We start from the raw sequence: 57,671 nt of genomic DNA on the forward strand, positions 1-57,671 counted from the left end.
GGACGCTCCCGTCAGCAGCCCGCAGAGCCGGTCCACGGACCGCTCGTCGAGCTGGGCCGGGTGGTCGATCAGACCGCCCCAGCGGGCCGGGTGTTCCTGGGCGGCCACCCGGCCGAGCCCCCAGACCAGAGCCTGCGCCGGGCTGACGGCGGCCTCGTCGGCCCCGGTCGCCACCGCGCCGCTGGTGACGCACCACAGCGGGGCCGTGACCTCGGCGGCCTCCAGGGCCTGGCACAGCGTCAGGGTGTGGGCGAGGCCCCTGGGCACGGTCGGGTGGGCGGGGTGCGGCCGTTCGTCCCAGGCGCCCAGCGAGAGCACACCGGCGGCCTGCTCGTCCCCGGATGCCCGCCGCAGCTCGTCGGCGAGGGTGTCGGGCCGGTCCGCGGCGACCACCACGGGCAGGGCGCGCCCGCCCCGGCGCTCGATGCCCTCGGTCAGCGCGGCCACCCGGGGGTCGTCCTCGAACCCATCGGGTACGGCCAGCAGCCAGCCGCCGGTCAGCGGGGCCGGTGCGGCGTCCGGGACCGGCGACCACTGGATTCCGTAGCGCCACGCGTCGATGGTGGAGTGCTCGATCCGCTGCTGGTGCCACTGCGACAGCGCGGGCAGCACCTCGGTCAGCGAGGTGCGTACGGACGTGTCCTCGATGCCGAGGGCCGACGCCAGGCTCTCCGGGTCGCGCTGGTCGACCGCGGACCAGAAGGCGTCCTCGGCGGCGGTGCCGGTGCGGACCGCCTCCGGCTCCGCCGGGGCGTCCAGCCAGTAGCGCTGCCGGTGGAAGGCGTAGGTCGGCAGGTCCACGGTCCGGCCGCCGTCGAACGCGAGGGCCCAGTCCACCGGGACACCGGCCACGAACAGCTCCGCGAGCGCGGTCAGCAGCCGGTCCCGGCCGCCCTCGTCGCGGCGCAGCGTGCCGGTGACGGCGATCTCGCCGGGCTGGTCGTCGAGGGTTTCCGACATGCCCGTGGTCAGCACCGGGTGCGGGCTCACCTCGACGTACACATCGTGGCCGTCGGCCGCCAGGGCGCGGGTGACCTGCTCGAACCGCACGGGCTCGCGCAGATTGCGGTACCAGTACTCGGCGTCCGCGGCGGTGTCCAGGAGTGTGCCGGTGACGGCGGAGTACATGGGCGGGTCCGCCGGACCGGGCACGACCGGCTCGGCCAGCTGGAGCAGGGGCTCGCGGAGCCGTTCGACCTGCGGGGTGTGCGAGGCGTAGTCGACGGGGACCCGGCGGGCCCGTACCCCCTCGCGCTCGCAATGCTCCATCAGCTCGTCCAGTGCCCCGGCCTCACCGGCGACGACGGTGGAGCGCGGCCCGTTCACGGTGGCGACGCAGATCCGCTCGCCCCACGGCTCCAGCAGCTTCTCGACCGCCGTGAGCGGCTGGGCGAGCGAGACCATGCCGCCCTGCCCGGCGAGTTCCCGGGCGATGAGACGGCTGCGCAGGGCCACGACGCGGGCGGCGTCGGCGACCGGCAGCACCCCCGAGACGGCGGCTGCCGCCAGTTCGCCCTGGGAGTGCCCCACCACGGCGGACGGCTCGACGCCGTGCGCGCGCCAGACGTGGGCCAGGGACACCATCACCGCCCACAGCACCGGCTGCACCACGTCGACCCGGTCCAGGGAGGGCGCGTCGGGCTCGCCGCGCAGCACGCCGAGCGGGGACCAGTCGATGTGCGGGCGCAGGGCGTCGGCGCATGCCTGGAGCTGTTCGGCGAAGGCCGGGGAGGTGTCGAGGAGTTCCGTCGCCATCCCGGCCCACTGGGAGCCCTGGCCGGGGAAGACGAAGACGGTCTTGGCGCGCGGGGCCGCGAGGCCCTGGACCAGTCCGGCGGCTGGTTCGCCGCCGCTCAGCGCGCTCAGGCGGCGCAGGAACTCCTCCCGGGTCCGCCCGATGACCACGGCGCGGTGCTCGAAGGTGGCGCGGGTGGTGAGCAGGGAGCGGGCGACGTCCGCCGGGGCCAGGGCGGGGTCCGCGGACACCCGCGCGTGGAGGCGGGCGGCCTGGTCGCGCAGGCTGTCGGCGTTCTTGGCCGAGATCACCCACGGCACGGGGGCGTCGGCCACCGGGGCGGTGGCGTTCTCCGGCTCGGGCTCCGGCTCGGGTGCGGCCTGTTCCAGGATGACGTGCGCGTTCGTACCGCTGATGCCGAACGAGGACACGGCGGCGCGCCGGGCCCGCCCGGTCTCCGGCCAGGGGAGGCTGTCGGCGGCGAGCCGCAGTCCGCCGTCCGACCATTCGATGTGCGAGCTGGGCCGCTCGACGTGCAGGGTGCGGGGCACGGTGCCGTGGCGCAGGGCCAGCACCGCCTTGATGACCCCGGCGACACCCGCCGCGCCCTGGGTGTGGCCGATGTTCGACTTCACCGAGCCCAGCAGCAACGGGCGGTCGGCGGGCCGGTCCTGGCCGTAGGTGGCTTGCAGGGCCTGCGCCTCGATCGGGTCGCCGAGTGAGGTGCCGGTGCCGTGCGCCTCCACGACGTCCACCTCCGAGGGGCCCAGGCCCGCGTTGGCCAGGGCCTGGCGGATCACCCGCTGCTGCGCGGGGCCGCTGGGGGCGGTGAGGCCGTTGGACGCGCCGTCCTGGTTGAGCGCGGAGCCGCGGAGCAGTGCCAGCACCCGGTGCCCGTTGCGCCGGGCGTCGGAGAGGCGCTCGATGACCAGCATGCCGACGCCCTCGGAGAAGCCCATGCCGTCGGCCTCGGCGCCGAAGGCCTTGCAGCGGCCGTCGAGGGCGAGGCCGCCGATCCGGCTGAACTCGATCATCGGCCGTGGCGTGGACATCACGGTCGCGCCGCCCGCCACCGCGAGGGTGCACTCGCCCTGCCGGACGGCCTGGGCGGCCAGGTGCAGGGCCACCATCGAGGACGAGCAGGCCGTGTCCACGGTGATGGCGGGGCCTTCGAGGCCGAGGGTGTAGGCGATCCGGCCGGAGGCGACGCTGTTGGCGCTGCCGTTGCCGAGATAGCCCTCGAAGCCGCTGAGCAGCCGGGGGAACCGGGAGGCGTAGTCGTTGTAGATGAGCCCGGCGAAGATGCCGGTCGAGGTGGAGCGCAGTGTGGTGGGGTCGATGCCCGCGCGTTCGAAGGCTTCCCAGGTGGTCTCCAGCAGCAGCCGCTGCTGGGGGTCGGTGGCCAGTGCCTCACGGGGCGAGATGCCGAAGAACTCGGGGTCGAAGTCGGCCATGTCGTGCAGGAATCCGCCGACTCGGGCGTAGGGGGAATCCGGTGACGCGGGGTCGCCCAGGTCGTCGACGTTCCAGCCACGGTCGGTGGGGTACGCGCCGGTGGCGTCCTGGCCCTCGGTGAGCAGTCGCCACAGGTCCTCGGGCGAGCTGACGCCACCGGGGAAGCGGCAGCTCATCCCCACGATCGCGATCGGATCGTCATCCCCGGCCACCGATGCCCCAACCGGCGCCACCTGCGCCGCACTCCGCACCGGCCCGCCACTCTCGACACCCAGCCGGTCACCCAGTTCCGCCGCAAGCGCGGCCGGAGTCGGATAGTCGAAAACCGCCGTCACCGGAAGCCGCAACCCGGTGGCCGTACCCAGCCGGTTGCGCAGCTCCACCGCCGTCAGCGAATCGAACCCCACATCCTTGAACGCCCGGTCCGCCGACACCGACTGGGCACCCTCATGCCCCAGCACCACCGCCGCCTGAGCACGCACCAACTCCGTCAACTCACGGCCACGCTCCACCGCGGACAACGCCGCCAACCGCTCCGCCAGCCCACCCCCAACGGGCGCGTTCGCCGCCGCACGCCGCCCGGAGACCCGCACCAGAGAACGGAACAACGGAGCAGGATCACCCTGCTTACGCAACGCCGCCACATCGAGCCGAATCGGCACCACAAGCGCACGCGGACCCCGCACCGCCGCATCGAAGAGAGCCAAACCCTCCTCCGCCGACAACGCCCGAACCCCACTACGACCCATCCGCTCCAGATCGGCCCGGCTCAGCTCACCCGTCATCGCACTGCGATCCGCCCACAGACCCCACGCAAGGGACTGACCCGGCAGGCCCAGGGTCTGCCGGTGCCGGGCGAGGGCGTCGAGGAAGGCGTTGGCCGCGGCGTAGCCGCCCTGTCCGGCGGCGCCGAGGATGCCCGCGGCGGAGGAGAACAGTGCGAAGAGCGACAGGTCCCGGCCACGGGTGAGTTCGTGGAGGTGCCAGGCGGCGTCCAGCTTGGGACGCAGTACGGCGTCGAGCCGCTCCGGGGTGAGCCCGAGGAGCACTCCGTCGTCCAGCGCACCGGCCGCGTGGACGACGCCCCGCAGCCCGGGCAGCTCGTCCAGCAGCCCCGCGAGTGCGTCGCGGTCGGCGGCGTCGCAGGCCACCACGCGTGCCACAGCGCCGAGTTCGGCCAGCTCGGCCACCAGATCCGCGGCGCCGGGGGCGTCCGCACCCCGACGGCTGGTCAGCACCAGGTCGGTGACGCCGTGGTGGGTGGCCAGATGGCGGGCGACGGCGGAGCCGATGACGCCGGTGCCGCCCGTGATCAGCACGGTGCCGTCGAGCGCCGCGGGCGGGGTGGTGAGGACCACCTTGCCGGTGTGGCGGGCCTGGCTGAGGTGGCGGAAGGCCTGCGGTGCCCGGCGGGTGTCCCACGCGGTGACCGGCAGCGGGGCCAGCGCACCCCGCTCGAACAGCTCGGCGAGGTGGGTGAGCATCTCCCCGAGGCGGTCGGCCCCGGCCTCGTTCAGGTCGAAGGCGCGGTAGGTGACGCCGGGGCGGGCCGCGGCCACCTCCTCCGCGTCACGGATATCGGTCTTGCCCATCTCGACGAACCGGCCGCCGCGCGGCAGCAGTTCCAGCGAGGCGTCGACGAACTCCCGCGCCAGCGAGTTGAGGACGACATCGACGCCCCGGCCACCAGTCGCGTCCCGGAAGCGGTCGGCGAACTCCACCGTCCGCGACGAGGCGATCCGCTCCGCCGCGACCCCGGCGCCACGCACCACCGGCCACTTCGGCTCACTCGCCGTCGCGTACACCTCCACACCCAAATGGCGCGCGAGCTGCACAGCGGCCATCCCCACACCACCGGCCGCCGCGTGCACCAGCAGCGACTCGCCCTCGCGCACACCCGCCAGGTCCACCAGCGCGTAGTAAGCGGTCAGGAACACCGCGGGCACCGACGCCGCCTCGGCGAACGACCAGCCACCGGGCAGCGGGACGATCATGCGGCTGTCGGCCACCGCCAGCGGACCTGCGTACGCACCCGAGAGCAGTCCCATCACCGGGTCGCCGACGGCGACATCGGTGACCCCGGAACCGACCTCGACCACCACACCCGCGCCCTCGCAGCCGAAGAGCGCTTCGGTGTTCGGGACGACGCCGAGGGCGACCAGCACATCGCGGAAGTTGACGCCCGTGGCGCGGACCTCCACCCGCACCTGGCCCGCCTCCAACGGCGCCTCGGCCGCAGGGCAGACGGCCAGGCTCAGCCCCTCCAGCGTCCCCGCCGTGTCCAGGTCCAGGCCCCAGGCTCCGGGGGTGCCGGGCAGGGCGAGCGTCCCGGTGTCGGACCGCGGGACCCGGACCAGCCGGGGCACCGACGCGGCGCCCGCGCGGATGACGGCTTCCGTCTCTCCCGTGGCGGCCGCGGCGGCCACCGCGGCGGGCAGCGCCGACCGCGACGCCGGGGTGGTGTCCAGGTCGAGCTGGAGGATTCGGCCCGGGTGCTCGGTGGCGGCCGAGCGCAGCAGTCCCCGTACGGCGGACTGCGCCAGGTCGGCCCGTTCGCCCGGCGCCACGGCGATCGCGCCGTGCGTCACCGGGGCCAGCCGGACGGCTTCCAGCTCCTCGTGGCCGAGCCACTCCTGAACCACGCCGAGCACGGTGGCCAGCGACTCCCGGCTCACGGCGGGAAGGTCGGCGCCGTCTCCGTCCGGGCAGTCGCCCGCTCCGTCCGGGCACGGCAGCAGCACCGTCTCCGGCACCGGCTCTCCGGCGCGTACGGCAGCAAGCACCGCGGCGACGTCCGGGTAGCGGGGCGCGTCGAGGCCGGGCAGGGCGTCGCCCAGGACCGCGAGCCGCTGCTCGGTTCCGGGCTCGGCGGGCAGCGGAGCCCACGTCACCTCGTACATCGAGTCCGCCGAGGGACCGGCGACCGCGTCGGCGGTGAGGGGACGCGAGGTGAGCTGGTCGATGGTGAGGACCGGCAGCCCGGTGTGGTCGGTCATCAGCACCGAGATGGCGTCGGCGCCGACGGGGGTCACCCGGACCCGGGCGCTGGTGGCGCCGGTGGCGTGCACGCGGACGCCGCTGAACGAGAACGGCAGCATGCGCTCGCCCTCGCCCCGCAGCAGCGTCACCAGGCGGGTCTGCAGCGCGGCGTCGGCCAGGGCGGGGTGTACGCCGTATCGGGCGGCCTCGCTCGCCCCGGGTTCGTCCAGCCCGATGTCGGCGAAGAGTTCGTCCCCGCGGCGCCACACGGCGCGTACGCCCTGGAACGCCGGTCCGTAGGAGTATCCGGAGGTGGCGAGCCGCTCGTAGAAGTCTTCGGTCGGCACGGCGACCGCGTCGGCGGGCGGCCAGGTGGCGTCCGCCGTGGCGGGCGCTTCGGCGGGCGCGGCGCTCAGCGCGCCTGCCGCGTGGCTGGTCCACTCCGCGTCGCCGTCCTGGTCGGGGCGGTGCGGCCGGGAGTGCAGGCGGACGGCGCGACGGCCCAGCTCGTCCGGGGCGTCGACGCCGACCTGGATGTCGACGGCGGTGCCGTCGGCGGGCAGGACCAGCGGTGCGTGCAGGACGAGTTCGTCGAGGTGGTCGCTGCCGGTGGCGTCACCGGCGCTCAGCACGAGTTCCAGCACGGCCGCGCCCGGCAGCAATATCTGCCCCAGCACGGCGTGGTCGGCGAGCCACGGGTGCGTCGTGGTGGAGAGGCGGCCGGTGAACACCTGGCCGTCGCCCTCGGCCAGCCGGACCCCGGCGGCGAGCAGCGGATGGCCCACGACCGACAGTCCGGCCGCGGCGACATCGCCGACGCCGCCGGTGTTCCGCAGCCAGTAGTGGTCGCGCTGGAAGGCGTAGGTGGGCAAGTCCACGGAGGCGGGGGCTCCGCCGAAGACCGCCTTCCAGTCGGCGTCGACGCCCCGGACCCACAGCTCCGCGAGCGAGGTCAGGAACCTCCGGGTGCCGCCCTCGCCGTTCCGCAGCGTGCCCACGGCGACGATGTCGGCATCGGCGGTGTGGCCGGTCTCCTGCATCGCCCCGGCGAGTACGGGGTGCGGGCTGACCTCCAGGAACACCCGGTCACCCGCGTCCAGCAACGCCGAGACGGTGTCCTGGAACAGCACCCGCTCCCGCAGATTGCGATACCAGTACTCGGCATCCAGGGACTCCCCCGCCACCGGCCCGGCAGTCACCGTCGAGTACATCGGAATATCGGCAGAACGCGGCGCGATCGGCGCCGCCAGCTCCAGCAACCGCTCCCGGATCTGCTCCACGTGCGGCGTGTGCGACGCATAGTCCACCGCGACCCGCCGCGCCCGCAGCCCGGCCTCCTCCGCCGCCGCCATCACCTCGTCCAGCGCGCCGGGGGCACCGGCGACGACCGTGGCGGCCGGGCCGTTGACGGTCGCGATCCACACCTCGGCGCGGTCCGCCAGGAGTTCGCCGACCCGTTCGGCGGAGGCGGCCACGGAGACCATGCCGCCCTGACCGGCCAGCGCCCCGGCGATGACCTGGCTGCGCAGGGCCACCAGCCGCGCCCCGTCCTCCAACGACAGCGCACCGGCCACACAGGCGGCCGCGATCTCGCCCTGCGAATGGCCGATCACGGCCGAGGGCCGGACACCGACCGAACGCCAGACCTCAGCCAGGGACACCATCACCGCCCACAACACCGGCTGCACCACATCAACCCGCTCCAGCGCATCCCCGCTCCGCAACACATCGAGCAGATCCCACTCGATATGCGGCGCCAGCGCCTCCCCACACCGCACCAACGCATCAGTGAACGCAGGCGACACATCCAGCAGCTCGGAGGCCATCCCCACCCACTGCGAACCCTGACCGGGGAAGACGAACACCACACCGGAAGCACCACCGGAGACCACACCACCGACCACATGGCCCGCCGGCTCACCCGCCGCCACAGCCTCCAGACCGCTCAAAAACCCCTCACGACCATCGGCCACCACCACCGCCCGATGCTCCAGACCCGCCCGAGCCGACGCCAAAGACCAGCCCACATCAGCAGGGCTCAGCCCCTCACACCCGGCCACGAACTCCCGCAGCCGTGTGCCCTGGCCCCGCAGTCCGGCCGCCGAACGGCCCGACACCGGCCAGGGGAGAGCGCCCGCGAGGGCCGCCGGGGCGGGGGCCTCCGGGGCGGTCTTCCGCTCGTCCGCCGGGGCCTGCTCGTCCGCCGGGGCCTGTTCGAGGATCACATGGGCGTTCGTACCGCTGACGCCGAACGAGGACACCGCGGCACGCCGCGCCCGACCGGCCTCCGGCCAGGCAGAGTTCTCCCGTGCCAACTCCACCGCACCCGCCGACCAGTCCACATGCGGCGTCGGCTCATCGACATGCAACGTGGCAGGCACCGTGCCGTGCCGCATCGCCATCACCATCTTGATCACACCGGCGACTCCGGCCGCCGCCTGCGTGTGGCCGACGTTGGACTTCACCGAGCCCAGCAGCAGCGGCTGGTCCCCGGGGCGGTCCTGGCCGTAGGTCGCCAGCAGCGCCTGCGCCTCGATCGGGTCACCCAGCGACGTACCGGTGCCATGCGCCTCCACCGCGTCCACCACGGTGGCGGACACTCCGGCGTCGGCCAGCGCCTGCCGGATCACCCGCTGCTGCGCGGGGCCGTTCGGCGCGGTGAGACCACTGGACGCGCCGTCCTGGTTCACGGCGCTGCCCCGCACGACCGCCAGCACCGGGTGGCCGTTGCGCACCGCGTCCGACAGCCGCTCCACCAGCAGCAGCCCGACGCCCTCGGCCGCGGCCATGCCGTCCGCCGAGGCGGCGAACGCCTTGCACCGGCCGTCGCGGGACAGGCCCTGCTGCTTGCTGAACTCCGTGAACAGGTCGGGCGTCGACATCACGGCGACACCTCCGGCCAGCGCGAGCGAGCACTCGCCCTGCCGCAGCGACCGCACGGCCAGGTGCAGCGCCACCAGCGACGACGAGCACGCCGTGTCCACGGTGAGCGCCGGGCCCTCCAGCCCGAAGGTGTACGCGATACGGCCCGAGGCCACGCTGCCCGCGACGCCCGTCATGGCGTGGCCCTCGACCTCCTCCGGGATGGCGGGCAGCCTGCTGCCGTAGTCACGGAAGCTGGACCCGACGAACACGCCGGTCCTGCTGCCACGCAGCGACTCCGGGTTGATTCCGGAGCGCTCGAACAGTTCCCAGGAGGTTTCCAGCAGCAGCCGCTGCTGCGGGTCCATCGCGAGGGCCTCGCGCGGCGAGATCCCGAAGAACGAGGCGTCGAACTCGCCCGCGTCGTGCAGGAATCCGCCCTTGGCCACATAGGACGTGCCCGGCCGCTCGCCCGTGGCGTCGACCAGGTCCGCGACGTCCCAGCCGCGGTCGGCCGGGAAGTCGGAGATCCCGTCCCCGCCGCCCGAGACCAGCTCCCACAGCTCCTCGGGCGACGTGACGCCACCCGGGTAGCGACAGCTCATGGCGACGATGGCCACCGGCTCGCTGTCCGCCGACTCCACGGCCCGCAGACGCGACCGCGTCTCCTGGAGTTCCGCGGTGACCCGGGTCAGGAAATGGCGGAGCTTTTTGACGTCATCCATGTGCGTTTGCCCCTGGTAGTGGGTCGGAAGTGGGCGTGCGGGTGCCGCGCGAGTGCCACGCGCGGTGCGGTCAGGAGATCCCGAATTCCTTCTCGATGTAGTCGAAGATCTCGTCGTTGCTCGCGGACTCGAGTTCTTCCGAGTCGACGGCGTCCTCGGCGCTCTGTTCGGCTCCCGTGGCCGACCACAGCAGATGCCGCAGCCGCCGGGCGATGTCTTCCCTGGCCGGGTCCCCGTCGGGCATGGCCGTCAGCACGGCTTCGAGCTGGTCGAGTTCCGTGGCGCCGGGGTTCACCGGCTCCTCGGCGCCTCCGAACAGCTCGGCGGCGAGATGGCGGACCAGGTCGGCCGCGGTCGGGAAGTCGAAGACCACGGTGGCGGCCAGCCGCAGCCCGGTCGCGGCGTTCAGCCGGTTGCGCAGCTCCACGGCCGTCACCGAGTCCAGGCCCAGTTCGAGGAACTGCCGCCGGGAGTCCACCGCGTCGGCGGAGTCGTGTCCGAGCACCGCGGCCACCTGGGTGCGTACGGCGGTGAGCAGCTGCCGGTCGCGCTCCTGTGCTCCCAGCCCGGCGAGCCGGTCGCGCAGCCCGGAAGGGGCCGTGGCCGTACCGGTGTCCTCGGCCGCGCCGAGGACCGCACGAGTCTCCGGCAGCTCGTCCAGGAGACGGCTGGGCCGGGTCGCGGTGTAAGCGTGGGCGAACCGGTCCCAGTCGATGTCGGCGATGACGATGTCCGTATCGCCGTGTGCGAGCGCGCCTTCCAGCGCCGACACCGCGTCCTCGGGCGGCAGCAGCGGAACGCCGTGCCGGATACGGGTGTCGCTGACCGCGTCCAGGTCGGCCATGCCGCCCTGCCCCCACGAGCCCCAGGCCACCGAGGTGGCCACGAGCCCGCGTGAGCGGCGGTACCGGGCCAGCGCGTCCAGATAGGCGTTGCCGGGGGCGTAGTTGCCCTGGCCCGCCATCCCTACCGTGCCCGCGAGCGAGGAGAACAGCACGAACGCGGACAGGTCCAGTGCGGCGGTCAGCTCGTGCAAGCGCCAGGCGGCATCGGCCTTGACCCGCAGGACACGGTCGACCTGAGCGGGCGTCAGGGCGGTGACGGCGGCGTCGTCCAGCACGGCCGCAGTGTGCACCACAGTGGTCAGCGGGTACTCGGCGGGCACCGACTCCACCAGGTCGCGCAGCGCGTCGGCGTCCGTGATGTCGCAGGCCGCCACCGTCACCCGGGCACCTGCCTCGGCCAGTTCGGCCACCAGCTCGTCGGCGCCCGGGGCCGACCGGCCCTGGCGGCTGACGAGCAGCAGGTGCTCGGCGCCGCGGGCCGCCATCCTGCGCGCGATCTGCCCGCCGAGGGCGCCGGTGCCGCCGGTGATCAGCACCGTGCCCTTGTCCGGGGTCCAGCCGTCCGCCGGTACGTCGCCGAGGGGCGCCCGCACGATCCGGCGACCGAACGTCCCGGACGGGCGGATCGCGATCTGGTCCTCATCGCTCCGGGCCGCGAGCGCCGCGCACAGACGGCCGAGGGCCTTGCCGTCCGGTGCGGGCGGCAGGTCCACCAAGCCGCCCCAGAGGGCGGGGAGTTCCTGCGCCGCGACCCGGCCCAGGCCCCAGACCAGCGCCTGCGCCGGGCTGGTGAGCGGGTCCTGCTCGCCGATGGACACGGCTCCCCGGGTCAGGCACCACAGCGGCGCGGTCAGGCCCGAGGCCTCCAGGGCCTGGATCAGCGGCAGCGTACGGCCGAATCCGGCGGGCACCGCCCGCGCACCGTCGAGCGGCGACTCGTCCGTGCCCAGCAGTGACAGCACCCCGGACGCCCCGGTGTGGGCGGCGAGCACATCCGTCCAGGGCCGCCCCTCCTCGGGCGCCACCACCGGCTCGACGGCCGCGCCGCGCTCGCGCAGCGCTCCGGAGACCGCCGCGTACAGCTCGCTTCCGGCCTGCTCCTCGGTGATGGCCAGCAGCCAGGTGCCGGTCAGCGACACGGACGCGGGGTCGGTCAGCGGCTTCCAGGTGGCCCGGTAGCGCCACGAGTCCCTCGCGGACACCGCCTGATGCCTGCGGTGGTACGCCGACAGGGCGGGCAGTACGGCCGACAGTTCGGGACGTGTCCCGTCCAGCCGCAGCGTCCGCGCGAAGCCGTCCAGGTCCTCGCGCTCCACCAGGTCCCAGAAGGCGGCGCCCGGGCCGGTCTCCGCGACCGCGCGGGGCGCGGAGGGTTCGATCCAGTAGCGCTTCGGCTGGAACGCGTAGGTGGGCAGGTCGGTCCGGCGGGCGCCGGTACCGGCGAACACCCGCGACCAGTCGGGGTCGGTGCCGTGCGCCCACAGCTCCGCGAGCGAGGTCAGGAACCGCCGGGTGCCGCCCTCGCCACGCCGGAGAGTGCCCGTGACCAGGGGTTCCACCGCGCGTACGCGTCCGGTTTCCTGGATCGCACCGGCGAGTACGGGGTGCGGGCTGACCTCCAGGAACACCCGGTCACCCGCGTCCAGCAACGCCGAGACGGTGTCCTGGAACAGCACCCGCTCCCGCAGATTGCGGTACCAGTACTCGGCGTCCAGGGACTCCCCCGCCACCGGTCCGGCGGTCACCGTCGAGTACATCGGAATGTCGGCGGCACGCGGCGCGATCGGCGCCGCCAGCTCCAACAGCCGCTCCCGGATGCCCTCCACGTGCGGCGTGTGCGACGCGTAGTCCACCGCGACCCGCCGCGCCCGCAACCCGGCCTCCTCCGCCGCCACGATCATCTCGTCCAGGGAGGCGAGGTCGCCCGCGACGACGGTGGCGTCCGGGCCGTTGGCCGTGGCCACCCATATGCCGTCGCGGTCGGTGATGATCTTCTCGACCTGGTCGGTGGGACCGGCGATGGCGACCATGCCGCCCTGACCGGCCAGCTCTTGGGAAATGGCCTGGCTGCGCAGGGCCACCAGCCGCGCCCCGTCCTCCAACGACAGCGCACCGGCCACACAGGCGGCCGCGATCTCGCCCTGCGAATGACCGATCACCGCGGACGGCCGGACACCCACCGAACGCCACACCTCAGCCAGGGACACCATCACCGCCCACAACACCGGCTGCACCACATCAACCCGCTCCAGCGCATCCCCACTCCGCAACACATCGAGCAGATCCCACTCGATATGCGGCGCCAACGCCTCCCCACACCGCACCAACGCATCAGTGAACGCAGGCGACACATCCAGCAGCTCGGAGGCCATCCCCACCCACTGCGACCCCTGACCGGGGAAAACGAACACCACATCAGAAGAGCCACCGGAGACCACACCACCCACCACATGACCCGCCGGCTCACCCGCCGCCACAGCCTCCAGACCGCTCAAAAACCCCTCACGACCATCGGCCACCACCACCGCCCGATGCTCCAGACCCGCCCGAGCCGACGCCAACGACCAGCCCACATCAGCAGGACTCAGCCCCTCACACCCGGCCACGAACTCCCGCAGCTTCGACGCCTGACGGCGCAGGCCCTCCGCGGATCGGCCCGACACCACCCAGGGCAGGGCGCCGGTGTGGTCGGGCCGGTCCTCGTGGGACGGTTCCTCGACGGCCGGGGCCTGCTCCAGGATCACATGGGCGTTCGTACCGCTGACACCGAACGAGGACACCGCGGCCCGCCGCGCCCGACCGGCCTCCGGCCAGGCAGAGTTCTCCCGCACCAACTCCACCGCACCCGCCGACCAGTCCACATGCGGCGTCGGCTCATCGACATGCAACGTGGCAGGCACCGTGCCATACCGCATCGCCATCACCATCTTGATCACACCGGCCACGCCCGCGGCCGCGGAGGTGTGGCCGATGTTGGACTTCACCGAGCCCAGCAGCAGCGGCTGGTCCCCGGGGCGGTCCTGGCCGTAGGTCGCCAGCAGCGCCTGCGCCTCGATCGGGTCACCCAGCGAGGTCCCCGTGCCGTGCGCCTCCACCACGTCCACATCCGCCGACGACAGCCGGGCGTTGGCCAGCGCCTGCCGGATCACCCGCTGCTGCGACGGACCGTTCGGCGCCGTCAGACCATTGGACGCACCGTCCTGGTTGACCGCCGAGCCCCGCACCACCGCCAGCACCTGATGCCCGTTGCGCACCGCGTCCGACAGCCGCTCCAGGACCACGACGCCGACACCCTCGCCCCACGCCGTGCCGTCCGCACCCGCGGCGAAGGGCTTGCAGCGGCCGTCGGGGGCGAGCCCGCGCTGATGGCTGAACTCGGTGAAGACCGTGGGGTGGGACATGACCGTCACCCCGCCGACGAGCGCGAGCGAGCACTCGCCCTGCCGCAGGGACTGCACCCCGAGGTGCATGGCCACCAGCGACGACGAGCACGCGGTGTCCACGGTGAGCGCCGGGCCCGTCAGGCCGAAGGTGTACGCGATACGGCCCGAGGCCACGCTGCCCGCGGCGCCGGTGAACAGATAGCCCTCGGAGCCCTGCCCCTGGGCGTCGTCGCCGCCGTAGCCGTGCGGAACGGCTCCGACGAACACGCCCGCATCGCTGCCGCGCAGCGCGGACGGGTCCAGTCCGGCCCGTTCCAGGGCCTCCCAGGACGTCTCCAGCAGCAGCCGCTGCTGCGGGTCCATCGCGACCGCCTCGCGCGGCGAGATCCCGAAGAACTCCGCGTCGAACTCCGCGGCGTCGTACAGGAATCCGCCCTCGTGCACATAGCTGGTGCCGGGGCGGGTGGCATCCGGGTGGCACAGGCCGTCGAGGTCCCAGCCGCGGTCGGCGGGGAAGCCGGAGATGACGTCCCGGTCGGACAGCAGCAACCGCCACAGCTCCTCCGGGGACCGCACATCGCCGGGGAAGCGGCAGCTGGTCGACACGATGGCGATCGGTTCGTCGGAGGCCACCGGGGCGCCCTCGGCGATCGCCACGCCGTCCTCGCCCAGGGCCCGGTCACGGAGGTGTTCGGCGAGCGCCAGCGGCGTCGGGTGGTCGAACACGACGGTGGGCGGGAGGTTCACCCCGGTCGCGGCCGCGAGCCGGTTCCGCAGCTCGACCGCGGTCAGCGAGTCGAAGCCCAGGTCCCGGAATGCCCGCCGGGTCTCGACCTCATGCGGCCCGGCCCATCCCAGCACCGCCGCGGCCTGGGCACACACCTCGTCCAGCACCACGCGGGTCCGCTGGGCGGGCGTGGCGGCCTCGGCGACACGCGCGGGGAAGCCGTCGAGTGCCTCGGCCGGTGACGAGGAGGGCAGGTCGACCCGGACCGCCGCACCCGCGGATTCGGGGGCGAGCCAGTAGCGGTCCCGCTGGAAGGCATAGGTGGGCAGGTCGACCGGGTCGGCCCGGCCGGGGGTGAACACCCGCGACCAGTCCGGGGTCAGACCGTGGGCCCAGAGCGCGGCCAGCGAGGTGAGGATCTGCCCGACCCCGCCCTGGTCGCGGCGGAGCGTCCCGACCGCGAGGGTGTCGGGGTCGGCGGCGTCACCGTCGGACTGCAGCACCGAGGTCAGCACGGGGTGCGGGCTGACCTCCACGAAGACCGTGTGTCCGGCGTCGCGCACGGTCCGCACGGTGTCGTGGAAGCGCACCGGCTCCCGCAGATTGCGGTACCAGTACTCGGCGTCGAGCGCCTCGCCCGCGATGCGCTCGCCGGTGACGGTCGAGTACATCGGGACGGTGCCGGGGCGCGGCGCGACCGAGGCCGCGGAGGTGAGCAGCGGCTCCCGGATCAGCTCGACGTGGGGGGTGTGCGAGGCGTAGTCGACGGCGACCATCCTGGCCCGCAGCCCGGCGCGGTCCGCCTCGGCGAGCAGCTCGGTGGTGGCCTCGGTGGTGCCGCCGACGACCGTCGCGTCCGGGCCGTTGACGACGGCGATCCAAACGTCCGGGCGGTCGGCCAGCAGTTCCCGGACGCGCTCGGCGGAGGCGGCGATCGACAGCATCCGGCCGCCACCGGCCAGTTCGGCCGCGACGAGTCGGCTGCGCAGGACCACCAGCCGGGCGCCGTCCTCCAGGGACAGGGCGCCGGAGACACAGGCGGCCGCGATCTCCCCCTGGGAGTGACCCACCACCGCGGCCGGAGCGATACCCGCCGCACGCCACACCTCGGCCAGCGAGACCATCACCGCCCACAGCACCGGCTGCACGACGTCCACCCGCTCCAGCGGGCCGTCATCGCGTACGACGTCGAGGAGGTCCCAGTCGACCTCGGGGGCCAGGGCCCGGGCGCACTCCGCCATGGAGGCGGCGAACGCCGGGGAGGTGGCGAGGAGTTCGGTCGCCATCCCGGCCCACTGGCCGCCCTGGCCGGGGAAGACGAACACGGCTCCGCCCGGCTCGGCGGAAGCGGTCGCGCTCACCACGTGGGCGGCCGGTTCCCCGGCCGCGAGGGCGGCGAGTCCGCCGAGGAAGTCCGCCCGGTCCTCGGCGACCACGACGGCGCGGTGTTCCAGCGCGCCACGCGTGGTGGCCAGCGACCGTCCCAGCTCCTCCGGGGTGGCGTCGCACGAGGCGGCGAACTCGCGCAGGCGCGCGGCCTGTCCGCGCAGCCCCTGGGCCGTACGGGCCGACAGCATCCAGGGCAGCGCGCCACCGTCGCGCATCGCCGGGGCGGGCGCGGCCGGGGTGGCGGGTACGGCGGCGGGAGGGGCCTGCTCGATGATCACATGGGCGTTGGTTCCGCTGATCCCGAACGAGGACACACCGGCCCGGCGCGGCCGGTCCCGGTCGGGCCACGGCCCGCTCTCGGTCACCAGGTCGACCGCACCGGCAGCCCAGTCGGCCTGTGGCGTCGGCGCGTCCACGTGCAAGGTGGCGGGCACCCGGCCGTGCCGGATGGCCATCACGGTCTTGATGACCCCGGCGACGCCCGCGGCCGCCTGGGTGTGACCGATGTTGGACTTCACCGACCCCAGCAGCAGCGGCCGGCCCTCGGGGCGCTCCTGGCCGTACGTCGCCAGCAGGGCCCCGGCCTCGATCGGGTCGCCCAGCGCGGTGCCGGTGCCATGCGCCTCCACCAGGTCCACGTCACCGGAGGTGAGGTCCGCGTCGGCCCAGGCGCCACGGATGACCCGCTGCTGCGCCAGACCGCTGGGCGCGGTCAGCCCGTTCGACGCGCCGTCCTGGTTGACCGCCGAGCCGCGGACCACGGCCAGCACCCGGTGGCCGTTGCGGCGCGCGTCCGACAGCCGTTCGACGAGCAGCATCCCGGCGCCCTCGGCGAAGCCGGTGCCGTCGGCCGCGGCCGCGAAGGCCTTGCAGCGGCCGTCCGCGGACAGGCCGCGCTGACGGCTGAACTCGGTGAAGATGCCCGGGGTGGACAGCACCGTCACACCGCCGACGAGCGCCAGCGAGGACTCCCGCTGCCGCAGCGACCGCACCGCCAGGTGCAGCGCCACCAGCGACGAGGAGCACGCGGTGTCCACGGTGAGGGCGGGCCCGGTCAGTCCGAGCAGATAGGAGATGCGGCCCGACGCGATGCTGGTCGTCTTGCCGGTGAGCATGAAGCCGTCGAGTGCGTCCGGCGCGTTGTGCAGCCGTGGCCCGTACTCCTGGTCCATCGTGCCGACGAACACGCCGGTGGAGCTGGACCGCAGCGACTCCGGGTCGATACCGGCCCGCTCCAGCGCCTCCCACGAGGTCTCCAGCAGCAGCCGCTGCTGCGGGTCCATCGCGAGGGCCTCGCGCGGCGAGATCCCGAAGAAGCGGGCGTCGAAGTCGGTGGCGTGGTCCAGGAATCCGCCGCCCGCGGCGAAGCTGGCGCCGTTGCCTTCGCCACCGAGCAGCCGCTCCAGGTCCCAGCCGCGGTCGTCGGGGAACGCGGAGATCGCGTCCCCGTCGTCGGCGACGAGCCGCCACAGGTCCTCGGGGGACGCTACTCCGCCGGGGAAGCGGCAGCTCATGCCGATGATGGCGATGGGCTCGTCGCTGTCGGCCGGGGTGGCGCGCCGGGTGACCGCCGCCGCGCGGGGACCGGTCCGTACGGTCTCGATGTGGCCGGTCAGTCCGGCCGGTGTCGGGTGGTCGAACAGCGCGGCGGTGGGCAGACGCAGGCCGAGGGCCGTGTTCACCCGGTTGCTCAGCTCGCCGAGCATGACGGAGTCGAACCCGAGGTCCTTGAACGTCCGCCGCGCGTCGAGGTCGCCCGGCGCCGACAGCCCCAGCACGGCCGCGGCGTGTGCGCGCACCAGGTGCGCCACGTCGAGATCCGGCGAGTCGGTGTCCGTGACGTCTGTGTCCGTGGCGCCCGCGTCCGTCACGTCGGCGTCCGGTGTGTCCGCGGGCTCGGTGGCCACGGGACCCGGAACGGTTTCAGGGACCGGTGCCGGGGCAGCCGCGTCGAGCCAGTGGCGACGGCGCTGGAAGGCGTAGGTGGGCAGGTCGGTCCGGCGGGCGCCGGTACCGGCGAACAGCCGGGACCAGTCGGCGTCGGCGCCGTTGGCCCAGAGCTCGGCCCACGAGTGCGCGAACCGCTGGACGCCGCCCTGGTCCCGCCGGAGCGTACCGCCGGCGAAGACCTCGGCGTCGGCCGCCTGGGCGGCGTCCGAGACCGCGGCCGTCAGCGTCGGATGCGGGCTGACCTCCAGGAAGAGCGTGTGCCCCGCGTCGAACAGGGAGTTGAGGGTGTCGTGGAAGAGCACCGGCTGCCGCAGGTTGCGGTACCAGTACCCGGCGTCGAGCGTGGCGGTGTCGACCGGTGCGGCGGTGACCGTCGAATACAGGGCGACGTCGCCCGTACGCGGGGTGATGGGCGCCGCGAGCGCCAGCAGCCGGTCGCGGACGCGCTCGACATGAGGCGTGTGCGAGGCGTAGTCCACGGCGATGGCGCGGGTGCGCACCCCGGCGAGGTCACACGCGGCGACCACCGCGGCGAGGTCCTCCGTGGAGCCCGCGACGACGGTCGCGGCGGGGCCGTTGACGACGGCCACCCACACCCCTTCGCGGTCCGCCAGGATGCCTTCGACCCACTCGGCGGAGGCGGCGATGGAGACCATCCCGCCCAGGCCCGCCAGTTCCTCGGCGATGGCACGGCTGCGCAGGGCCACCAGTCGGGCGCCGTCCTCCAGGGACAGGGCACCGGAGACACAGGCGGCCGCGATCTCCCCCTGGGAGTGGCCCACCACCGCGGCCGGAGCGATACCCGCCGCACGCCACAGCTCGGCGAGCGAAACCATCACCGCCCACAGCACCGGCTGCACGACGTCCACCCGCTCCAGCGGGCCGTCGCTCTCGGTATCCCGCAGGACATCGAGCAGGTCCCACTCGATGTGCGGCGCCAGTGCCCGGGCGCAGCGCTCGACCGAGGCGGCGAACACCGGTGAGGATGCGAGCAGTCCGGTCGCCATGCCGACCCACTGCGACCCCTGTCCGGGGAAGACGAACACCACACCGGCGGCCTCGCCCACGGCCCTGCCCTGCACGACGTGCTCGGCGGGTTCACCGGAGGCCAGCGCGTCCAGTCCGCCGAGGAAACCGTCCCGGTCTCCGGCGAGCACCACGGCGCGGTGTTCCAGGGCGGCCCGGGTCGACGCCAGGGACCAGCCGATGTCGGCGTTGGCAGCGTCGGTGGTGGCGGCGTCGGCGGCGGCGAACTCCCGTAGCCGCGAGGCCTGTCCGCGCAGGCCCCGCACGGTGCGCCCCGATACGGGCCAGGGAAACGGCGGGCCGGGGTTCAGGGCCGGTGCCGCCGTCTCGGCGTCAATGCCGGTGTCGGCGGGGGCCGTTGTACCGGCGGGAGACGTACCGGCGGCGGGGGCCTGTTCGACCACCACATGCGCGTTGGTGCCGCCCATGCCGAACGCGGACACCCCGGCCACCAGCGGCGCCTGGGGCAGTGGCCACGCGGACAGCTCGGTCTGGACCCGCAGGTTCCACTCGTCGAGCGGGATACGGGGGTTGGGCGTCTCGAAGTTGAGGCTGGCGGGGAGGCGGCCCGCCTTCAGGGCGAGCAGCACCTTGATGAGGCCGGTGATGCCCGCGGCACCCTCCAGGTGGCCCACGTTGGTCTTGGCCGAGCCGACACGCAACGGGGTGTGCGGCGGCCGGGCCGCCCCGTGGACGGCGGCCAGCGCCGCCGCCTCGATCGGGTCGCCGACGGCCGTACCGGTGCCGTGGAGTTCCACGTACTGCACCTCGGCGGGGTCGACGCCCGCGTCGGCGCAGGCCCGGCGCAGGACGTCTTCCTGGGCGGTCCGGCTCGGGGTGGTGAGGCTGTCGCCGCCGCCGTCGTTGTTGACCGCGCTGCCGCGCAGGACGCCGTGGATACGGTCACCGTCGGCGAGCGCCCGGGCGAGCGGCTTGAGGAGGACGAACCCGCCGCCCTCGCCCCGGACATAGCCGTTGGCGCGGGCGTCGAAGGTGAAGCAGTGGCCATCGGGCGAGAGCCCGCCGAACCGGGAGACGCTGAGGGTGCCGTCGAAGGCGAGGTTGAGATCCACTCCGCCGGCGAGGGCGAGGTCGCACTCCCCGGCGCGCAGGCTCTGGCAGGCCATGTGCACGGCGACGAGCGAGGAGGACTGTCCTGAGTCCACGACCAGGCTCGGTCCACGGGTGCCCAACAGATAGGACAGCCGGTTGGCGATCATGCTGCGGTGTGAACCGGTCAGGGTGTGGTGGGTGACCGCGTCGGCGCTCTGCTGCCGCACCATGGCGGCGTAGTCGTCGCTGATCGCGCCGACGAACACGCCCGCGCGCCCCCCGGCGAGCCGGTCCGGGGCGGTACCGGCGTCTTCGAGCGCTTCCCAGCCGAGTTCGAGCGCGAGGCGCTGCTGCGGGTCCATGGCCGCCGCCTCGCGCGGCGAGACGCCGAAGAAGTCGGCGTCGAAGCCGTCCACTTGACCGAGGAAGCCACCGCGCTCGGCGGCCACGGTCACGTCCTGGCCGGTACGCCGGTCCCACCTGCCCGACGGCACCGGCGTGACCGCGTCCGTGCCGTCACGGAGCAGTCGCCAGAAGTCTTCCGGTGAATTCGCTTGCGGTAAGCGGGAGGAAAAACCGATTACGGCGATCGAATGGTCATGACGATCCCGCTCCCGCGCCCGGGCAGCCCTTAACAAATTACTTCCCCCGCCGTACCCAGAAAATCGGTATCCCAGCCTTTTGCATGCGGCGATCACCCCGTTGAAGCGGGCCCCCGGCGCCGCGCGGGCCGTACCGGACATCGTAGGACCCGATGCCAACAACCCGCAGCGCTCAGCTTGTGCCGCCACAACACACTCTATAGGGCAACCGATCACTACATGGCAAAATGTGACGCCGCTCACAAGTAGCATGACATGGGCGAATCAACCTTCGCAACACGCCCTCGGTGTAGTCGCGTTGAGTACATGACCAGCTTGACAGGCCGGTACTGTCCACGTTTGGCTTGCGGTCAGTCGGGGGGACGCGGAGAGGCGACGCCCCGGTGATGACCGGAACGCATCCGACCGCCGCAGCGCTCCTTTGGCGCGAAAGTCGCGAGTGGGTACGGCCGTGATCCCGCATGCCGCGCGGCGGAACAAGGAGTGATTGGTGACCCGCAGCTCCCCTGGCTCCCACGAGACGCCCCACGCGGCGGACGACGGCTTATCGGCGCAGGTCATGCGGTCGGCACTGGCCACGGACAGCACCGACGGCACCGTCGCCGAACTCAAGGGTTTTCACCAGTGGTTCACCGACTACACCGGCGCCGACCAGTCGACGGTCACCGAGATCCCCTTCGCTGGACTGACCGGCTGGCGCTTCGAGGGAGCGACCGGAAACCTGGTCCACGAGTCGGGTAGGTTCTTTTCGATACGGGGCCTTCGGGTGCGGAGCGACCAGGGCCCCATTGGCTCGTGGTCCCAGCCCATCATCGTGCAGCCGGAAGTCGGCGTCCTCGGGATTCTCGTCAAAAAATTCAACGGCGTGCTGCATTGCCTCATGCAGGCCAAAATGGAGCCCGGAAACCACGCCGGAAGCCACAACGGCATACAGCTCTCCCCCACGGTACAGGCAACCCGGAGCAACTACACCGGGGTACACGGCGGTAAACCGGTGCCGTATATCGAGTACTTCCGCACACCCCTGGCCCACCACGTGCTGGCCGACGTGCTCCACTCCGAACAGGGCTCCTGGTTCCATCGGAAACGCAATCGCAACATGATTGTCGAAGTAGCCGAGGACATCACGCCGCTGCCCGGCTTCCACTGGCTCTCAATCGGTCAGTTGCACGAATTGCTTCGCACAGACGATCTAGTCAACATGGACGCCCGCACGGTGCTGTCGTGTCTCCCGTTCGCAATGCCCGGGCGCAGCGGCACCCATGCCTTCGCCGGCGACGCGTTCCGGTCCGCCCTCATGAGGTCGCTCGGCGAGGACGAGGAGACGCTCCACTCTGCCCGTCACCTCAGGAGCTGGATCACCGACGCGCGGGTGCGCTTCGAGGTCGACACCACGCTCATCAGCCTCGACGACGTCGAGGGCTGGCACCGGTCCGCCGACCGGATATCGCATGAGACCGGCCTGTTCTTCGACGTCATGGCGGTGGACGTACGAACCGGCAACCGCGAGGTCGGCGGCTGGACCCAGCCGATGATCCACTCCCGGGACGTCGGTGTCGTCGCCTTCCTCGTACAGCGGATCGGCGGGGTGCTGCACGCCCTGGTCAACGTCAAGGCGGAGCCGGGCTTCGTGGACACGGTCGAACTGGCCCCGACCGTGCAGTGCACCCCGCAGAACTACAAGGCCCTGCCCGCCGAGGCGTATCCGCCCTTCCTGGACGAGGTGCTCGGCGCGTCCCCCGACAGCGTCCGCTTCGACACCACGCTCTCCGAGGAGGGCGGGCGGTTCTTCCACACCCGCGGCCGTTACATGATCGTCGAGGTCGCCCCGGAGCGCGACCTCGCGGTCCCCGACGACTTCCGCTGGGTGACCATGCGTCAACTGGCAAGCCTCCTACGGCACAGCCACTATGTGAACGTCCAGGCCAGGAGCCTCATCGCATGTCTGCACAGCCTGATTCACGAAACCGTCTGACTGATACCCAAAACCGCCTGATACCCGAACCGGAACGGTGCTGAGCGATGGATAAGCCCTCCGAGTCCGCCCCCTTGCGCGTCGGCGTCCTCGGCGCGTCCTCGATCGCCCGGCGGCGGACACTCCCCGCGCTGCGCGACCTCCCGGACACCACGATCGTCGCCATCGCCAGCCGCGACCTGAAGAAGGCCGAGGACTTCGCCGCCGACTTCGGCTGCGCCGCCGTCCAGGGCTACGAACAGCTCGTCGCACGCGAAGACATCGACGCCGTCTACGTCTCAGTGCCCAACGCCCTGCACCACCAGTGGGCGCGTGAACTGCTCACCCACGGCAAGCATGTGCTGGCCGAGAAGCCGCTCACCACCACCCCGCAGGACACCGCGGACCTGGTGCGGCTGGCGGCGGAGCGGAAGCTCGTCCTGCGGGAGAACATCGCGTTCGTCCACCACGGACTGCACCGGCGGGTGGCCGGGTTGCTGGCGGACGGCCGCATCGGGGAGCTCCGGCACATCGACGCGTCGTTCTGCTTCCCGCCGCTGCCCCCCACCGATGTGCGCTATCGGGCGGACCTCGGCGGCGGCGCCCTCCTCGACGCCGGGATCTACCCCGTCCGGCTCGCCCAGTACTTCCTCGGCGACGAACTGACCGTCGCCGGGTCCGCACTGCGCATGGACCCCGAGTCGGGGGTCGACGTGGCGGGCAGCGCCCTGCTCATGGCCCCGGCCGGGGCAACCGCGACCGTCACCTTCGGCTTCGAGCACAGCTACGGCGCGAAGTACACCCTGTGGGGCAGCAAGGGGCGGCTGACCGTCGACCGGGCGTTCACCCCGCCGCACACCATGTCGCCACTGGTCCGCATCGACGAGCAGGACCACGCCGAGGAGATCGTGTTCCCGGCCGAGCACCAGTTCGCCCACTCGGTGGCCTCGTTCGCCGACGCGGTACGGCGGACCCGGGCCACGGGAACCGACACGGGCCACACCGCATGGGCCGCCACGACGGTCCGCACCGCCGAACTGCTCGGCCGGATCTCCGAGTCGGCCCTCCGCGCCGAGGGGCGGAAGCAGGCCTGATGGAGATCATCGGCAGGGGCTTCATCGCCCGCAACCTGGCCACGGTCGAGGACCGGCACCCGCAGGCGACGGTGCTGGCCGCCGGGGTGTCCAGCACCGGCGTACGGGCCGAGGAGGCGTTCGCCCGCGAGGAGGCGCTGGTGCGGGAGACCGCGCTGCGCTGTCGGCGCGAGGGCCGCCGCCTCGTCTTCCTGTCCAGTGCCTCGCACGCGCTGTACGGCTTCACGGACACGGACACCGCCGTCGGTGAGGACGCCCCCGTGAACCCGCTGTCGCCCTACGGCGAGCGGAAACTCATGCTGGAGCGCGCCGTCGCCGAGACCGGCGCCCACTGGCTGGTCCTGCGTCTGAGCCACGCGGTGGGCCGGTGGCAGCGGCCGCACCAGCTGCTGCCGTCGTTCGTCGGCCAGATACGCGAGGGCAGCGTCACCCTGTACCGCGACGCCCACCGCGACCTGGTGGACGTGGCCGACGTGGTCCGGGCGATCGACGGACTGCTCACCGAGGATGTGCACGGCGAGGTGGTGAACGTCGCCTCCGGCGTGCCGCGGCCGGTCGAGGAACTCGTCCTGGGCATCGAGCAGCGCATGGCGGCCCGCCCACGGCACGAAGTGGTGGACGCGGCGCCGACGATGACCCGGGTCTCGATCGGCAAGCTGTGCGGGCTGCTGCCCGGGATGAAGTCGGTCACCGAGCCCGGTTATCTCGACCGGATGCTCGACCGGTACGTCCCGTACTACTGAGCGCCCCCGCCCGGCACCGTCTCATCAGCAACTCTCCTACGGAGGAGTCATGCACGTCTCGCTGGTCGTCACGGGGTCCCGTGGCGACGTCCAGCCCTTCGTCGCGTTGGGCAGGGCACTGCGGTCCCGGGACCATACGGTGACGCTCGCCACCCACGAGGACTTCGCCCCGCTGGCGCGGGAAGCCGAGCTGGACTTCGCTCCGCTGCCGGGCAGCCCTCGCGACTTTCTGCAGCACCCGGCCCTCGTCGAGGCGCTGCAACAGGGCGCCTCGCTCTTCCGCGCCGCCCGCAAGGTGCCGCGGCAGAGCGCCGAGCGGAGCCGCGAGCTCGCCGCCCGGGTCGCGGAGGTGTCCGAGGGTGCCGATCTGGTGGTGAACAGCATCCTCAGCCGGATCATGTTCGAGGACGACGGCACCACCCCGTGGGCCTCGCTCAGCTGGTGGCCGCTGAACCCGACCTCCCAGTGGCCGGCGATGATGGCGCCCCAGGTCAAGCTGGGGGGAATGTACAACCGGCTGACCCACCGCCTCGGGGGCGTGCTCGACTCGGTCACCATGGGCAACTACCGCAAGGAGGCGGGGCTTTCGGCGCTTCCCTTCGGTGCGCCGTACGGCAGTCTGGGCCGGGAGGTTCCGCTGATCTGCCCGGTGAGCCGGACGCTGTTCACGGAGCCCGCCGACTGGCCGGACCTCTCGCACATCACCGGCTACTGGTTCTGGGACCGCAAGTGGGAGCCCTCCCCCGAGCTGGCCGAGTTCATGGAGTCCGGCACTCCCCCGGTGACCCTGTCCTTCGGCAGCATCTGGCCGGTGCACCCGCCGACGAAGACCCTGGAGAAGGTGCTGAACGTCGTCCGCTCCCACGGCCGGCGGCTCGTGCTGGTGGGCGGGGGCCCCGACACCGTCCCCGACGATGTGTTCCGGGTCGACGACGCGCACTACCCGTGGCTGTTCCCCCGCTCCTCGGCCGTCATCCACCACGGCGGCTGCAACACCACCGGTGAGGCGCTGCGCTCCGGAACTCCCCAGGTCGTGGTGCCGACGTTCGCCGACAGCCCGTTCTGGGCGGCGCAGGTGCACGCCCTGGGCGTCGCGGCCAAGCCCGTGCCGTACGCCAAGTTCACCCCCGAGGCCCTCGACGAGTCGCTGGGCGTCGCCCTGAACGACGAGGCCGTCCGCGACAAGGCCGCCACGATCGGTGAGACCGTGCGTGCCGAGGACGGCACGGGCAAGGCCGTCGACATCCTGGAGGAGTGGGTGCGGCGCTGGCACGAGCAGCGCTCGGCGGACACCGCCGCCTGACGCGGTGACCGGCTGCCGGTCACCGCGCCACGCGGTGACCGGCAGCCCCCTGACTCAGACGCAGGACGGGCAGAGCCCGCGGTAGGTGACCTGGGCCTCGGCGACCGTGAAGCCGAAACGCTCCTCCGCCGGGAGGGCGGCCAGCGGGTCGCCGGTGGGGTGGACGTCACGGATGGTGCCGCAGCTGGAACACACCAGGTGCTGGTGCGCGTGGTGAGCGTTGGGGTCGTAGCGCTTGGCGCGGCCGTCGGTGGAGACCTCCATGACCTCCCGGAGGGAGACCAGCTCGCCCAGGGTGTTGTAGACGGTCGCCCGGGAGATCTCGGGCAGCCGCTCCGCCGCGCGGGCGTGCACCTCGTCGGCGGTGAGATGGACATGGTCCCCGTCGAGGACCTCCGCGACGACGCGTCGCTGGGATGTCATCCGCCAGCCACGTCCTCGCAGTCGCCGCAGCAGGTCACTCATACAGGCTCACCTATTCACGTTCGGTGGGATGTCCCGATCTTAACCCGAGGGTGTCCGGGACTCTGATGGGATCTGGGTTTGGCGTGCTTATTGACTTAGACTCTGTCCATCGTAGGATCGGTTCCGGCGATAGCCAAGGGACAGGAAGACTCCAATTCGGCAGGAGACGGAGACGTGGGGCCCGGCCCCGACTGTTCCACCGCCCGCAGTCCCTGGGCACCTGATCCGCCTGGTCCGGAAGGATTCCCATGTCTGAGAACCATGAAGCAATCGTCGTCGACGCCAAGGAGGGCGAGGGTGAAGGTGGCTGCCCGGTCGCGCACGGGCGTGCCCCGCACCCGACCCAGGGCGGCGGAAACCGGCAGTGGTGGCCGGAGCGGCTCAATCTGAAGATCCTTGCCAAGAACCCTGCCGTGGCCGACCCCCTCGGCGAGGACTTCGACTACGCCGAGGCGTTCAAGGGCCTCGACCTCGCGGCCGTGAAGCAGGACATCACCGAGGTGCTGACCACCTCGCAGGACTGGTGGCCGGCCGACTTCGGCCACTACGGCCCGTTCATGATCCGGATGGCCTGGCACAGCGCGGGCACCTACCGGATCAGCGACGGCCGTGGTGGCGGCGGCGCCGGTCAGCAGCGCTTCGCCCCCCTGAACAGCTGGCCGGACAACGGCAACCTCGACAAGGCCCGCCGTCTGCTGTGGCCGGTCAAGAAGAAGTACGGCCAGAGCCTCTCGTGGGCCGACCTCATCATCCTCACCGGTAACGTGGCCCTGGAGTCGATGGGCTTCGAGACCTTCGGCTTCGCCGGCGGCCGCGCCGACGTCTGGGAGCCCGACGAGGACGTCTACTGGGGCCCCGAGACCACCTGGCTCGGCGACGAGCGCTACACCGGCGACCGCGAGCTGGAGGACCCCCTCGGCGCGGTCCAGATGGGCCTCATCTACGTCAACCCGGAGGGCCCCAACGGCAACCCGGACCCGCTCGCGGCGGCCCGGGACATCCGTGAGACGTTCCGCCGGATGGCGATGAACGACGAGGAGACGGTCGCCCTGATCGCGGGCGGTCACACCTTCGGCAAGACCCACGGCGCGGGCCCGGCGGAGAGCGTCGGCGCCGACCCCGAGGCCGCCTCGATCGAGGAGCAGGGCCTGGGCTGGCGGAACTCCTTCGGCACCGGCAAGGGCGCGGACGCGATCACCTCCGGACTGGAGGTGACCTGGACCACGACCCCGACCCAGTGGAGCAACGGGTTCTTCAAGAACCTCTTCGAGTACGAGTACGAGCTGACCAAGAGCCCGGCCGGGGCCAACCAGTGGGTGGCCAAGGACGCCCCTGAGGTCGTCCCGCACGCCTTCGACTCGTCGAAGAAGCTCCGCCCGCAGATGCTCACCACGGACCTGTCGCTGCGGTTCGACCCGATCTACGAGCCGATCTCGCGCCGCTTCTACGAGAACCCCCAGGAGTTCGCGGACGCCTTCGCGCGGGCCTGGTACAAGCTGACCCACCGCGACATGGGCCCGAAGTCGCTCCTCCTCGGGCCGGAGGTCCCGGAAGAGAATCTGCTGTGGCAGGACCCGCTGCCCGCGGCCGAGGGCGAGACCATCGGCGCCGCGGACATCGCGGCCCTGAAGGCCAAGCTGCTTGACTCGGGCCTGACCGTCTCGCAGCTGGTCGGCACCGCGTGGGCGTCGGCCTCGACCTTCCGCGGCAGCGACAAGCGCGGTGGCGCCAACGGTGCCCGCATCCGCCTGGAGCCGCAGCGCGGGTGGGAGGTCAACAACCCCGACCAGCTCGCCACGGTGCTGCGCACCCTTGAGGGCATCCAGCAGGAGTTCAACTCCGGCGCCAAGAAGGTCTCCCTGGCCGACCTGATCGTGCTCGGCGGTTCCGCGGCCGTGGAGAAGGCGGCCAAGGACGCCGGCCACGCCGTCGAGGTGCCGTTCACGCCGGGCCGCGTCGACGCGACCGACGAGCACACCGACTCCGAGTCGTTCGCCGCGCTGGAGCCGAAGGCCGACGGGTTCCGCAACTACACCGGCAAGGGCAACCGGCTCCCGGCCGAGTACCTGCTGCTGGACCGGGCGAACCTGCTGACCCTGAGCGCCCCCGAGCTGACGGTTCTCGTCGGTGGCCTCCGTGTGCTGGGCGCCAACCACGCCCAGTCCTCGCACGGTGTCTTCACCGACACCCCGGGCACGCTGACCAACGACTTCTTCGTCAACCTGCTCGACCTGGGCACGGAGTGGAAGTCGACGTCCGAGGCGCAGGACACGTTCGAGGGCCGCGACAGCGCCACGGGCGAGGTCAAGTGGACCGGCACCCGTTCCGACCTCGTCTTCGGCTCGAACTCCGAGCTGCGCGCGCTCGCGGAGGTCTACGCGAGCGATGACGCGAAGAAGAAGTTCGTGAACGACTTCGTCGCCGCGTGGGCCAAGGTCATGGACCTCGACCGGTTCGACCTCGTCTGATCAGTTCTGAATAGATAGCGTCCAGGCCGGCCCGCACGGGTCGGCCTGGACGTGTTTCAGGCCACGTTCACGGCATGTTGTACGGGGTGACCACCTGGATGGCCGAGGGCAAGGCGCGCGCATCGGACGCTTCCGGTACGGGAATCCGCCGACGCGGCGTACCGCACGACCGCGCGGGGGTGCTCCGTCCGGACACCCCGTAGCCGGGGGCGGGGGCCGACGTGGTGGGCGGTGGGCGCCCTGTCTACCGTGAGGGTTCCGGGCCTGCCGAACGATGTGAGAGGCATTCATGACGACTGTCGAAACCTCGCTGCGCGAGGGGGTGGCGCATCTGGTGCTCAGCCGCGCGTCCGCGCTCAACGCGCTCGACACCGACACCGTGCTGGCCATGCGCGGCGCGCTGGACCGGTGGCGCGACGACCCCGGTGTCCGCGCGGTCGTCGTCCGCAGCGGCACCCCGCGGGCGTTCTGCGCGGGAGGTGACATCCGGGCGATCCGGGAGGCGGCGCTGCGTGGCGACTCCGCCGCCACCACGCGTTTCTTCCGCGAGGAGTACGCCCTGAACCAGGAGATCGCCGAGTATCCCAAGCCGTACCTGGCGCTGATCGACGGGGTCGCCATGGGCGGCGGCCTCGGCATCTCCGTGCACGGTGCGGTGCGCGTGGCCACCGAGCGGTCGGTGTTCGCGATGCCGGAAACCCTCATCGGTTTCTTTCCCGACATCGGTGCCTGCCACTTCCTGCCCCGGCTCGGCGGCGCGCTCGGCCGCTACCTCGGGCTCACCGGGGCGCGTCTGAGCGGGGCCGACGCGGTCAAGGCCGGGCTGGCGACCCACTTCGTGGCCTCCGCCGAGCTGCCCGAGTTCACCGCCGCGCTGGACACCACCGAGCCCGCGGACGCGCTCGCCAAGTACGCCCGTACCGCGCCACCGTCCGACCTGGACGACACCGGCGACCGCATCACCGCGGCGTTCGCACCGGGCACGCTGTCCGACGTGGTCGGCCGCCTCCGGGCGGACGGTTCGGCATGGGCGGAGTCGACGCTCACCTCCCTCGCGGCCGCGTCACCGCTGAGCCTCCGGCTGACCGACGAGATGCTGCGCCTGGGCGAACACGACAGCCTCGCCCAGTGCCTGCGGCGCGATCTGGTGGTGGCGGAACGGCTCGTCCGTGAGCCGGACTTCGCCGAGGGTGTCCGGGCGAAGCTGGTGGACAAGACCGGGGACGCGCGCTGGTCGTTCGGCTCGGCGGAGGCGGTTCCCCACGAGCGGATCGCCCAACTGCTCGGCGGCGAGACGGAATTCGCACCCGCTGGATGATGGCCGAAGGTAAGGTCATCGCACCGCTGCCCGCTACGGCGGCGGATGGTTTCACCAACGGGAGAATCTACGTGCGCAGGCATGCATTCATGAGCCGGTCGGCGGCGGCCGCCGGGGTCCTCACCCTGGCCCTCGCCACCTCGGCCGGGACAGCTCAGGCAGCGGAATCGCGGGGAGGCGTCGCCACGTTCGCCGCGGCCCCCACGTGTGTGAAGGTCAATGTCGACGAGGGCACCATCTCGAAGACGGCCTACGTGAAGAACGGGTGCTCGACGACCAAGCGGGTCAAGGTCGTGTGGTCCTTCGCCCCCGACTCCGGCTGCAACACCCTGGGGCCCGGCCAGGGGTTCAAGAGCAAGCGCGGTCTGGCTCCGCAGTTCGACGGTCTGGCCCTGTGCTGACCGCGCGCTGAAGCCACCTCGCGGGCCCCGGACACCGTCTCGTGTGTCCGGGGCTCGCGGGCGTATCGGTGCTGGCCTACTGTGGCGGTGCTTCGTATGTAACCGCCGCAGAGGGAGTGGTGTGCTGTGTCTGGTCCTCCGAGCAGGGGTGTTCTGGTGACCGGTGCGTCCCGGGGCATCGGACGGGCGGTCGCGCGGGCGTTCGCGGAGCGTGGCGACCGGGTGGCCGTGCACTACGGGGCGCGGGCGGCGGACGCGGAGGAGACCCGGGCGGCGCTGCCGGGTGCGGGCCATGTCGTCATCGGTGGCGACCTCGGTGATCCGGTCGCGGCGCAGCGGATCGCCGACACCGCCGAGGAGGCGCTGGGCGGGGTCGACGTACTGGTCAACAACGCCGCCGTGGCCACGTCGGAGGGCAACGCGCACGGGGTGGCCGACGTGTCGTACGCAGATTGGCAGCAGGTCTGGCGGCAGATGGTCGACGTGAATCTGCTCGGGGCGGCGAACGTGAGCTACTGCGTGGCGCGGCATCTCATCGACCGTGGTGTGCCCGGCCGGATCGTGCACATCGGCTCGCGAGGGGCGTTCCGTGGCGAGCCGGACCATCCGGCCTACGGGGCGAGCAAGGCGGCGCTGCACGCCCTGGGCCAGTCCCTCGCCGTCGCGCTGGCGCCGCACGGGATCGCGGTCACCTCGGTGGCGCCCGGGTTCACCGCCACCGAGCGGGTGGCGGGACGGCTGACCGGGGAGTCGGGGGACGCGCTGCGGGGGCAGAGTCCGTTCGGCAGGGTCGGCACACCGCAGGAGGTGGCGGCCGCGGTGGTGTATCTGGCGTCGGCGGAGGCCACCTGGGCGTCGGGGACGGTGCTGGACCTCAACGGGGCGTCGCATCTGCGGCTCTGAGCCGTCGGGCGGCCTGCTGGTCGCGGCGCCCGGGGCGGCGGACGAGATCCACGGGATCTGGCGCGCCGCCCGGGCGGGGGACGGCGGCCGTCAGCGGCGGCCGTCCAGGTGGACGAGGAAGTCCCGCAGGGCGGCGTTGACTTCGTCCGGGCGCTCCTGCTGGGTCCAGTGGCCGCAGCCGTGCAGGGTCACCTCGTCGTGCAGCCGGGGGACGATCCGGCGCAGTGAGGCGCGCAGGGTGTTCACGCCGCGGAACGAGGTGACCAGGTCGCGGTCGCCCACCATGTACAGCGCGGGCACCTCGATGCCACGGCCCCGGAAGGGGGCGAGGAGCTCCTGGTTGCGTTCGATGTTGCGGTACCAGTTGAGGGGGCCGGTGAAGGCCCGGGTGCCGTGTTCGGCGTAGTCGCGGGCGAAGACCTCGATGTCCGCTTCGGTGAGCCAGTCGGGCAGCCGGTCCGGTTCGGGCACGGTGTCCAGCAGGGCCCGGCCCTCGGGGATGACCCAGGGCCGGGGGCGTTCGTTCCTCGGGTTGTCCCCGGAGCCGCTGAACAGGATGCGGCGGAGGGAGGAGGCGATGTCCTGCCCCAACTCGGCGTCGGCGACGCCTGGTTGCTGGAAGTAGTTCTGGTAGAAGCCCTCGCCGTAGTACGTCCGGGTGGCCGAGGGCGGGGCCATTCCGGTGGGCAGCGCGGGCGGGACGCTCAGCCCGGCCACGGCCCGTACGACGTCGGGGCGCAGCATCGCGGTGATCCAGGCGACCGGCGCGCCCCAGTCGTGTCCGACGACCACCGCCTGCTCCTCGCCGAGGGCGCGGATCAGCCCGATCACATCACCGGCCAGGTGGAGCAGGCTGTACGAGGCGATGTCCTCGGGCTGCTCGCTGCGGGCGTAGCCGCGCTGGTCGGGGGCGACGACGCGGTATCCGGCCTCGGCCAGCGGGCCGAACTGGTGGCGCCAGGAGTACCAGCTCTCCGGGAAGCCGTGCAGCAGCAGGACCAGCGGCCCCTCCCCCTGCTCCGCGATGTGCAACCGCACTCCGTTCACCTCGACGACGTCATGCTTGACCGGGCTGTGCACTGTGGTTCCTCTTCCGGTTGCGGCTCGCGGCGCTCTACTGCTGAGTAACTATGCTATACGCACGCCGGGTCGACGCCGGTCAGGGTGCGGCTCACGTCCCACAGCCGCGCCGCGACGGCGGTGTCGGCGAGGTGGGCCCACACCGCTTCCTCCCGTGGCCTGCCGCGCAGGCCGAAGGCGCGCGGGCCCCACAACTGCCCGCCGCGCACACCGGGATCGAGCACCGCCCGCACCGCGGGCCACGCCCCGGCGTGCTTGCCCTGGAGGAGCACCCCGGCGGGCGCCCCGCCGAGCCGGGCGCCAACGGTCCGTATGCGCACCGGCGGCCGCGAGGGAGTGAGGGAGTCCAGGGCGCCGCCGGGGTGGACCACCACGCTCGCCACCGTGCTGCCGGTGGCGCGCAGGCGGCGGTCGAGTTCGAACCCGAAGGACATCTGGGCCAGCTTGGAGCGTCCGTAGGTGCGCCCCGGCCGGTAGTCCCGCCGGGACTGCGGGTCGTCCAGGTCCAGCCGTTCGGTCTTCGCCGCGAAGCTGCCCATGGTCACGACGCGGCCCGCCGGTGCGGCCGACAGCAGTGGCATCAGCCACCGGGTGAGCGCGAAGTGTCCGAGATGGTTGGTGCCGAACATCAGCTCGTGGCCGTCCGCGGTCTCCCGGCGCGGCGGGTTGTCGAGGGCGACCCCGGCGTTGTGCACCACCGCGTCGAGGTGTGCCGACTCCAGTGCGTCGACCGCGGTTTCGAGGGACGAGAGGTCGGCGAGATCCAGCCGCAGGGCGCGCACCCGCGCACCGGGGACCCGCTCGCGGATCGCGGCCATGGCGGCCTCGGCCTTCCCCGGACTACGGCTGCCCAGTACGACGGTGGCGCCGGTCGCGGACAGCTGCTCCGCGATGAAGTACCCGATGCCCGCGTTGCCGCCGGTGACCAGGACGACGCGGTCGTCGGCACGCGGCAGCCGGTGGACGTCCCAGGGCGGAGTGGACGAGGTGGAGGGCATGGCGGACGGGCTCCCTTGCGGCGGACGGCCCGGAGTGCCTCTCGGCCCCTCGGGCGGACGCTCGGGGTGAGCGCCCTGCCGACGAAGATCCCAGCGGCCACCGACACCTCGGCGACAGAACGGCTACGGATCGCCGACAGCGCGGGAGCCCTGGCGGGCGGTCTCGATGTGGCCGAGGTACCGGTGGGTCCATTCGCACATCGCGTCGACGGTCGCCCGCAGGGCCCGGCCCGGCTCGGTGAGGGTGTACTCGACCCGCGGCGGCACGGTGGGGTGCACCTTCCGGTCGACCAGGCCGTTGCGCTCCAGCATGCGCAGGTTCTGGGTGAGCATCTTGTGGCTGATGCCCTCCACCGCGTCCCGCAGCTCACTGAAGCGCAGGGTGCGTTCGCCCAGCATCTCGATGATCAGGAGCGCCCACTTGTTGGCGACGTCCGAGAAGATCTCCCGCGCCAGGGAGTCCGCGCGCCGCAGGTCCGCTTCGTCGACCGGAGCGTCCTTAAACTGCTTGGTCACCATGAGGTTCCCCAGTCACTGAAAAGTGCGTTCTTCCATGTCAGCGGTCACTCTCCTACGGTTTCCGAGTAACCACAAGAGACCACGAGGTCACGGTCACAAGAAGGCGGGAATCATGGCCATCACCCTGGTGAACCCCAGCGGGTTGCCCACCATCGATGTCTACCGGCAGGTGTCGATCGCGTCCGGCTCGAAGCTGGTCTTCGTCGCCGGTCAGGTCGCCTGGGACGCGGAAGGAGCCACGGTCGGCGAGGGCGACCTCGCCGCGCAGGTCGAGCAGTGCTACCTCAACATCGGCACCGCCCTCGCCGGTGCGGGCGGCTCCTTCGACGACGTGGCGAAACTGACCGTCTACGTCGTCGACTGGACGCCCGACAAGATGCCCACACTTCTGGAGGGCATCTCCCGGGCGACCACGAAGCTGGGCGTCACTTCGGCCCCGCCCGCCTCGCTGCTGGGCGTCGCGGCACTGGACATACCGGACCATCTCGTCGAGATCGAAGCCACCGCGGTCCTCGACTGAACGATCCTCCACGTTACTAGGTAGACTGACCTACCTAGTAACGGAAAGGGGGCGCGGAATGAGCACGACCGACGCCGCGGCGCGGCAGCCCGGAAGGCGGCGAGGGGCGGCGCGTGAGCGGCTGCTCGCCGCCGCGTCACGCCGCTTCTACGCGGACGGCGTATCCGCCACGGGGATCGACACGATCACCGCCGAGGCGGGCGTGGCGAAGATGAGCCTGTACAACAACTTCTCCTCCAAGGCCGATCTGGTGGTCGCCTACCTCGACGCGCGGCACGAGGAGTGGATGGACCTGTACCGGCGACGGCTGGAGGACGTCCGGGACGGCGACGGCCGCGGCGGCGTGCTGGCCGTCTTCGACGCGTACACCGATCACGCGGCCTTCGCCTATGAGAACGGCTTCCGGGGCTGCGGTCTGCTCAACGCGGCCGCCGAGCTGCCCGCCGGGGACGAGGGGCGGGCCGTGGTGCGCCGCCACAAGGAGGAAGTGGAATCCCTGCTCGCCGCGCACCTGGAGGAATTGCTGCCCGAGCGGCCCAGGGAGGCCCGCGCGATGGCGGAGCATCTGGCGTTCCTGCTGGAGGGCGCGATGGCGCGCGCCGGCCTGGAGGGCGCGGGGACACGGCTGGAACACGCCCGGACGATGGCGGCCGACCTGGTGGACCGGCTGTGACGCGGCCCGCCGGACGGTCGGCCGGTTCGGTGGGCGTGGGCTCGCTGTGTGTGCTCGTGGCGTCGGTGCTGTGGGGCACCACGGGCACCGCCGCGACCTTCGCCCCGGGAGCGGGACCACTCGCGATCGGGGCCGTCGCCATGGGCCTGGGCGGACTGCTCCAGGCCCTCATCGCCGCCCCCCGCATCGCCCGGGAAGCGCCCGCGCTGCGTACCCGGCGCGGTGTGGTGCTGCTCGGCGCGCTGGCGGTGGGGGCCTACCCGCTGGCGTTCTACAGCTCCATGCATCTGGCCGGGGTCGCCGCCGGGACCGTGGTGTCGATCGGCTCGGCCCCGCTCGCCTCGGCCGTGATCGAACGGGCCGCGGACGGACGCCGCCTGACACGCCGCTGGACGGTGGGCGCCGTGCTGGGGCTGTCCGGGACGGTGCTGCTGTGCGCGGCCGAGGCCGCCACGGCCACCCACAGCAGCACCGGCACCGGGGGCCCTTCCATGGGACCGACCGTGCTCGGCGTGGCGCTGGGTCTGGTGGCCGGTGTCACCTACGCCGGGTACTCCTGGGCGGCCCACCGCCTGATCAGCGGCGGCGTCACCTCCGGCGCGGCCATGGGCGCCATCTTCGGGCTGGGCGGCCTGCTGCTGGTGCCCGTACTGCTGGCCACCGGCGCCCCGCTGCTCAGCTCCTGGTCCAACGCCGCCGTGGGCGCCTATATGGCCCTGGTGCCGATGTTCATCGGCTACGTCCTGTTCGGCTGGGGCCTGACGCACGTACCGGCGAGCACCGCGACGACCCTCTCCCTGCTGGAACCCGCCGTCGCGGCGGTGCTGGCCGTCCTGGTGGTCGGCGAACGCCTGCCCCCGCTGGGATGGTTCGGCATCGCCCTGGTCGTGGGCTGCCTCGCCGTACTCACCACCCCGACCCCCGCCCCGAAGCCCCGAACGACCGCCCCGGCACCGGACACCGGGCCCCGGGGGAAGACGCCGCGCGGGTCTGAGGATGTCGATGCCGCCACTCCACGCTGAACGGGACCTTCTCGGTCAGCCGCTCCCCGGTCACGGTGCGTCCCGTTCGGAACGCCCGGACGGCACCGACGCCGTCGTCGCCGCCGGGGTCGAGGTCGAGGTCGACCGACCGTGCCGCGTCCAGACTGTCCACCTTGGACCACAGCGGCCAGCTCGCGGCGTCGACCAGCAGCTTCCAGACGAGTTCCGGCGAGGCGCGAGTAGTCACTGTGACGTCGTATGTGTGCTGGTGGAGGGCTCCTGTGAGTGGATGCGGGCGGCGTCCCCGGCCAAGAAGACACGGCTGACGCGAGAACTAGTCGGTGAACTGGAACAGGTGGATCAGCGGCCGGTCGTGCTGTCGATGATTTCGCGGAGGATGTCCGCGTGGCCCGCGTGTCGGCCGGTCTCCTCGATCATGTGGGTGAGTGCCCAGCGGACGCTGGGAGCGGAGCGGCCCGACCGCCGTCGAGGAACCGGTGCACCCAGATCGGCGCACCCGTCGAGAACATCATTCGCGCGCTTGACCGCATCGCAGTAGTGGGCGACGACATCGGCCACGCTGTCCGCCGGTGCGGCCTGGAACGTCGCCTGCCAGTCGATGACATCGTCCCCGAGGAACATCGAGCGCTCGACGAACGTCAGATGGTTGAGCAGGCCGAGCAGGTTCGTGCCCGACGGCACCGCGGGTGTTCGCACCTGCGGCTCGGGGGCGCCGTCGGTCTTCGCGGCGATCGAGGTCCGGAGGTAGTCGAGGAATCCGCGCAGAACCTCGATCTCGCTGCTTCCGGTCCGGGGCGGCGGAGTGTCGCGGTGGCGGTTGCGGCGCGTGGTGCTGGGCAACAGTGGTCGCCTTCCTTCGTCGGGGGCGGCGTCGGCCACCGTGTCAGGCGGTGCGGCGTATGAGGAGGACATGGTCGGTGACCTCGGCGGTGTGCCCGCCCGGTCCCGTCGCGATCCGACGGGGGGTGTCGGCCCGTTCGACCGTCCATGTCTCCGGGGCGAGATCGATGTCAGCGGCGACCTCCCGCGGGCCCGGGTACCGGGTATCGGGGTCCTGGTTCCACGACCACGGCGCGGCCGAGCCGTGGTCGACGACCAGCAGCCGCCCGCCCGGGCGCAGTGCGTGGGCGGCCGAACGCAGGACGGTTGCCCGGTCCAGGTCACAGGGGGTGTGCAGGTAGTGGGCGCAGATCAGGTCAAACCCACCGGGCGGGAAAGACGTGTGCAGGTCGGTCCGTACGGTGGTGACGCGGTCGCCCACACCGTGTGAGCGGGCGAGGGCGGCGAGCCGCTCGACCGCCACGGGCGAGATCTCGGCGGCGGTGACCTGCCACCCCTGTCCGGCGAGCCACAGCGCGTCCCCGCCTTCGCCGCATCCGAGGTCCAACGCGTCACCGGGCGGCAGGCCCGCCACCGTCTCGGTGAGGCGAACATTCGGCCGCGGGTTGGCGGCTGCCGGTCGGGCCGCGTAGACGCCGTCCCAGAACGCGACCGGATCAGTGGTGCTCATCAACGCTCCTTGTGTCGATATGAACTCAGTCTTGCCAGGCACACCACGACTTGGCACGGAATCTTGCGGTTACGGCAAGATGGCCTGATGGATCGTATGACGGACGACGACGTGCTTGACGCGGTGGGACCGCGGCTTCGTGCGCTGCGTCGTGAGCGCGGCATCACCCTCGCCGACCTCGCGGCGACGACCGGCGTGTCGGAGAGCACTCTGTCGCGGCTGGAGAGCGGGCAGCGTCGGCCGAGCCTGGAACTGCTGCTGCCGCTGGCCCGTATCTATGACGTTCCGTTGGACGATCTCGTCGGTGCCCCGCGCACCGGCGACCCCCGGATACATCTCAAGCCGATCAGGCGGTTCGGGATGACGTTCGTGCCCCTGTCCCGGCGACCGGGCGGGGTGCACGCGTTCAAGATGATCATCCCCGCCCCGCCGGAGCCACTCGAACCGACCCCGCAGACCCACGAGGGCTTCGAATGGCTCTACGTGCTGGGCGGACGCCTGCGGCTCGTGATCGGCGAGCGCGACCTGACACTGCCGCCCGGTGAGGCGGCCGAGTTCGACACGTCCCTGCCCCACTGGCTGGGCAGCGCCGACGGCGGCGTGGTCGAGCTTCTCATCCTGTTCGGCTTGCACGGGGTGCGTGCGCACATACGCGCCGACCCTCACCGATCGCCGCGGGCCGAGGGCCGACGGTCTGCCCGATGACGACAAACCCGCCCCGTCCGCCCAGGCGGCCTCGCTGTCAGTGCTCTGTGTCATGATGCGGACGCGTCCCAGGGGGAGGGTCGCGGGCCGCTGATTGCCAGGGGGTTGGGGATGAGTGCGGGCACGGGGCGGACGGATCGTCCAGATCCGACGAGGAGTGGGAGCGGTTTCTGCGCGAGTCGGTGGCGGGTGCCGCCGACGCGCCCAAGGAGCCGTCGGCGCGGGCCCGCGACGTGGCGAAGCGGCTGCGCGCGGAGCCCGGCGGGCTGGCTCGGCTACTCGCCCGCAGGCACGTTCTCGATCGTCTCCTACAAGTACGACATGACCAACGGCGGCTGCGGCGCCCCCACGGGCTACTTCACCCCGCCCTTCGGCACGGACCGCCGGGCGGACGAGGGGGGCAGAGCGAGTCCTCGGGGGACGCGTGCGAGAGGGCGACGCGGTCCTAGCGGGCGTTCACTACCGAGTCCTCAAGCTGCTTCCTCGGCCCGCACGACGCTAGTGTCGAGTCTCGTGATCGTATGGCTCAACGGCACCCATGGCGCAGGCAAGACGACGACCAGTGCGCTCGTGCGGCAGCTGATCCCGGATTCACGGGTGTTCGACGCCGAGAAGGTCGGCGAGACCCTCATGGACATCACGCCTGGGCTGCCCACCACGGACAACTTCCAGCACTGGCCGCCGTGGCGGCCGCTCGTAGTCGAGACCGCCCGACGCGTCCTCGACTACACCGGCGGCACCCTGGTGATGCCCATGACCGTCCTGGTCGAGCAGTACTGGCGCGAGATCAGCTCGGGCCTTGCCCGGCATGCCATTCCGGTCCGGCACTTCGTCCTCCATGCCGACCAGGACACCCTCCGCGGGCGCATCGCGGGCGACACTGTTGTCGGCCCCGACTCCCCGTTCCGTCTCCAATACCTCGAGCCCTACGCCGAGGCGGCCCGTACGTGGCTGCACGCCGAGGCCGAGGTCGTCGACACCACGCACCTCACCCCCGCCCAGGCCGCCCTGCGGATCGCAGAGGCCGTCAAGAGTTGAGAAGAACGACCTGTCTGCGTCAGAAGTCCATCTCGACGTAGTCGATGTCGGTGAACTCCACCAGGAGGCCGTCCGCGCGGCGGCCGCTGTCCTTGAAGTAGACCTCCTGGAAACCTTCGGCGGCGATGTCCCGGAGTTGCTCTTCGGTGGCGCCGGTGGACTGGGCTTCGAAGAGGCGGGCCGCGTAGGCGGGGGGCAGATGCTGGGTGATCAGGCGGATGCGGCCGTCGTCGGTGGAGCCGGGGCGGCGGTGAAGCCGAAGCGGGCCCGGGTCTCGATGACGATGCCGGTCGCGGTGGCGGCCTGCTTCCTGGCCCGGGCGCGCACCCGGGGCTGCCAGTCCTTGCGCACCTCGTCGGCCAGGCGGGCGGCGAGGTCCTTGCGGGGGCGTTTGAACTAGCTGGTGAGATAGCGCTCGACCGTGCGCTGGGATACCCCGAGACGGCGCGCGACCGCCTTGGTGGAGCCCTTCTCCTGCTTCACCAGGAAGCGCATCTGCGCGGGGGCGGATTTCGGGATGGGGCGGGTGTAGGTGGCCTCCGCGGCCTTGTCGAGGCTGTCGCCCATGATGCCCATGGTGTTCGTCTCCTCCCCTATTCCCCGTCGAGCGCGGCGTCGGTGCCCTTGATGTGGCGGGCGGGGTTGTGGCCCTCGTCGAGGAGCTGGGCCGCCCACAGGAACTCCTGGGTGCCCTCGTGTTTGACCATGCCGGGTGAGACGCCGAGGCGGAAGCCACCGGGCAGGGGCTTGCCGTCCGGGGTGTGCGGCAGGAAGTCCAGCGGGCTCGGGCCGTCGGAGAGGTAGACGACGCAGTCCGAGAGGACGGCGACCGGGAAGAGCCCGGCGGCCGCGAGCTTGCGCATCTTGCGGTGCGTGTTCACCCGGGCGGTGGAGATGACGGCGGCGCGGATGTCGGGGCGCCAGGTGGGGCGTTCCAGGGCGGGCCAGCGTTCGCCGGGGCGGTAGCGGGCGCCCTGGGGCCGTTCGCGCAGCTTGCCGATGCCGTTTGACGGTGGCCTTGATGGCGGACAGGACGGCGGCCTGCCCCGGGTCGGCCCGCTTGTGCCGCTCCATGGCGGCGAGGAAGTCCGCAGGGCTCATGCCGGAGACCACGCCGAGCCGCTCCATGGTGGCCATGTAGGCGTCGCGCAGCCGGGTGTACCAGGCGTCCAGGTACGAGCCGGTCTCGGGGCGGACCCACGCCTCGACGGGCCGTACCTCATGGCCGAGTTCGACGGCGTACGCCACGGTCGGGGTGGCGTACCAGGCCGGACCCTCGGGGCGGTTGCCGTGCGGGGTGAAGGGGTTCGGGAGGCGCGGATCGAGGCCGATGTGGGAGAGGTCGACCAGCCAGCTGCCGGGCAGCGCCTTGTCGAAGGCGGGCGCCTTGACGTGTTCCGGCGCCCCGAGCCCGACGGTGAGGCGGTTGGCGGCGGCGGCGAAGGTCATGTTGACGTCGATGCCCACGGCGTGGGAGTGCGCGCATTCGGCGTCGGTGAGCAGCTCGGGGTCGCGAATCCAGTCGTACGCCTCCTCGTCCAGGATGTCGGCCGGGGTGCGCCGGTGGCCGCGCGGGTACAGCTGGGCGACGACGGGATGCTCGTCCGGTGCCTCGGAGGGCGCCGGGTCGACCGGCGCGGTGAGCGAACCGGGCTGCGGGCCCGACGCCCAGGTGCCGGTCGCCTCGTCCTTCACGGCGCGGGTGGGCGGGCGCAGCGCGGTCATCAGCTCCAGCCCGGTGACGGCGGTGGTGCCGCGCGGGGTGATGACGCGGGTGGCGTAGTCGCCCAGTATGTGTGCCAGTTCGGCCGGGGCGAACCCGTCGGCGCTCCCCCAGGCGCGGGAGTCGAGTGCGCCCCCACGGGAGGACCGCGAACTGGACGCAGTGCCGACGGCTGCCCTCCGCCGGGCGGTAGACCCAGGCCCAGGGGCCGAAGCCGCGGCGGGTGAGTTGCCACTTGGCCTTGGCGATCTGCTTGACGACCTTGTGGTCCTCGGGCAGTCGCAGCCCTCGGCGATCGGTCAGTTCGGCGGGCAGCCCTAGGCGTTCGGTGGCGGACGCGGTGAGGACGAGCAGGGGGTCGGCGTCCCTCCCGCTGCGGTGCAGCCGGGGGGCGCCCAACCGGGCCTCGGCCAGGGTCCAGGCGGCCAGGGTCGGGATGTCCTTCAGCGGGCAGTCCAGGACCAGGCCGCCGGTGCAGTACGCCGATCCGTCACCGTCCACGACGGCCAGGGGGCCGTTGGCGAAGCGGGGTTCGGTCTCGGCCGGGACCGACGCGGTGGCGGGCCGGGTGACGGGGGTCTTGCGCACCGCGGGGCACCGCGGGGGCGGCGCGGATTCCACGGCGGGCGGCGGAACCGCCGGTGGCGCGGGGGGAGATACAGGGGCGGCGGCCGGGGGCCGGCGCGTCCAAAGCCGGGGCCGCCTCCAAAACGGGGCCCGGGGCCGGGGCCGCCTCCGGGTACAGCTTGGCCAGTTCGCTCAGGAAGTGGGCGTACGCCTCGCGCTGTGGCGGCCGGGGGTCGGTCTTGCCGCTCTCCCAGTTCGTCACCGTCGCACGGCGCACCTTCAGCGCCTTGGCGACCTGCTCCTGGCTCAGGCCGTGCGCCGTGCGCAGCCGCTCCCGCTCGGCCGGTGACGGCAGCGGGGTCTGGCCCGCGATCAGTGCGTCGATCGCGTCGAACAACTCGGACATGGAACGCCTCCCGCCCCCGTTATACACAGGGGCGGACTTCCGGCGCACATATCGCGGACGGCCGCCCGGAGCTGGGCGGGGCTACGTCGGGATGTCGTCCAGGTCGTCCCACTGGGCGAGCAGGTCCTCCTCGCTGGGCTCGGGGCCCACCACGGCGGCGGTGAGGGGCTGCTCGGCCCAGATGATCTTGCCGGTGGGGGTGTAGCGGGTGCCCCAGCGCTGGGCGAACTGGGCCACGAGGAACAGGCCCCGGCCGCCCTCGTCCGTGGAGGCGGCGCGGCGCAGATGCGGGGAGGTGCTGCTGCCGTCGGCGACCTCGCAGATGAGGCTGCGGTCGTGGACGAGGCGGACCCGGATGGGGCCGGAGCCGTAGCGGATGGCGTTGGTGATCAGCTCGCTGAGGATGAGCTCGGTGGTGAAGCCGCTCTCCTCCAGGCCCCATCCGGACAGCCGCCGGGCGGCCTCGTTGCGGATTCCGGCGACGGCGGCGGGGTCGGAGGGGACCTCCCACTCGGCGACGGAGCCGGGGTCCAGGAGGTGGGTGCGGGCGACGAGGAGGGCGATGTCGTCTCGCGGGTGCGAGGAGGTCATGGCCTCGAAGACAGCCCGGCAGATCTCCTCGGGGCCGCGCTCGGGGTGGCCTGCCAGCGTGCTGCGCAGCAGGCGGAGACCGGTGTCCCGGTCGCGGTCGCGGTCCTCGACCAGCCCGTCGGTGTACAGGGCCAGGCGGCTTCCCTCGGGCAGCAGCAGTTCGGTCGTCTCGACGGGTTCGCCACCCAGGCCGAGCGGCGGGGCGAGGGGGACCTCGGGGAAGGTGACGGTTCCGTCGGGGTAGGTCAGGGCGGGGCCCGGGTGGCCTGCCCGGGCCATGGTGCAGCGGCCGGAGACCGGGTCGTAGATGGCGTACAGGCAGGTGGCCCCGCTGATCGGCGCGGCGTCGGTGTCCGCGGCGGCCTGGTCCTGGTCGAAGCGGGTGACCAGTTCGTCGAGGTGGCCGAGGATTTCGTCCGGCGGCAGGTCCAGGGCGGAGAAGTTGTGCACGGCGGTGCGCAGCCGCCCCATGGTGGCGGCGGCGTGCAGCCCGTGGCCGACGACGTCGCCGACGACCAGGGCGACCCGGGCGCCGGGCAGCGGGATGACGTCGAACCAGTCGCCGCCGACCCCGGCCCGGGCGGGCAGATAGCGGTGCGCCACCTCCATGGCGTCCTGCTCGGGCAGGCCCTGCGGCAGCAGGCTGCGCTGGAGGGTGACGGCCATGGAGTGCTCGCGGGTGTAGCGGCGGGCGTTGTCGATGGCGACGGCGGCGCGGGCGACCAGCTCCTCGGTGAGCGCCACGTCCTCCTGGTCGAACGGTTCGGACTTCTCCGAGCGCCAGAAGGTGGCGATACCCAGGGTGACGTCACGGGCGCGCAGCGGAATGGTGATCATCGAATGGATGCCGTACTCGACGATCCGGACGGCCTGCTCGGGGTCCTGCTCCTGCCATCCCGCGAAGTCCCGGATGTCGGCGTCCAGCACCGGCCGCCCGGCGCCGAAGCCGAGCGCCTGCGGTGCGCCGCGTACGTAGGTGGTCCGCTTGCCGACCCGCCACAGCGGGTGGTCGTCGCGGATGCCGAAGGTGGCCGTACGGCACATGGCGTCGCCCACCGGCTCGTCGCCGCGCAGCACCGGGTCCACCAGGTCGACGGTGGCGAAGTCGGCGAACCACGGCACCGCGAACCGGGTCAGCTCCTCGGTGGTGCGGGAGATGTCGAGGGTAGTGCCGATCTTCGCGCCCGAGTCGTACAGCAGCCGCAGCCGCTTCTCCGCCACCTCGGCCTGGCCGGACAGCGCGCGCAGTTCGGTGGTGTCCCGGAGGGTGGCGACGCTGCCGGGGAGGCCGCCGTCCCACTCGGTGGAGCGCTGGTTGACGGCCAGCAGCCGGTCCCCCGCGAGATGCACCTCGTCGGTGGCCACCCGGCCGGAGGACAGCAGCTCGGCGGTGCGCGGTTCCAGCCCCAGGTCGCGGACGTGGCGGCCCTCGGCGTCCGGGGGCAGGTCGAGCAGCCGGTTCGCCTCGTCGTTGACGAGGACGAGGCACCCGTGGCCGTCGACGATGAGCACGCCCTCGCGCACGGAGTGCAGCACCGCGTCGTGGTGCTCGTACATGCGGGTCATCTGGGCCGGGCCCAGGCCGTGGGTCTGCCGCCGCAGCCGCCGGCCGACCAGGGCGGTACCGGCGGTGGCGAGGGCGAGGGCGCCGCCGGCCGCGCCGAGGACCAGCGGCAGCTGGTGGGTGACCCGGCCGGTCACGTCATGGGCGGTCATCCCGGCACAGATCACGCCGACGATCTTTCCGTCGGCACTCCGGATCGGGACCGTGGCCTGCACTTCCTTGCCGAGCGGGCCGTTCACGGTCTCCGTGACGACCTTGCCGCGCAGCGCGGGCTTGTAGTCGGCGACGAGCTGCTTGCCGATCTGCTGCGGCAGCGGGTGGGTATAGCGGACGCCCTTGGTGTTCGCCGCGACGACGAAGTCCAGGCCCGCCCGCTGACGGACCTGCTCAGCCCGCGGCTGGAGCACGACGGTCGGATGGCGGCTCGTCATGGCCTCCGCCGTACCCGGTGAGCCCGCGAAGGCCTGGGCCACGGCGGTCGACCGGTTGACGGCCTCCTGCTCGCTGTCGTTCCGGGCCTGGAGAACGAGCGCCAGTGTCGCCACGGCGATGAGCATGACGACGACGATCGCCTGTACGGCAAACACCTGTCCGGCGATGCTGCGCACACCGAGCAGGGAGCGCAAGCGTCCCCGCGACCGGACGGGCGGGGAGTACTTCGATCGACCGAAAAATCCGATCACCCCCTATTCCTAACACCTCTCGGTACCGGGACGTGAGCAGCCAGAGGGAGACAGTACCCGCGATGGGGCGGTTGATACGTTCCAGTGACACAGCGATGACCAGGGATGTCTTTGTGTAGGGGTTCATGAGGCGGGAGGGAGGGGAAGGACCCTGCCGCCGGGCCGTGGTCGTATTCCTGTTCGTCCGGCACCCGCACCACGTGTTGTCCGTCTTGGCGCCACCGCCTCCGGGCGGGGCCCGGTGAGCATGGAGGCGAGTGCCGTTGTCGACGCGTCATCACAGATTCAGGGCCTCGGTGGGGGCCCTCGTCCTGTCGGTGCTGGCCTTACTCATACCGGCCGCCGCGTCCGGTCCCGCGGTGGCCGCCGGACGCGCCGCGGCCGCGCCCGCTGTGATCCCGGCGCCGGTGCGGTGGACCGGGCAGGACGGCACGCTGCGGCTGGCCGCCACGGCGGCGCTGGTCGCGCGGACGCCGGAGCTGCGCGCTGACGCCGCGACGTTCGCCGACGATCTCGCCGACGCGACGGGGCTGCGGCTGTCCGTGGTGACCGGCGGGGACGGCGCGGCGGGCGATGTGGTGCTGGGGGTGGACGCGTCCCGGAAGGATCTGGGCGCCGAGGGGTACGAACTGGCCGTCGGCGACACCGTGCGGATCACCGGGGCCACGGCCGCCGGGGCGTTCCTGGGGACCCGGACCGTGCTGCAGATGCTCGGCGGCGGGCGCGAGCTGCCGCACGGCAGGACGGTCGACGTGCCGCGGTACGCCGAGCGCGGGGTGGGGGTGTGCGCCTGCTACATCCACGTCTCCCTGGACTGGTTCGAGCGGCTGATGCGCGAGATGGCGTATCTGAAGCTGAACCAGCTGTGGATCGAGGCGAAGGTGGCCAGCGACGACTACCCGAAGACGAAGTTCTGGGGCTACTACACCAAGGACGAGGTGCGGCGGCTGTCGGAGATGGCCCGGAAGTACCACATCACGCTGGTCCCGGAGATCAACTCCCCCGGGCATATCGACCCGTATCTGCAGAACCATCCCGAGCTCCAGCTCACGGACACCAAGGGGACCCGGTCGCCGTCCCGGTTGGACATCACCCGGCCCGAGGCGTTCGCCTTCTACACCGGGCTGCTGGACGAGGCGCTGACCGTCTGGGACACCCCGTACTGGCACATGGGCGCGGACGAATACATGCTGGGCTCCGACTACGCCGCCTACCCGCAGATCGCCGCCTACGCCAAGGCGAAGTACGGCGCCGGGGCCACTCCGCAGGACGCGTTCGTGGACTTCGTCAACCGGGTCGACGACCATGTGCGCGCCGCCGGGCGGACCCTGCGGATCTGGAACGACGGGCTGACCGGCGACAACACCGTCCCCGTGAACAAGGACATCCAGGTCGAGCACTGGACCGCCGAGCCCGAGCAGCCGCCCTCGGCCCTGCTCGCCCAGGGCCATCAGGTGATGAACTCGGCCTACGCGCTCTATCTCATCCGCGGCGGCTCCCCCATGAAGACGCGGGAGCTGTACGAGAGCGACTGGACGCCGCTGCGCTTCGAGGGCGAGACGCTGAGCGGCTCCCAGCCGGGCATCACCGGAGCGAAGATCACCATGTGGCCGGACTCGGCGGCGGCCCAGACCGAGAACGAGGTCGAGACGGAGGCGTTTATGCCGTTGCGCTTCCTCGCCCAGGCCACCTGGGGCAGCCCGAAACCGGCCGCCGACTACGACGGTTTCACCGCGCTCGCCCGGGGCATCGGCCACGCGCCCGGCTGGGAGAACACGGTGCGGCTACCGGTGAAGGACGGCCGTTACGCCCTCACGCTGCCCGGCTCCGCGAACCGGCTGACCACCACGGGCGGCGGCGAGGGCGCCACCGCGCGGTTCGGGGCCGACGGCGGCGCGGCGTGGCAGCTGTCGGCCACCGCGGACGGCTACTACACGCTCCGCGCCGTGCGCGGTGGCACGGCCACCGCCTACTGCCTGGACATGGTGAACGGCGCCCGCTACCTCGGCGCCCCGCTGGAGGCGGGCGCCACGGTCACCACCCAGACGTGCTCCGCCACGGCCCGCACCCAGCGGTGGCAGCTGACCGGCACCGGAACGCGGGTGCGGCTGATCAACGCCATCTCGCAGCTCGGCCTCGCGCAGCGCACCGCCGACGGGATCGCGGTGCAGCAGCCGCCGGACCGCCAGGCGGCGGCCGAGTTGCGCCCGGTGGCCGTCACCCCGTCGCCCCGGGGCCGCGGTTGAGCGCCGCTCGGATGGTGGGGTGAGAGGCCAGCATGCGCCGCGCGCGGTCGAGGACCGGCTTGTCCACCATCCGCCCGTCGACCGTGGTGACCGCTTCTCCGGCTTCTCCGGCGTCGAGGACCGCGCGGGCCCATCGCAGCTCGGCGCCGGAGGGGGCGAATCCGTCGGCCACCGGCCGGAGCTGCGAGGGGTGGACGCAGAGCTTGCCGGTGAAGCCCAGCCGTCGGGCGTGTGCGATGTCGGCGGTGAGGGCCCCGGTGTCCCGTACCGCGGTGGTGACCCCGTCGAGCGGCGGGCCCATGCCCGCGGCGGCCGAGGCGAGGACCAGCCTGGAGCGGGCGTACGCCAGGGCCGCGTGGTCGTCATGGGCGACGCCGAGTTGCCCCGCGAGGTCGACATTGCCGAAGGCCGCGCGGACGGCACCGGACGTGGCGCACAGCTCGTGGGCCCGCTCCACGCCAAGGGCGGTCTCGATGAGCGGGATGAGGGCGCACCGGCCTTCGGCGCGCACGACGACGTCCGCGAGGACGGCCGCGTCCTCGGCCTTGGGCACCATGACCGGGCAGCCGTGGGCGGCCGCCATGTCGAGGTCGGCCTCGGACCAGGGGGTGCCGGGCGGGTTGATCCGTACGCACGCCCGGTTGCTCCGGCCGAGCCAGGCGGACGCCTCGTCGCGCGCCCGGTCCTTGTCCGCCGCCGCCACCGCGTCCTCCAGGTCGATGATGACCAGGTCGGCGCCCGAGCCGAGGGCCTTGTCGAAACGATCGGGCCGGTGCCCCGGGACGAAGAGCGGGTTCCGGGCGGTGGCGATGCGGTCGCTGTCCCGGCTCATGCTCATGCGAACGCCACCTCCGCCGTGGCGTGCCGTTCCTCCCGCCCGGTGGCGATGCGCAGTCCGGCGCCACCGTCGAAGGGGGTGCCGGAGGCCATGAGGTGTTCACCGGCGAACACCGGCCGCCGCAGCCGGTACGACAGGGAGCGCACCTGCCGTGCGGGGGCGTGGCGGCGGGCCAGTTCCAGCATGAGCAGGGCAAGGAGCGGACCGTGGACGACGAGGCCCGGGTACCCCTCCTCCCCCTGGGCGTATGGGGTGTCGTAGTGGATGCGGTGGGCGTTCGCGGTGAGCGCGCTGAACCGGAACAGGAGTGTCGGGTCCGGGCGCAGCGGAAGCCTCCACGGTTCGCCGCGGTCGGGGGCGGCGGAGTCGGCCATGGTGACCGGGGTGTGCCGGGTGGAGCTGCGGCCCGAGCGGTAGACGATGTCCTGTTCCTCGACGAGGCAGACGCGGCCGTGTTGCCGGAATTCGCGGCGTTCGGTGACGAAGAGAAGCTCTCCCGTGCCGCCGTGTTTGGCCGTCACCGCGCCCAGGCTGGTGACGCGCTCGGCGGGCTCACCGAGGCGGAGCGGCCGGGTGATCTCGCAGCGGCCTCCGGCGATCATCCGCTGCCGGTCGGGGACGGGCGGCAGGAAGTGTCCGTCCCGCAGGTGTCCGTCGGTTCCGAGCTCTCGTTGCGCGGGCCAGTGCGGGAAGTACACCCAACTCCACAGCGGCGGCAGGGGGTCACCGGCCTCAGCCACCGGTCCGGGCAGGTCCAGGAGCGCCGACAGGGCCGCTGCCGGGCCTGCGGCGAGGGGGTCTTGGGCGGTGACCGGCCCGGGCGTCCATGACTGTACCCAGGAGCCGAGCGGGGTCGGGGTGGGCTGCATCGTCGTCCGTCCTTGGGTGCCGAGGGAGCGGGTCAGCGCATCACGAAGGGGTTGCCCGCGGCCGCGCCGGTGTTGATCCATACGCTCTTGTTCTCGAGGTATGCGGTGATGGCCTCGATGCCGTTCTCGCGGCCGACGCCGGATTCCTTGACGCCGCCGAAGGGCACCAGCGGGCTCACCGCGCGGTAGGTGTTGACCCAGACCGTGCCGGAGCGGATGCGGTCGGACACGCGGAAGGCGCGGCCGATGTCGCTGGTCCACACCCCCGCCCCGAGGCCGTAGCGGCTGTCGTTGGCGAGGGAGACGGCCTCGTCCTCGTCCCGGAACGGGATGACCGCGAGGACCGGGCCGAACACCTCCTCCTGGGCGATGCGCATGCTGTTGCGCACACCGGTGAAGATGGTCGGTTCGACGAACCAGCCATTGCCGCACTCGGGCCGGGTGGCGGACTTCCCGCCCAGGGCGAGCGCGGCGCCCTCCCGCCGGGCGATGTCGACGTAGTCGAGCACCTTGGCGTACTGCGCGGGCGTGGTGACGGGGCCGACCTGGGTGTGCTCGTCCATGGGGTCGCCCATGCGCGCGGTGCGCGCGAGGTCCACCACGCGGCGGACCACCTCGTCGTGCACGCTCTCCTGGACCAGCAGCCGGGAGCCGGCGATGCAGGTCTGGCCGGTCGCGGCGAAGATGCCGGAGACGGCGCCGTTCGCCGCGGCCGCCAGGTCTGCGTCGGCGAAGACGATATTGGGGGACTTTCCGCCGAGTTCCAAGCTGACCTGCTTGAAGTCGCGGGCGGCGGCCTGGTTGATATGGCGGCCGGTGGTGTCGGAGCCGGTGAAACTGATCTTCCGGACCAGCGGATGTTCCACCAGGGCGGCCCCGACATCCTTTCCGAAGCCGGTGACGACGTTGACCACGCCGGGCGGGAGCCCCGCCTCGTGGAAGAGGCGGACGAGTTCCAGCGTCGAGGCGGAGGTGAATTCCGACGGCTTGACGACCACCGTGCACCCGGCGGCCAGGGCCGGGGCGATCTTCCAGGCCAGCAGCAGCAGCGGAGAGTTCCACGGGGTGATGGCCGCGACGACCCCGACGGGCTCCTTCTTGGTGTAGGTGAAATAGCCCTTCTTGTCGATCGGGATGACGCTGCCCTCGACCTTGTCGGCGAGCCCGCCGTAGTAGGCGAACCACTCCGGCAGATAGCGCAGTTGGCCGTACATCTCGGTGAAGATCTTGCCGTTGTCGCGGACTTCGGTCTCGGCCAGACGGCGGGCGTTCGCGGCGATCGTGTCACCGAGCCTCCGCAGCAGCGCGCCCCGCGCGCTTGCGGTCAGATCGGCCCACGGGCCGGTGTGCAGGGCGCGGTGGGCGGCCCGCACCGCGTCGTCGATGTCGCTGGGCCCGCCCTGGGCGATCTCGGCCCACGGGGTGCCCAGATAGGGGTTGTCGGTGGGGAACCACTGCCCCGTGGCGGGTGCGCGGCTCTCTCCGTCGATGAACATGTCGTAGCGCTGCATGGGGATTCCCGTTCCGGCGGTACGCCGCCGCGTCAGAAGGTGCTCAGGCCGAGCGCGGCGCGGAAGGTGTTCTTGTTGGCCACGCCGTCGCGCGGTGGCAGGGCGCGCGGCGGCTCGCTGGTGGTGATCAGCACCTGCGCGTAGGTGGTCGCGGTGCGCGCCCGGATGCGGATCGCGAGGTCGTCGATCTGTGCGTGGTCGGTGACCCGCAGGGCGGCGGGAATGCCGAACCCCCGGGCCACGGCGACCAGATCGGTGCCCAGGCCGGTGTGGCTGGGCTGCATGCCGGTCTCGCCGAAGTGGGCGTTGTCCAGCACGACGACGGTGAGGTTGGGCGGCAGCACGGCACCGATGGTGGCCAGCGCGCCGATGCCCATCAGGTGTTCGCCGTCGCCGGTGACCGCGACGACCGGGCGCTCCGGCCGGGCCAGGGCGAGGCCGAGGGCGAGCGGTGCGGCGGCGCCCATCGCACCCCAGAGGTAGAAGGTGCCGGGGCGGTCTCCGGCGGCGAACACGTCGTAGCTGGGCGAGCCGAGCCCGGTCACCACCAGGGCGTCCTGGGGCAGGCGGGACATCAGATCGGCGACGAAGCGGCGCCGTTCCAGGCGCTCGTCCGAACGGACCCGGGTATCGGCGGCGGTCATCAGTCGCGCTCCCACTTCTTGCGGCCGATCAGCTTCTGCCCGAGGAGCACGGCGACGCGCTCCCCCGCCCCGAACACCGCGTCCATGGCCGCCTCGACGGTGTCCTCGACCTCCTCGGGGGCGTCCGCCCGCAGGACGGTGATGCCCATGAGCTCCAGGGCCTGCCCGGTGGCGCGGCCCATGGGTCCCTGCCACGGGTTGAACTCGGCGTACTCGCCCCGCATCGTCACCAGCGTGAGGAAGGGGAACCCGGCCATCTGCGGCAGGGAGAACATGTTGACGCAGTTGCCGACGCCGCTGCTCTGCATCAGCAGCACCGCGCGCTGACCGCCCAGCCACGCGCCGCTGACCACGGCCACGCCCTCTTCCTCGGTGGTCAGGACCACATCGTGGATGGCGGGGTCCCGCCGCGCCTCGCGGATGACGTGGGAGTGCCCGGAGTCCGGCACGTAGGCGATCTGCTGGATGCCCCGTTTCTTCAGGGCGGTGAACACGGCCTCCTGCCACGCAGGGGCCGGGGCATGGGTCTGGGTCATCCGCTGCGACTCCACTGCTCGGTCGGCTCGGGTCGTCCCACATCATGTGGGCTGATGGCCGGGGTTGAACAATAGAAAGCGGTGATGGACACATGCGGTCATGGCATGGGGTTCAGGGCTCGGGGTTCAGGAAGCGGGCTCCGCCGGGGACGCTGCCAGGAATGACGACACGATCGCGCTCGCCCGCGCCCGGCACTCCTCGAAATAGCCGTGCCGGGCGCCCTCGAAGAGGTGCGTACGGGCACCCGGGATACGGGACGCGAGCAGCGGTGCGTTGGCCGCCGGGGTGAGCCGGTCGTCGTCCCCGTGGAGGATCAGCGTGGGCGCGCCGATCCGGGGCAGTACGTCCCAGGCGTCGTGTTCGTTGCTGGCCACCAGGTGGCGCCGCCGCGCGTGCGGGGGCATGCCAGGGTCGCCGAGCGTCGTATACGGGCCGGGGTGCGCGGACCGCCAGGCCGGGGTGTACATCAGGTCGATCAGCGCTTCCCGGGACGCCTGTGCGTCGGGCTGGACCAGGGAGCGGCGTACGGCGTTGTCGCGCTCGGTGGCGTGGGGCCCGCCGGGTGAGGTGCAGCCGAGCACCAGCCGCCCGATCCGGTCCGGGTGGCGGGCGGCGGCCCACTGCGCCACCCGGCCTCCCATGGAGGTCCCGTACAGGTCGGCGCGGTCGATGCCCAGGTGGTCGAGGACGGCGATCACATCGTCGGCGAGGCCCCGCGTGGAGTAGTGCTCGTCGGGCTTTCCGCTGTCCCCGGTGCCTCGCCAGTCGAGGGTGAGGGTGCTGTGCGTGGCGTGGAAGTCCGCTCGTATGCCGTCCCACCAGTGGTGATTGTTCGCCTGGCCCGCCAGCAGCACCAGCGGTGGCCCGGTTCCCTCGCGCTGGTAGGCCAGCGGGGTGCCGTCCAGGGCACGGGCGTGTCCGTGGGTTCGCCGGCCGGTATCGGTGTGCGTCACGTGTTCTTCGCCTTTCTCGTCGCGTCGTCGATGCGCGCGGGGTGCGGGTGCAGCTGCGCGGAGGGCCATCTGCCCTCGCGCACGGCCGATTCGATGTGCCGGATCAGTTCCCGGGCGACGACGTCCACCGCGGGTGGTGTCCGCCCGGCGCGCGAGGTCCCCAGGACGATCGAGCGCCACACGTCGGGTTCGCACAGCGGTGCGGCACTCAGCGTGCCCTGGGCCACGTCCTCGGCGATACCCATCCCGGGCAGGATCGTCCAGCCGTGTCCGGCCTGGACGAGGTGCTTCTGCACCCGCATGGAGTTGGTCTGCACGACGACGTCCATCTCGATCCCGGCCCGTCCGGCGGCTCCGTCGATCAGGCTGCGCAGGGCGTGGCCGGAGGCGGGCATGACGAGCGGATGCGCGGCGGCCCGCGCGAACGGGACGGGACGATCGGCGCGGAGGCCCTCGGACGGTGGCGCGACCACCCACAGGCTCTCCCGCACCAGGGGGCGGGCGTTCAGCGACGGGGTGCTGGCCAGGTTGTAGAGCAGGGTCAGGTCCAGGTCACCGTCGTCCAGCCACTGCTGGAGGTGTCCGGAGTACGCCGTCATCAGGCGCAGCTCGATGCCCGGCTGCTCCCGGGCGAGGGCGGACACCAGCGGCTCCGCCAGCAGGTCGGTGGTGCTCTCCAGCAGGCCCACGGTGACGATGCCGGTCAGCACGCCCGGGGTCGGCTGCACCTCCGCGCGGGCGCGCTCCAGCTCGTTCAGGGCGCGGCGGGCCCGGTCGACCATGATCCTCCCGGCCTCCGTGGGCCGCATGCCCTGCCGGGTGCGCTCGAAGAGGGGGACACCGAGCTCCTGCTCCAGGGTGCGGATCTGCCGGGTCACGGCGGGCTGCACCAGGTGGAGCAGGTCCGCGGCCCGGGTGACGCTCCCGGCCTCGGCGACCGTGACGAGCGCCTTGAGCTGTCTGACGTCCACCGCCTGCTCCCTCTGCCCTCCGGGGGCATCCGCACTCCGCATGGGTACATCACGGATTGCTATTTCACTGGGACGGTCATGAGTGTCCATGATGACACTGGGCTCGGAACACCGGGAAGCGAGGGTGTCGGGCCAGTTGGAGGAGCATGTCCGGCCAGCCGTCTGGAGGTCGTCCCGTGACCGAGCTTCCGCTCTCCGGCATCACCGTCGTCAGCCTCGAACAGGCGGTGGCAGCCCCCTTCGCCACCCGCCAGCTGGCCGATCTGGGCGCACGGGTCATCAAGGTGGAGCGCCCGAACGGCGGTGACTTCGCCCGGCGGTACGACACCACCGTGCATGGGGAGTCCAGCTACTTCGTGTGGCTCAACCGGTCGAAGGAATCCCTGACCCTGGACCTGAAGTCGGCCCGTGGCCGGGACATCGTGGAGCGGCTGCTCGGCGAGGCCGACGTGTTCGTACAGAACCTCGCCCCCGGCGCGGCCGCCCGGCTGGGTCTGGGGGCGGACGCCCTCGCCGAGCGCCATCCGTCGCTCATCCCCTGCGCCATCTCCGGCTACGGGACCAGCGGCCCGTGGGCCGACCGCAAGGCCTACGACCTGCTGGTGCAGTGCCAGACCGGGCTGGTCTCGCTGACCGGTACCGCCCGGGACACCGCCCGGGTCGGGGTGTCGATCGCCGACATCGCGGCCGGTGTGTACGCGTACTCGGGCATCCTCACGGCCCTGTTCACCCGGGCGACCACGGGGGTGGCCCGCGCCGTGGAGGTTTCGCTGTTCGAGGCGCTGGCCGAGTGGGTCGGCCAGCCCGCCTACTACACCCGCCACGGCGGCACCCAGCCACCGCGGATGGGCACGCAGCACGCCACCATCGCCCCGTACGGCGCCTACCCGGCCGCCGACGGCAAGGAAGTGCTCTTCTCCATCCAGAACGAGCGGGAGTGGGGCGCGCTGTGCGACCGGTTCCTGGGCCGCCCGGAGCTGGTGGACGATCCGCGGTTCGCCACCGGATCGGCCCGGGTGGCCCATCGCGAGGAGCTGAACGCGATCGTGGCGGAGCGGTTCCGCGCGCTGGACAGCGCGGGGGTGAGCCGTCTGCTGGACGAGGCGGGCATCGCCAACGCCGGGGTGAACGACGTCGGGGAATTCCTCGACCACCCGGTGCTGGGCGCCCGGGAGCGCTGGCGCGATGTGCCCATCCCCGGGGCGGTGGTTCCGGCGCTGCTGCCGCCCGTGGACCTCGCCGGTGTCACGGCCCGGATGGACGCCGTTCCGGCCCTCGGCGAGCACACCGACACGATCCTCGCCGCGCTGGGACACAGCGCGGCCGAGATCAGCGGCCTCCGGGCCGAGCGCGTCGTCTGAGCCCCTGCCGGTCACATCCCCTCGCCAAGGAGCGCGACAGCATGAGCACCCTCGACACCCTCTCCGAGGACGAGCGGTTCATCGTCAGCACGGTGCACGACTTCGTCGACAGGGAGGTGAAACAGGTCGTCCGGGAGCTGGAGCACGCCGACACCTACCCCGAGGCCCTGATCGGGCAGATGAAGCAGCTCGGCGTCTTCGGGCTCGCCATCCCCGAGGAGTACGGCGGCACCCCGGTCTCCACTCCCTGCTACGTCCTGGTCACCGAGGAGCTGGCCCGGGGCTGGATGAGTCTGGCGGGCGCGATGGGCGGCCACACCGTGGTCTCCAAACTGCTGCTGGACTTCGGCACCGAGGAGCAGAAGCGCCGCTATCTGCCGAAGATGGCCACCGGGGAGGTCCGGGCCACCATGGCGCTGACCGAACCGGGTGGCGGCTCCGACCTTCAGGCGATGCGCACCGTCGCCCGGAAGGACACCGACGGCTACGTGGTCGACGGGTCGAAGACCTGGATCACCAACTCCCGCCGCTCCCGGCTGATCGCCCTGCTCTGCAAGACCGACCCCGGCGCCACCCCCGCCCACCAGGGCATCTCCATCCTGCTCGTGGAGCACGGGCCGGGCCTGACGGTCTCGCGCGACCTGCCCAAGCTCGGCTACAAGGGCGTCGAGAGCTGCGAACTCTCCTTCGACGGCTACCGCGCCCCGGCCGACGCGGTCCTGGGCGGTGTGGAGGGCGCGGGGTTCGCCCAGATGATGAAGGGCCTGGAGACGGGCCGGCTCCAGGTGGCCGCCCGCGCGCTCGGCGTCGGGCGGGCGGCGTTCGAGGACGCGCTGGCTTACGCGCAGGAGCGCGAGTCGTTCGGCAAGCCGATCTGGCGGCACCAGTCGATCGGCAACTACCTCGCCGACATGGCCACGTCGCTGACCGCCGCCCGGCAGCTCACCCTGCACGCGGCGCGGGAGGCCGACGCGGGACGGCGCGTGGACATGGAGGCGGGCATGGCGAAGCTGTTCGCCTCCGAGACCGCCATGCAGATCGCGCTCAACGCCGTCCGCATCCACGGGGGTTACGGCTACTCCACCGAGTTCGACGTGGAACGCTACTTCCGCGACGCACCGCTGATGATCGTCGGTGAAGGCACCAACGAGATCCAGCGGAATGTGATCGCGAACCAGCTCGTGAAGCGCGGCGGGCTGGAATGAATCCTGATCAAGTCGCTCCGCGTATCGCCGCCATACACATCAGGAGCTTCACACTCGCGCCGGGCACCCCGGGCCCCTCCGGGGCGCACATCGCCACCTCGGCCGTGGCCATCAGCGGCCCCGAGGACATCCTGGTGATCGCGGGCGGCGGGCGCACGGACGTGTCCTGCTGGGGCGGACTGCTGAGCCTGGGCCCCCTCCCTGCGCGGGGTACGCGGCGTGGTGGCCGACGGGGCTTGCCGCGATGTCGGCGAGGCCCGTGAGGTCGCCGACGAAACCGGCGTGGCCTTCGTACCCCGCGCCCGCCTCGTCGAGCCGGCCGTGTCCGGCGTGCGACGGACCCCAGCCCGCTGGTGGCGCAGTTCGTACGGCACGCGTTGCCCGCACAGAGAACCTGAGAAAGAGAAACACACCATGCAGCCAAGCAACGCCTTCACCTGGACACGGCAGGAGCTGACCGTCGGCGGTGTGGCACTCGACGTCGCGACCGCACACCGCTCCGGGACACGGGCTCCGGTCCTGTTCCTGCACGGCTTCGGCTCGACCAAGGAGGACTACACCGACATCGCGCGCCACCCCGTCTTCGACGGACACCCGGTCGTGGCCTACGACGCCCCCGGCTGCGGCGACACCGTCTGCGGTGATCTGACGGCTATCTCGATCCCATTCCTGGTGGACACCGCGCTGGCCGTACTCGACCGGCTCGGCATCGAGCGCTTCCATCTCGTCGGGCATTCGATGGGCGGGCTCACGGCCCTGATGCTGGCCTCCCGCCACCCCGGCCGGGTGCTCAGCTTCGTCGACATCGAGGGCAACGTGGCGCCCGAGGACACCTTCCTGAGCAGGCAGATCGTCTCCCACCCGGCAGCGGACGACGAAGCCTTCCTCGACGGGTTCATCGAGCGGAACCGGCGCTCGCCCGCCTACGCCGCCCCGCTGTTCGCCTCCGGCCTGCCCCACAAGGTCCGCGCCGGTGCGGTCCGCGGCATCTTCGCGTCGATGGTCGAGCTGAGCGACCACGCAGACCTCATGACCACGTTCCTGGGGCTGCCGTTTCCCAGGATGTTCATGTACGGCGACCAGAACGCATCCCTGTCCTATCTGCCACGGCTCGCCGCGGCGGGCGTCGAGCTCGCCGAGATCCCGCATTGTGGACACTTCCCCATGTACTCCAACCCGCCGGTGATGTGGGCCCGCATCGCCGACTTCCAGGGGAAGGTGCCGGACCCGTGGTGGTGAGCCCGGGATCGGCCTATCCTGCGCACGCGTTGATCGACTTCCTATGGAGGACGCATGACCGTCGGCAACACTCCCTCCCGGGCCGTGGTGGTGGGCACCGGTTCCCGTGCGCAGATGTTCACCACGGCGCTGGCGCGCCGCCCCGGGCTGCGGGTGGCCGCGCTGTGCGACCCCAACCCGGTGCGCGTCGCCCACCACCAGCGGCTGCTGAAGGAGGCCGGTGAGCCGGAGGCGGCCGCCTGGAGTCCGGAGGACTTCGAGCGGCGGCTGCGGGCGGACGACATCCAGGAAGTCGTCGTGACCTGCGTGGACGCGCTGCACGACGCCTACATCGTG

Annotated in this window: 35 protein-coding genes and 2 pseudogenes (2 of these 37 running past the window's edge); 19 read left to right on the forward strand and 18 right to left on the reverse strand. The window is 72.2% G+C overall.

Annotated features, from left to right (window positions below; all coding sequences use genetic code 11):
- A protein-coding gene (locus ABZ370_RS09245) for a type I polyketide synthase (RefSeq protein ID WP_358618503.1) crosses the window boundary here: on the reverse strand, positions 1-9,756 show its 5' portion. 1,416 nt of this gene lie to the left of the window's left edge; only the first 9,756 of its 11,172 coding nucleotides appear in the window; the start codon lies at positions 9,754-9,756; its stop codon lies beyond the left edge, outside the window.
- Between the two features lie 70 nt (positions 9,757-9,826).
- Entirely contained in the window at positions 9,827-20,767 is a 10,941-nt protein-coding gene (locus ABZ370_RS09250; RefSeq protein ID WP_358618504.1) for a type I polyketide synthase, read from the reverse strand.
- A 454-nt stretch (positions 20,768-21,221) separates the two neighbouring features.
- On the opposite strand from ABZ370_RS09250, the gene ABZ370_RS09255 reads away from it, so the two are divergent.
- The 4 genes from ABZ370_RS09255 to ABZ370_RS09270 are packed head-to-tail and all read left to right on the forward strand — an operon-like array spanning position 21,222 to position 25,825.
- Positions 21,222-22,706 carry an NDP-hexose 2,3-dehydratase family protein gene (locus tag ABZ370_RS09255; RefSeq protein WP_358618505.1) on the forward strand — a complete coding sequence of 495 codons (1,485 nt, stop codon included), beginning with the start codon at positions 21,222-21,224 and terminating at the stop codon, positions 22,704-22,706.
- 47 nt (positions 22,707-22,753) lie between these two features.
- Positions 22,754-23,779, forward strand: a complete 1,026-nt coding sequence (locus tag ABZ370_RS09260; RefSeq protein ID WP_358618507.1) for a Gfo/Idh/MocA family oxidoreductase — start codon at positions 22,754-22,756, stop codon at positions 23,777-23,779.
- Complete coding sequence (locus ABZ370_RS09265) at positions 23,779-24,522, forward strand: SDR family oxidoreductase (protein WP_358618509.1); 744 nt, start codon at positions 23,779-23,781, stop codon at positions 24,520-24,522. Before ABZ370_RS09260 ends, ABZ370_RS09265 begins: the two co-directional genes overlap by 1 nt.
- Positions 24,523-24,571: 49 nt before the next feature.
- Positions 24,572-25,825, forward strand: coding sequence for a glycosyltransferase (locus ABZ370_RS09270; protein WP_358618510.1), 1,254 nt, complete (start codon positions 24,572-24,574; stop codon positions 25,823-25,825).
- A 54-nt stretch (positions 25,826-25,879) separates the two neighbouring features.
- Here ABZ370_RS09270 and ABZ370_RS09275 read toward each other — a convergent pair whose 3' ends face one another.
- Positions 25,880-26,290 carry a transcriptional repressor gene (locus ABZ370_RS09275; RefSeq protein WP_358618512.1) on the reverse strand — a complete coding sequence of 137 codons (411 nt, stop codon included), beginning with the start codon at positions 26,288-26,290 and terminating at the stop codon, positions 25,880-25,882.
- 248 nt (positions 26,291-26,538) lie between these two features.
- On the opposite strand from ABZ370_RS09275, the gene katG reads away from it, so the two are divergent.
- The 5 genes from katG to ABZ370_RS09300 all read left to right on the forward strand — a co-directional run bounded on the left by katG (position 26,539) and on the right by ABZ370_RS09300 (position 31,380).
- Positions 26,539-28,758 (forward strand): catalase/peroxidase HPI, encoded by a 2,220-nt coding sequence (gene katG / locus ABZ370_RS09280; RefSeq protein ID WP_358618514.1) that lies wholly within the window; start codon positions 26,539-26,541, stop codon positions 28,756-28,758.
- 74 nt (positions 28,759-28,832) lie between these two features.
- The gene (locus ABZ370_RS09285) at positions 28,833-28,961 is read left to right on the forward strand and encodes a hypothetical protein (RefSeq protein ID WP_358618516.1); all 129 of its coding nucleotides are present in this window, start codon (positions 28,833-28,835) and stop codon (positions 28,959-28,961) included.
- An 86-nt stretch (positions 28,962-29,047) separates the two neighbouring features.
- Positions 29,048-30,076 (forward strand): enoyl-CoA hydratase/isomerase family protein, encoded by a 1,029-nt coding sequence (locus ABZ370_RS09290; RefSeq protein ID WP_358618517.1) that lies wholly within the window; start codon positions 29,048-29,050, stop codon positions 30,074-30,076.
- A 71-nt stretch (positions 30,077-30,147) separates the two neighbouring features.
- Entirely contained in the window at positions 30,148-30,477 is a 330-nt protein-coding gene (locus tag ABZ370_RS09295; RefSeq protein ID WP_358618518.1) for a hypothetical protein, read from the forward strand.
- Between the two features lie 156 nt (positions 30,478-30,633).
- Complete coding sequence (locus ABZ370_RS09300) at positions 30,634-31,380, forward strand: SDR family oxidoreductase (protein WP_358618519.1); 747 nt, start codon at positions 30,634-30,636, stop codon at positions 31,378-31,380.
- Positions 31,381-31,470: 90 nt separating this feature from the next.
- Here the strand turns inward: ABZ370_RS09300 and ABZ370_RS09305 are convergent, their stop codons facing one another.
- From ABZ370_RS09305 to ABZ370_RS09315, 3 genes are all read right to left on the reverse strand, one after another.
- Positions 31,471-32,460 carry an alpha/beta hydrolase gene (locus tag ABZ370_RS09305; protein ID WP_358618520.1) on the reverse strand — a complete coding sequence of 330 codons (990 nt, stop codon included), beginning with the start codon at positions 32,458-32,460 and terminating at the stop codon, positions 31,471-31,473.
- Positions 32,461-32,513: 53 nt separating this feature from the next.
- On the reverse strand, positions 32,514-33,458 hold the full coding sequence (locus tag ABZ370_RS09310; protein WP_358618522.1) for an SDR family NAD(P)-dependent oxidoreductase: 945 nt from the start codon (positions 33,456-33,458) through the stop codon (positions 32,514-32,516).
- A 123-nt stretch (positions 33,459-33,581) separates the two neighbouring features.
- Positions 33,582-33,977: a helix-turn-helix domain-containing protein gene (locus tag ABZ370_RS09315; RefSeq protein ID WP_358618524.1), complete on the reverse strand. Its 396-nt coding sequence runs from the start codon at positions 33,975-33,977 to the stop codon at positions 33,582-33,584.
- Between the two features lie 112 nt (positions 33,978-34,089).
- Between ABZ370_RS09315 and ABZ370_RS09320 the strand changes: the two genes are divergently transcribed.
- From ABZ370_RS09320 to ABZ370_RS09330, 3 genes are read left to right on the forward strand one after another with little or no spacing between them, the layout of a single operon-like run.
- Positions 34,090-34,497 carry a RidA family protein gene (locus ABZ370_RS09320; protein WP_358618526.1) on the forward strand — a complete coding sequence of 136 codons (408 nt, stop codon included), beginning with the start codon at positions 34,090-34,092 and terminating at the stop codon, positions 34,495-34,497.
- 58 nt (positions 34,498-34,555) lie between these two features.
- Positions 34,556-35,170: a TetR/AcrR family transcriptional regulator gene (locus tag ABZ370_RS09325; protein ID WP_358618527.1), complete on the forward strand. Its 615-nt coding sequence runs from the start codon at positions 34,556-34,558 to the stop codon at positions 35,168-35,170.
- Entirely contained in the window at positions 35,167-36,192 is a 1,026-nt protein-coding gene (locus tag ABZ370_RS09330; RefSeq protein WP_358618528.1) for an EamA family transporter, read from the forward strand. Before ABZ370_RS09325 ends, ABZ370_RS09330 begins: the two co-directional genes overlap by 4 nt.
- A gap of 321 nt (positions 36,193-36,513) precedes the next feature.
- On the opposite strand, the gene ABZ370_RS09335 is transcribed toward ABZ370_RS09330, so the two are convergent.
- Together ABZ370_RS09335 and ABZ370_RS09340 are read right to left on the reverse strand one after the other, a co-directional pair.
- Complete coding sequence (locus tag ABZ370_RS09335) at positions 36,514-37,014, reverse strand: DinB family protein (RefSeq protein WP_358618530.1); 501 nt, start codon at positions 37,012-37,014, stop codon at positions 36,514-36,516.
- A gap of 43 nt (positions 37,015-37,057) precedes the next feature.
- On the reverse strand, positions 37,058-37,684 hold the full coding sequence (locus ABZ370_RS09340; RefSeq protein ID WP_358618531.1) for a class I SAM-dependent methyltransferase: 627 nt from the start codon (positions 37,682-37,684) through the stop codon (positions 37,058-37,060).
- Between the two features lie 87 nt (positions 37,685-37,771).
- On the opposite strand from ABZ370_RS09340, the gene ABZ370_RS09345 reads away from it, so the two are divergent.
- Both ABZ370_RS09345 and ABZ370_RS09350 read left to right on the forward strand, forming a co-directional pair.
- Positions 37,772-38,389, forward strand: coding sequence for an XRE family transcriptional regulator (locus ABZ370_RS09345; protein ID WP_358618532.1), 618 nt, complete (start codon positions 37,772-37,774; stop codon positions 38,387-38,389).
- Between the two features lie 513 nt (positions 38,390-38,902).
- Complete coding sequence (locus ABZ370_RS09350) at positions 38,903-39,427, forward strand: ATP-binding protein (RefSeq protein ID WP_358618533.1); 525 nt, start codon at positions 38,903-38,905, stop codon at positions 39,425-39,427.
- Positions 39,428-39,446: 19 nt separating this feature from the next.
- Here ABZ370_RS09350 and ABZ370_RS09355 read toward each other — a convergent pair.
- From ABZ370_RS09355 to ABZ370_RS09365, 3 genes and pseudogenes are all read right to left on the reverse strand, one after another.
- Positions 39,447-40,003, reverse strand: a pseudogene (locus ABZ370_RS09355) (XRE family transcriptional regulator).
- A gap of 17 nt (positions 40,004-40,020) precedes the next feature.
- Positions 40,021-42,123, reverse strand: a pseudogene (locus tag ABZ370_RS09360) (helix-turn-helix transcriptional regulator).
- 81 nt (positions 42,124-42,204) lie between these two features.
- The gene (locus ABZ370_RS09365) at positions 42,205-44,886 is read right to left on the reverse strand and encodes a SpoIIE family protein phosphatase (RefSeq protein WP_358618534.1); all 2,682 of its coding nucleotides are present in this window, start codon (positions 44,884-44,886) and stop codon (positions 42,205-42,207) included.
- 371 nt (positions 44,887-45,257) lie between these two features.
- Here ABZ370_RS09365 and ABZ370_RS09370 point away from each other — a divergent pair, with 371 nt between their 5' ends.
- Positions 45,258-47,207: a family 20 glycosylhydrolase gene (locus tag ABZ370_RS09370; protein ID WP_358618536.1), complete on the forward strand. Its 1,950-nt coding sequence runs from the start codon at positions 45,258-45,260 to the stop codon at positions 47,205-47,207.
- Here the strand turns inward: ABZ370_RS09370 and ABZ370_RS09375 are convergent.
- The 7 genes from ABZ370_RS09375 to ABZ370_RS09405 form a co-directional block, all read right to left on the reverse strand.
- Positions 47,179-48,045 (reverse strand): CoA ester lyase, encoded by an 867-nt coding sequence (locus ABZ370_RS09375; protein WP_358618537.1) that lies wholly within the window; start codon positions 48,043-48,045, stop codon positions 47,179-47,181. The genes ABZ370_RS09370 and ABZ370_RS09375 overlap by 29 nt on opposite strands.
- A complete protein-coding gene (locus tag ABZ370_RS09380) occupies positions 48,042-48,914 on the reverse strand; it encodes a hypothetical protein (protein ID WP_358618539.1) in 873 nt (290 codons plus the stop codon). The genes ABZ370_RS09375 and ABZ370_RS09380 overlap by 4 nt, the downstream gene beginning before the upstream one ends.
- A gap of 32 nt (positions 48,915-48,946) precedes the next feature.
- Positions 48,947-50,425 (reverse strand): aldehyde dehydrogenase, encoded by a 1,479-nt coding sequence (locus ABZ370_RS09385; protein WP_358618540.1) that lies wholly within the window; start codon positions 50,423-50,425, stop codon positions 48,947-48,949.
- A gap of 32 nt (positions 50,426-50,457) precedes the next feature.
- Positions 50,458-51,069 carry a thiamine pyrophosphate-dependent enzyme gene (locus tag ABZ370_RS09390; RefSeq protein ID WP_358618542.1) on the reverse strand — a complete coding sequence of 204 codons (612 nt, stop codon included), beginning with the start codon at positions 51,067-51,069 and terminating at the stop codon, positions 50,458-50,460.
- Positions 51,069-51,605, reverse strand: a complete 537-nt coding sequence (locus tag ABZ370_RS09395) for a phosphonopyruvate decarboxylase (RefSeq protein WP_358618543.1) — start codon at positions 51,603-51,605, stop codon at positions 51,069-51,071. The genes ABZ370_RS09390 and ABZ370_RS09395 overlap by 1 nt, the downstream gene beginning before the upstream one ends.
- 126 nt (positions 51,606-51,731) lie before the next feature.
- Positions 51,732-52,559 (reverse strand): alpha/beta fold hydrolase, encoded by an 828-nt coding sequence (locus tag ABZ370_RS09400; RefSeq protein WP_358618544.1) that lies wholly within the window; start codon positions 52,557-52,559, stop codon positions 51,732-51,734.
- Complete coding sequence (locus ABZ370_RS09405; RefSeq protein WP_358618545.1) at positions 52,556-53,530, reverse strand: LysR family transcriptional regulator; 975 nt, start codon at positions 53,528-53,530, stop codon at positions 52,556-52,558. The genes ABZ370_RS09400 and ABZ370_RS09405 overlap by 4 nt, the downstream gene beginning before the upstream one ends.
- Positions 53,531-53,676: 146 nt before the next feature.
- On the opposite strand from ABZ370_RS09405, the gene ABZ370_RS09410 reads away from it, so the two are divergent.
- From ABZ370_RS09410 to ABZ370_RS09425, 4 genes are all read left to right on the forward strand, one after another.
- Positions 53,677-54,891: a CaiB/BaiF CoA-transferase family protein gene (locus ABZ370_RS09410; protein WP_358618546.1), complete on the forward strand. Its 1,215-nt coding sequence runs from the start codon at positions 53,677-53,679 to the stop codon at positions 54,889-54,891.
- A gap of 41 nt (positions 54,892-54,932) precedes the next feature.
- On the forward strand, positions 54,933-56,096 hold the full coding sequence (locus tag ABZ370_RS09415) for an acyl-CoA dehydrogenase family protein (protein WP_358618547.1): 1,164 nt from the start codon (positions 54,933-54,935) through the stop codon (positions 56,094-56,096).
- A gap of 414 nt (positions 56,097-56,510) precedes the next feature.
- Positions 56,511-57,335 carry an alpha/beta hydrolase gene (locus ABZ370_RS09420; protein ID WP_358618549.1) on the forward strand — a complete coding sequence of 275 codons (825 nt, stop codon included), beginning with the start codon at positions 56,511-56,513 and terminating at the stop codon, positions 57,333-57,335.
- 54 nt (positions 57,336-57,389) lie between these two features.
- Positions 57,390-57,671, forward strand: the start of a protein-coding gene (locus ABZ370_RS09425) for a Gfo/Idh/MocA family oxidoreductase (RefSeq protein ID WP_358618550.1). 1,086 nt of this gene lie beyond the right edge of the window; 282 of the gene's 1,368 nt are visible here — the first part of the coding sequence; its start codon is at positions 57,390-57,392; its stop codon lies off the right edge, out of view.

Source organism: Streptomyces sp. NPDC005962, from assembly GCF_040629205.1.
GTDB lineage: Bacteria > Actinomycetota > Actinomycetes > Streptomycetales > Streptomycetaceae > Streptomyces.

Coding starts and splice junctions, on each gene's coding strand:
- ABZ370_RS09260 (WP_358618507.1), top strand. CDS start 22,754: ATGGATAAGCCCTCCGAGTCCGCCCCCTTGCGCGTCGGCGTCCTCGGC.
- ABZ370_RS09265 (WP_358618509.1), top strand. CDS start 23,779: ATGGAGATCATCGGCAGGGGCTTCATCGCCCGCAACCTGGCCACGGTC.
- ABZ370_RS09270 (WP_358618510.1), top strand. CDS start 24,572: ATGCACGTCTCGCTGGTCGTCACGGGGTCCCGTGGCGACGTCCAGCCC.
- ABZ370_RS09275 (WP_358618512.1), bottom strand. CDS start 26,290: ATGAGTGACCTGCTGCGGCGACTGCGAGGACGTGGCTGGCGGATGACA.
- katG (WP_358618514.1), top strand. CDS start 26,539: ATGTCTGAGAACCATGAAGCAATCGTCGTCGACGCCAAGGAGGGCGAG.
- ABZ370_RS09285 (WP_358618516.1), top strand. CDS start 28,833: ATGTTGTACGGGGTGACCACCTGGATGGCCGAGGGCAAGGCGCGCGCA.
- ABZ370_RS09290 (WP_358618517.1), top strand. CDS start 29,048: ATGACGACTGTCGAAACCTCGCTGCGCGAGGGGGTGGCGCATCTGGTG.
- ABZ370_RS09310 (WP_358618522.1), bottom strand. CDS start 33,458: ATGCCCTCCACCTCGTCCACTCCGCCCTGGGACGTCCACCGGCTGCCG.
- ABZ370_RS09315 (WP_358618524.1), bottom strand. CDS start 33,977: ATGGTGACCAAGCAGTTTAAGGACGCTCCGGTCGACGAAGCGGACCTG.
- ABZ370_RS09320 (WP_358618526.1), top strand. CDS start 34,090: ATGGCCATCACCCTGGTGAACCCCAGCGGGTTGCCCACCATCGATGTC.
- ABZ370_RS09325 (WP_358618527.1), top strand. CDS start 34,556: ATGAGCACGACCGACGCCGCGGCGCGGCAGCCCGGAAGGCGGCGAGGG.
- ABZ370_RS09340 (WP_358618531.1), bottom strand. CDS start 37,684: ATGAGCACCACTGATCCGGTCGCGTTCTGGGACGGCGTCTACGCGGCC.
- ABZ370_RS09345 (WP_358618532.1), top strand. CDS start 37,772: ATGGATCGTATGACGGACGACGACGTGCTTGACGCGGTGGGACCGCGG.
- ABZ370_RS09375 (WP_358618537.1), bottom strand. CDS start 48,045: ATGAGCATGAGCCGGGACAGCGACCGCATCGCCACCGCCCGGAACCCG.
- ABZ370_RS09380 (WP_358618539.1), bottom strand. CDS start 48,914: ATGCAGCCCACCCCGACCCCGCTCGGCTCCTGGGTACAGTCATGGACG.
- ABZ370_RS09385 (WP_358618540.1), bottom strand. CDS start 50,425: ATGCAGCGCTACGACATGTTCATCGACGGAGAGAGCCGCGCACCCGCC.
- ABZ370_RS09390 (WP_358618542.1), bottom strand. CDS start 51,069: ATGACCGCCGCCGATACCCGGGTCCGTTCGGACGAGCGCCTGGAACGG.
- ABZ370_RS09395 (WP_358618543.1), bottom strand. CDS start 51,605: ATGACCCAGACCCATGCCCCGGCCCCTGCGTGGCAGGAGGCCGTGTTC.
- ABZ370_RS09410 (WP_358618546.1), top strand. CDS start 53,677: ATGTCCGGCCAGCCGTCTGGAGGTCGTCCCGTGACCGAGCTTCCGCTC.
- ABZ370_RS09415 (WP_358618547.1), top strand. CDS start 54,933: ATGAGCACCCTCGACACCCTCTCCGAGGACGAGCGGTTCATCGTCAGC.
- ABZ370_RS09420 (WP_358618549.1), top strand. CDS start 56,511: ATGCAGCCAAGCAACGCCTTCACCTGGACACGGCAGGAGCTGACCGTC.